Genomic DNA, 57,671 nt, shown 5'->3' on the forward strand with positions numbered 1-57,671 from the left:
ATCGTATATGCAGGAAGAAAACGCTCTCCATTTTCCTTATAAATATTTCCTGCTAACGTCTTTCCCTTGTATTGCTCACTAACTTTTTTCAATGTATCTAATCCAAAGTTGAATTCATGATTTCCAAATGCCCAGGCGTCATATCCCATTGTATTCATTGCTACCATCATTGGCGATTGTGGCTTATCGTTGAATAATTCTACTGAGTTTCCTTGAATTGTATCCCCGGCATCTACTAATATGGTATTTGGATTTTCTTGACGTACCTTCTTTATAACCGTATAAAGCTGCGTCAAACTTCCACTCATATTTGCTCCATCAAGCGCATAATCCCAAGGCATAAATCTACCATGAATATCTGCAGTACCTAACAATGTAATATTAACATTAGATTCCTCAGCCTTAGAAATAGCTGGTTTGACTGTTACTGCTGTTACAAGAAGCATAAGAATAATAAAATAGCATACATAGTTCTTCCATTTCGTTTTTTGCATAATATCAATATTTCTCCCCTTTTTGTACTGTCATAAAGTTGCTTAAACTTTAAAAATATAACTTGTTATTCAGAAAACTTCAACTGCAAAAATAAAGAGAATAAAATGCATATATCCCTTAATAGAATTGTATTTTATCGTTTTCTGACAAAATACTTATTCCTCAAACGCGTGAAAGGTGCTTACCCAATGGTAGGTGTAAGATTACTTTCAAAAATTTGGACATATAGCTCATTTCCGAAAATCATTATAACTTAAAGATATAGTGTGTAATGCTGATTACATTTTCGGATTTCATTGCCAATTTATTTCCTTCTAAATGAAAATGCTGAGATCACTTCCAAAAATAATAACCCCGCTCTTCATTTAAGACAGGGTTACACTTATACAGCAAATCGGATTCAGATTTTTTTGAATGTTCGTTTCCTCTTCAGGGGTAAGATCTGCTAGTTTCGTAATTTCTTCAGCTTATTGGTTGCTTTCAACTAAATTCATCATAATTTTAATCAGGATTTCTATTTTATCACTCGAAACCTTGATGCTATCCCAAATCGCTCAAAAAATAGATAATGATGTTTACTTTTCAACTCCACAAAGCAATTTTATCTCTTTAATTTGTTCTATATGACGCTGTTCATGCAAATAGATCAGTTCTATCCACTGATCAAGAAGTAATTCTCCAAGAGCTGGATGCGTCACTGATTTTTTCGCTAATATAGATTCATCTTCTATTGTACTCAGGAAACGCATCAATTCTTTTCTAGAGTCGTTTAACAAATCAACCATTTGCTGCACTTCAAATGGTTCTATACTTGGTTCAATCATTTCTGGGGCTATAAATTTTATCGATCTATCTAATAAAATAGTGTGAATTTCTTTACGCTCATTTAAGATACTATCCATCTTTTTTAATCCCGATGAAATAACTGTTATAACTCTCTCATCTAATAAAACTAAGTGATGACAAACTTGTGCTATACTCCATTTATCCTTATCTGGTTTCCTATTAAATTGAGCATCACTTAACAAAGTAATTTCCTCAAATAATTGATTTCTAGTTTCATAAAACTTGTCATTTACAAATGTATTCATGTGAATTCTCCTTTCATTAGAACCTACATACTTAGATTCCTACGCTAGAAATATTCTCTATGGAAAAAAGATTTTCCTTCACTATTATTCCAATCCAATCTTTTCTTTCTTTAGTAGGTTCTCTAATTCATGCTGAAACGTATGAGTTCTCTCAACATCCTTGAAGATTTCCTTGAGGTTATTATGCGCTACAGCTACATCATAATACTTTCCACGGAATCCCTTCAATATAACCACATAAAACGTTCCTAATTATCAATCTAGCATTAAATATATGTAAAAAATCATCCTATTCATTCATTTTTAATGCTTATGTATGTACATTTGTTAATTTATTAGTTATATTATGGGTATTGAATGATTACGAAAAGTCAATAAATCGCTTGTATAACACCTTATATTTTTATATCCGTGAAAACTACAAAATGTATAAAATTCCATTTGTCAAATGAATTTAATGCGGAAGGAGGTTTGTGGTTACTTCATCGGGATATAATAATCAGTTTTGAACTGATAAAAATATAGGAGGCGACATAATGTTTCGTACGATTTCAAATTTCATGAGAGTAGCTGAGATAAGAAACAAAATTCTTTTTACACTAGCGATGCTAATTGTTTTTCGAATTGGCACGTTTATTCCAGTTCCTCATACTAACGCAGAGGTATTAAAAGTACAAGATCAAGCCAACGTTTTAGGTATGCTAAACGTATTTGGCGGAGGAGCACTGCAACACTTCTCAATCTTTGCTGTAGGTATCACACCATATATTACAGCTTCTATCATTGTACAATTACTACAAATGGACGTTGTACCTAAATTTACAGAATGGGCAAAGCAAGGAGAAATGGGCCGTAAGAAATCAGCTCAATTTACTCGATACTTTACAATCATTCTCGCATTTATACAATCCATTGGGATGTCTTATGGTTTTAATAATATAGCAGGTGGACAATTAATTACAGATCAAAGCTGGACTACATACTTATTTATTGCGACAGTTTTAACTGCTGGTACTGCATTTTTACTTTGGTTAGGTGAACAAATTACCGCTAATGGCGTTGGTAATGGAATCTCAATGATTATCTTCGCAGGACTTGTTGCGGCGATTCCAAATGTCGCTAATCAAATTTATTTGCAACAATTCCAAAACGCAGGCGATCAGTTATTTATGCACATAATAAAAATAGTTTTAATTGGACTCGTAATTTTAGCGATAGTTGTTGGTGTTATTTACATTCAACAAGCTGTTCGAAAAATACCGATTCAATATGCAAAAGCTGTTTCAGGAAACAATCAATATCAAGGAGCAAAAAATACTCATTTACCTCTTAAAGTAAATAGTGCAGGTGTAATTCCTGTTATCTTTGCTTCTGCCTTTTTAATGACGCCGCGTACAATTGCGCAGCTCTTCCCTGATTCAAGCGTATCTAAATGGATAATTGCGAATCTTGATTTTGCACATCCATTTGGAATGACACTTTATGTGGGTCTTATCGTTGCTTTCACATATTTCTATGCATTCATTCAAGTGAACCCTGAACAAATGGCTGAGAATTTGAAAAAGCAAAATGGATACGTACCTGGTATTCGCCCAGGTAAATCTACAGAACAGTATGTAACAAAAATTTTATACCGTTTAACATTTATCGGTGCGATTTTCTTAGGAGCAATTTCAATATTGCCACTTATATTTACAAAAATCGCTACATTACCACCCTCTGCTCAAATCGGTGGTACAAGTTTACTAATCATCGTAGGTGTTGCATTAGAAACGATGAAGACGTTAGAAAGTCAACTTGTGAAGCGTCATTATAAAGGTTTTATAAAAAAAGTGAATTAATTACGAAAACACACTAGAAGTCACAATAGCGACCTAGTGTGTTTTTATTATAAAAACTTATAATAACGGAGGTTTTGTCTTATGAGTCAAAGAATTGCCTACTATGATATTTCGCCTGATGGTATGAAAATTATGATGGACATGGAGAAATACACGAAGAAATCCTCAATTAATCGTGCTGTTAGAGAGCTTATAAAAATTAGAGTCTCTCAAATTAATGGTTGTGCTTATTGTATCGATATGCATACTTCTGACGCCCGAAAATTAGGTGAAACCGAGCAAAGAATTTATTGCTTAAATGCTTGGGATGATTGTGATTTTTATACTCCTGAAGAAAAAGTTGCTTTGGAACTATCGGAGCATATTACTCTCATTCCTACTAAAAGAGTTCCTGAAAATCTATACAACCGAGTACGTGAACACTTTGACGAAAAACAATATGTTGACTTTGTGTTAATCATTAATCAAATAAACAGTTGGAATCGAATTTCTATCGCGATGGGTAATACCGTAATAAAAAAATAACACTTATCCACCAAACAATATGCGATTGATTTAGTTAAGTGTAAAATTAAATACACCCTATATTAAAACACAGTTGGTTATTTCTCCAACTGTGTTTTTGATTTTACTATCTCTAATCTGTATTCTAATGTGTTAATCATTTTCTTCAAATTAACTATTTTTTCTTCTAAATTTTGAATACGTTTTCCGCTGTTTTCCACATCATTAAACTTTAACTACATCTCTTTTTTTAACAACCTTCCCTGCTTAAAATAAACTCCAAGTGTAGAACGATTCGCTAAAAATACACCAATCAAGATTAAACAAGCTCCAATTCCCATTGTAGGATTTAATGGTTCTCCTAATACAAAATAACCTACAATTACAGCGATTAATGGAGATACATATAACCACGTTGATGGAAATACAGGATTTGTTTTTGATAAAAGCCAGTAATATAAACCGTGTCCACCGATAGACCCTACAAATATGAGATATAAAATTGGCCATTGTACATTCCAAGATGTTAAGATCGTTAGATTAGGCTGTTCCATTACGATAGATACAATTAACAACAAAACTCCTCCATAAAACATTTGAATGCCGTTAATGAGAAATGGTGATACGTTAGGTAAATCTGAAAGTATCTCTTTAGAACGAATAGAACCTATTCCATAAAACAACTCTCCTACTAATATAACAAGGCAAGCGATACTCCATATGAATGTAAGTTCTTGATGCATTCCAGGTAAAGAAATGCAAAAAACACCAAGGAGTGCTATAACTAAAGCGACAAGTTGTTCTTTTTGCAATTTTGTTTTATTTCTCTTTGATTGCAATAGCAAGATCATCATTGGGCCTGTAGCAGATAGAACTGCAGCTAATCCAGAAGAAATATATTGTTCAGCCCAGTAAAGGGTCGCGAATGTCATAAATGTTAAACAAAAACCAGCATATACAATACGTTTCGATAATAAGTAAGGCATAATATCCTTTCGCTTTAATTTAAAAATAATAATGAGAATAAGGCCCGCCAAAAAGAAACGAATTCCAGCTGAAAATAATGGTGGTGCGCCAGCTTCTATTCCAATTTTTATCGTTAAAAATGTCGTTCCAAAAATAATACATACTAAAATATAATTTAAAATGACCATTTTCCTTCCTCCTTTTTACTCTTGAAATGAGTATAGAGGATATGGTGTATAACAGTGTATCCACGCATATAACAGTTGAATAAAAATATAGTTGATTGTCAGACTGTTTTTCGCTTTAATTAAATTAAAAAGAAAAACAGGTGATTCTATGAAGATAGTACTACGTAAAGAATCCAACATACCATATTACCAACAAATATATATGCAAATTGTTGAGAGAATTCAAAGCGGGATGCTTTCACATGGCGATTACCTCCCTTCTTTACGTTCTATGGCCGATGATTTGCAAATCAGTTTATTAACTGTTCGTAAAGCGTATAAGCAGTTAGAAACGAAAGAATATATACGCATTGAGCAAGGAAAAGGTGCCTATATACATAAACGTGTGAATAAAGATTTCAAACCAATTCCGTATCAATGGCAACAAACGAAATCCATTAATGTTATGCGTTCTCAATATGTAATGAACCAACACCGTAAATATTTCGATTTTTCACAGGCAGTCCTTTATCCACGTTTATTACCAAATCCGTTTCTTTCAGATGAAATGCACAAATTAATTAATAAGGATCAAATGATACTGGCAACATACGGACCTGTTCAAGGTGACAAAGAACTTAGAGTGGAAATAACAAACTACTTAAAAGAACACCAACAATTAGTTACAGATCCATCTCAATTATTAATTACAAGTGGTGCCCAGCAAGGAATCGATTTAATCGCCCAAACATTATTAAAGCCTGGAGACATAGTGTTAGTAGAAAGTCCGTGTTATGGAGCGGCCCTTGATGTATTTGTTAATAAAGGAGTTCAAATTATCCCTGTTAGTCTTGATAACAACGGCATTCGCTCAGATTTAATCGATGATATTTGTCAAAGAAAGAATCCTATTTTGTTATATGTGAATCCTACTTTTCAGAATCCAACGGGCACAGTAATGAGTAAAGAAAGAAGAATGGAACTTGTAGAACTAGCAGAGCTATATAACTTCTTCATTATTGAGGATGATTCTTTCGGAGAAATTTATTTTGAGGATTTTAAAATTCCCCCTCCAATAAAAAGCTTTGATACAAATGGTCATGTTATATATTTAAAAGGATTTAGTAAAACGTTAGCACCAGGTCTTCGCATCGCGGCACTTGCAGCTGAAGGACATATCTTTGAATGGTTATACGCTGTGAAGGCTTCGATGGATATTGGTAGCCCTTTATTAACGCAGAAAGCACTACTTCCTTTTTTACGAGCGGAACGAATGAAAAATCATTTAGAAAAATTACGTACAGCTTTACAAATTAGACGAGATTTAACAATTGGTATATTATCTCCATTAAAAGAATTAGAATTAGAATTTGAAATACCTAATGGTGGATTTAACTTATGGGTTACACTCCCACAGTCAATCGATCCTTTTACATTATTACAAAAAACAAATGAAGTAGATGTTTCTTTTTTACCTGGAACAGCTTGTCTATTAAGCCATGAAACTCAATATAATCATTTACGAATTAGTTATTCAATGTTAAATGATAAAGATATGTTGATTGGATTAGAAAGATTACATGATACAATTGCTAAGTTTAAATCAATGATTTAAACTCCAAAACAACAACTAACCTCTTATTCACACAATAAAAAACCAACACTTTAAAATTTTATTAAAAGTCAAGATATAAGCTGAACCTATTATTAATAGTGAATTCTTATCTAATGTCATACATTATATTTATAAAAATTAAAAGGATAGAAGAGCTTGAATAAATTCGCCCTATCTATCCTCTTTTTAAACACAAATGACTAATCATAGCGGACTTCGCTGTCACCAGAACCCGTATTGCTCTATTGCTATGCTCAAACTTCTTTTTATTGCTACTTGTTCAATAAGAGGTGTTTTCTTCCTGCATAAAATTTATTTTATAGGGAATTCATTATACTTATTAAAACAACAACATGATATAGACAAAACCAAAGAATAAACATAATGGACTATAGAACCAAGTGTCATATCTAGCAAACTGAGAATGTTTAATTTTTTTGAAAAATCCAACAAACTTAAAATCACCAATTGCCCTAACAATGAAAACTAAAGCACAGACAATACTTCCGATTTTAGATAAACTATTTGCTTCGAACCCCTGCAAATAACCTACTTGAACAACAATAATGACACTAGCTAATAGAATAAGAATGGCTACGAATAATGTTCCCCATATTCTCGGAGTAAAAGCAGGCTTATGTTCTCCCTCTTTTACTGGGATAACAGCAGCAGAACCCCATCGACCTCCAAAAGCCCAATAAATATGCAAAAAACTGATAAACCACAGAAGCCCCACAGCTACTACTATTAATAGTAATTTCATTTATTCGCCCCCAATTTCGTAACTTCAAAGATAACATACACTACCGTATGTTATAGTGAAAATTTTGTCCCTTCAGGTTTTATAACCATACTAGGGACATTTATTATCGAATAATCAATTATGCCTCAGCATAATTGCGTCCGGAGGCTTTACTTTTTTCAATGGATGTTTGGACACCCGCTGAAAGAAGTTAAAAGCTCAACCATTTTATCAATATCAAAATTAGGATTTGCTTCAAACCTTGTCATCCATCCTACATACGTTAAATAGGCAAGTCTCGCCCGATCAATTGATTCAGTTTCGTCTACGCCCATTTTTTGATACAATTTTGCAACACAAGAAATTCTTTGTTCTTCTATATCTACTAAACGTGTTGCCACAACAGGATCATATTTAGCCCAAGCATAAATACCATTCTCAATTTTTTTATCTCGATTAAAACTAATCTGTAATAGCTGTTCTAAAGAGGCGTCCTGTTGCTCCATACTTTGAACAATCAGCTTTGTTGCATGTACTTCCCAAAAGTCGAGCATAGAATCTAAAAGCTCTTGATGGTCACGAAAATAGTGATAGAAGCTTCCTTTGCTTATTTTTAGCAATCGAGCAAGTGCTTCAATGCGAACTTTATGTATACCTTCATTAGCTAATTGTTGTAATCCTACTTTTATCCAGTCTTCTCTCGTTAATTGCATATTATCTCTCCCATAAAATACGGTAGCGTATGTTTTACGTTAGATTACTACTATTCTCATTTTTTGTCAATTATTCATTCTGTTTATTTTTATGAACTTTAATGTTGTTGTTAATCGTAATATTGATCGTCATCACCCTCGGTAAATTAGATAACACGAAAGTCCCTTCAGGATTACTGAAGGGACTTTTACATGTTTGTGAAAAGTGTCTTTATGTACAAGAAGCGTTTTTCAGTCTAAAACTATTTTTTAAGATTACATTGCTCTAGAAGCTTTTCTAGCATTTCCAAAGTAACTGGTTGTACCTTGGTAGTTAGTTGATACCCAATCCGTCCATTCGTTTCTACAGTTGCTTGTTGTAAATTCTTGATTTCATGTATGCCTTTTTCTCTCAGATGCATAAATAATTGTTGTTCTGACATTTTTGCGCGTAATAAATTCTTTTTTAAGATTTCTCCGTTTTCTATAACAATAATGCTATTTCCATTTAGAAACTTTTCTACTTTTCGTGATTTCAATTCAAAAAAATGAATAATAAGTAAAACACCCGCAAAAATAAACGCAGCAAAAATAGATGGGCCTACTTTCCTACTTAATATAGGTTCTACAATAATACGACCTATAGAAACCACAATAATAATTTCAGCTCTCGTCATTTGGCTAACAGATTTACTACCTGTCAATTTTAAAACAATAATTCCAGTGAGGATTAAAATAATGCTTTCAAAAAGTATATTCATTACAGCCCAATCCTTTAATAGTGAATGTTACTAGTATTCCCATTAAAGGATTTTTATGATATTTTAAAGTATCCATTCTCTTTACGTGCCTTATTCTTTGAAGCACCTCTCTCCCAGCTAGTACTGGTAAAGCATCAACTTTCTTCATTGCTTCTACTTGTGATTCGTTACGAATCATTGCATACACAGTATGACCTTCTTTTATTAGCATTGGTATTAAAGAACGTGCTGTTGCACCTGCTATAAAAATTCCCAAATGTGTTTCTTCTTATTTTGAATATCATAATTGAGACGAGACATATATAAGCTATGTATAATAATCAATATGAAAGATTCATCCAAAATTAAAGCTATAATGTTGGCTAGCAACCAATAGTGATAACATGATAATTGAATTTGATGGATATGGAATTAATGAGTATGTTATTGGTCATAACTGTTCTATCAGTAAGTTAAAAAAATGTATTTTAACTTAAAAAATGAAGAGTTATCTAATGAGGAGCTTATAAATTTATTTTGTGTACGTTATCATTTTGAAAACATTCCAAAGTCATTACAAGAAGACATTAAGAGCGATGTCGTCATTGACTTAGATACGGACTATATTTATATCCCTAATAGATAACAATAACCCAGTAAGCTAAAATGGTTTAATGTAACTTACGATTCAGACAAGAATTTAATAAAATAAGTAATTGCCCAAATGGAAGTCGCGAATTGAGTGACAAAATACATTGTCCATTCGAAAGAAGTCAGTTTTCTCTCTCGTTTAATCTTCTTTAAGTATCTGTAAAATATTAATGTACTCAAAAACATAAGTAATAAAGAGAATTGTTGTAAATCATCGACTATACGTACCGCCATAGACTCCATCACCCTCCTATACAAAATATAAACTATACTTTAAGGATATCATTTTTTGGTAATGATTCCCTATATATTTAATAAAGTTAAAAAATGTTTTATGCGATATATGTGTAAAGATAATAAAGTTGTTTAATTTTGTTCTTAGAAATACATTAATCGCCTACTCATAAATTTGATGGGCGATTATTATTTTTGTTTAATAATTGCTTTATTTCACACCATTTGCAATATGCTTTATTTCAATCACGACATTAATAATAGGTTTTGGTCTAAATGATTCTTGCAAGGAATCTCCTAATCTTGGACTTACTGATTTGGAAAAATAAAATTATTATGACCGTCTCAATTACCATTATTTTGGAGAACAATGTGCTATTATATATTCGTAATCAATGAAATAATAAGAAAGAAGGGGTTGTTGTGGAAACAAAGATTATAGAAACAGAGAAGAAAATTGATTCAAAATCCCTTTTGGCTTTGGGATTATTAATTATTTCCGGGATTGTATATCAACTTTTCGCAGTGTTAGGAGATAATATACCTGAAGTATTGGGAATGATTCTTGAAGCTTTATGGAATCTTGTATTATGTGGAATTATAGGATACTATTTTTTAGGAAAAATATCATTAGAGCAATTTAAACATTTTAATTTTAAGACATTACTTTGGGGTGTGCCTTTAACAATTATCGTAGGTATGGCTTCCAGCTTAATATTCAGTTACATTTTTGAACCTGCAACTAAAAATTCCGTTGCTGAAGTAATAAGTATTTCTATGGTTTTATTCCGTGTGCCCTTTATGTTAATGGGTGAAGAGTTGATTTGCACTAATATAATTATCGCATTACAAAAATTAGGATTAAAATTTGGCACGGCATCATTAATATGTAGTGTGTTGTTCGCTTTGTGGCATATTCCAGCTTATGGTTTTGTGCCAATGCAGTTATTAATAACTATAATCCCAGTTAGATTAGCACTAAATTATATATGGAAAAATTCAAAAAGTATTTGGGTAAGTTGGATTTGTCACTTTATTTTTGACTGTATTTCATTTGTACCAATGCTTTTTAAATAACCATTTTATCCCGCATTAACGGGCAGTAAGACTCTCACCTCGAAATTCGGCGAATGCTAGGAAGTTAGGTGGGAGATAACTGCCCGTAAACGCCCGATTGGTTCAACTAATAATCAGTGGGGGGATGGACACCCCCCACTGATTAAAGTTTCACTTTATTTTTAAGAGGACTTTATTATTTGTGTACTGTATAAAGAAAAAGAGCACTCCTACAAATGAGTGCTCTTAAAAAATATTAATTTTGATTCAAAACATTCTCCTCAAAATACTTTCCCCAATCTGGTCGTCTTCCATCCATATCTGTAAATCCATACTCTCTTCCTAATTCCCATGAACTTAGCGCTCGTCCAGTTTTTTCATGAACATTTGAGTCGCTTGCTAAAGCTGTGACTGCTCTCCCAACGAAGAAAGGAGTTTCTGATGCTATAAAATGAGGATCTTGCTTTGCTCCGTCTCGCCAATTCTCCTCTGTTACACCAAATATATCTAACATCGCTTCTGAACGAAGGAATCCTGGACTAACTGCGACAGCTGTAATATTGTGTTGTTCTAAATCTTTCGCCATAGCCTCTGCTAAATGAATAGTTGATATTTTTGCTAAACTATAGTATAAATTGCCACGGTATTGATAGTCGACACCGTCTGTAATTTCAATTACAAGTCCCTTTTTATTTTTCACCATTAATGGTACACCGTAATGGCTTGTCATTATATGAGAATGTACAGCTCTTTGTTGCATAAGTAGTCCGTTATGTAGGCTGTGTTCCCAGAAAGGTTTCTCCCATTCTGTTAAAGGATCGCCGCCCCAAACATCGTTTACTAAAATATCAAGCTGTCCATTTTGTTCTTCCTGAATCTTTGTAAATAATGCTTTAATATCTTCTTCTACTGTATGGTCAACACGAACTGCGATTCCACTTCCGCCTTGCTTTGTAACAAGCTCTGCAGTCTCTTCAATCGTTTCAGTTCTCCCCATACAGGATAAATTCCCTTTTGTACTTCTTCCTGTTACATATACAGTTGCACCGGCTTCACCAAGCATCATCGCAATTCCTCTTCCAGCACCTCTTGTTGCCCCTGCTACAACTGCTATGCATTGATCATCTTCTATATAATATTTAGTAACTACCATCGCTCCAATTACTATAGTAATACATATAAATAAGGTTATTAATTTGTGTCTCACAACAAACCTCCTTATTCGTATTATTCTTTTTTAAATTGAAATTTCAGACGTTCTGATTGTTTGATTTCCTCAATTACTTTGCGTATACCTTCTTCTATCTGATTTTCTTTTACATTCGATACATTTAACTTTAACAGTCTTTCTTTAGGAAAATCCCTTACATAATTTTTATCAATAGTATCAATATTTATTTGAAGATCACTCAATTTTTGTAAAAACATTTCCGAAATACTGATTTTATCTATTTCTAAACAAGTATGGATTCCTATTGTATTATACTTTTTATATGTAAATAAAAGTGGGTTTTCATTATGCACTTTTTCTAATATTTCTGCTAGTTTTTTTGATCTATTATTATAGGAGGATTTAATTTTATTTTTATGGCGTTCGAACATACCACTCTTTATATAAATTTCTAAAGCAGCTTGAGATATCATTGGACTATCGATGTCTAAAATCTTTTTATATTTATGGAAAGCATTTGCAATAGCTAGTGGAATAACCGCCACACCGACTCGTAAACCTGGAAAAATAATCTTCGAGTAACTTTTCAAATATATGACATGATTACAATTATGTAAGCTATATAACGGATCTGCTTTTGAATCTGTTTCTAAATCTGCTAAATAATCATCTTCCACTATAAATACATTATACTTCTTGGCCAATAGCACGATTTTTTCTTTCTCATCTTTAGAATAAGAAGTTCCAAGTGGATGATGATATCTCGGTATCGTATAAAAGAATTTTATTTTTCCTGTTCGAAATATACGTTCTAATTCATTCAAGTCGATGCCTTCATTCGTACGTTTAATGCCAATTACAGGAATTTCATTTATTTCTAGATATTCAATATATAAATGATATGTTGGCTGTTCAATTAATATCGTTTCGTTTTCATTCGGAAATGGTATAGAAGTTAGTATTGCAAGTGCTTGCTGCACACCTGATGTGATAAAGATATTTTCTTCTTTTGTAAAGACTTGATAATTTGCCAGCTGTTTTTGAATAACTGGAATTAAAGATGGTAAACCTTTCGGTGTTCCGTATACAAACAAATCATTTTTATATGTATCAATTGCCTTATTAATACAATGTTGAAAATCTAAGTATGGAAAAACATCTGGATCTGGTGCTGAGGAAGCAAAATCAATCATCTCGTTATTTTCTATGTAACTCCCAGATTTCTTAACAACGTAGTATCCACTTTGAGGTACAGAATAAATAATATGACGCTTTTCTAATTCATGCAGCGCTCGCATTACAGTCGCCTTATTACATTCATATTGCGTGACGAGTGACCGTATAGACGGTAATTTCTTTCCTTCTTTTATCTCACCATTTTGAATCATACTTTCTAAATCGTTTAAAATATGTAAATACTTATACATCATTACCACCCCAATATTTAAGTTGTACCGGTACAGTTTGTATTTGTTCACATTGTAGCACTAGATCAGAAAGATTACTATATACGTATACTGGCCAGTAAGAAATCAACTACTATGAGGTGAAATTATGAAAAATACAACAAAAGCATATATATCAGCATTACTCTATTCATTTATTATTGGATTTTCATTTATGTTTGTGAAACTAGCACTAACCATTACGAGCCCTCTTGATACCCTTGCTCACCGTTTTACAGTTGCTTTCATAGCAGCAAGCATTCCGGTTATTTTCGGTTTTGTAAAGTTAAATATATCATTCAAAAACATACTTGCCCTTTTACCACTTGCAATATTTTATCCAGCACTGTTCTTTGCTTTCCAAGCATTTGGTCTAGTATTTACAAGTTCATCTGAAGCTGGAATTATACAGGCTGCTATCCCTATATTTACGATGATACTAGCTTCCTATTTTTTAAAAGAGTATACAAATATATGGCAAAAAACATCTGTACTCGTTTCTGTCATCGGTGTCATTTATATATTTATCATGAATGGTATCGGTGCCCATGAAACTAGCTTCATCGGAGTTATTCTCATCCTGTTATCGGCATTATCATCTGCTTGCTATAATGTGTTAGCTCGAAAAATGACAAAGAAATTCAAGTTAATAGATTTAACATACACAATGACAGCAATCGGTTTTATTAGTTTTAATTTCATCGCGATCATTGACCATATGAACAAAGGTACAATAACTGTATACTTTAAGCCATTTACGAACGGAACATTTCTTATCTCTATTTTATATTTAGGATTACTATCATCCTTACTAACGGCCTTATTATTAAACTATTCATTATCTTATATTGAAGCAGCTAAAATAAGTGTTTTTAGCAACTTATCTACACTTATTACTATAATTGCAGGTGTTGTATTCTTACACGAGCAAATTTCCTACTATCATATTTTCGGTACACTTATGATTGTTCTTGGAGTAATAGGCACAAATTTTTTAGGCAAAAAAGGAATCATAGCGAAAAAGAAGAATATCTCCTTGAGTAAATAAAAAGTGAGGGGTAAATAATGCAGAACTCTAATACGATTGATATTCGTAATTTACATGAGCTTGAAAAAGAATTGTCTACTTTATTAAGTACGTCTATTTCTTCTGGAGAAGATTTAGAAAACTGGCTAAAAGCTCAGTCAAAATTAACATCTGAAATCGAAGAACAATTAAGATCACACTATATTGCTTTTCAATGTAATACAGATAACAAAGAAATAAAAGATACGTTTGAATATGATCAACAATATGTAAGGCCTCTTTTGAAACGTTATCAAAATTCATTTGATAATACATATTTAGAATCACCATTCCGAATGCAACTAGATCCAAAAACTTATAGCATACTTGATAAAAAAATAAAGAATGCACAAACATTATTTTGTGAGAAGAACATTGATTTAGAAGTAAAAGAAGACAAATTAGTAACCGAGTACTTCGAAATCACTGGGAGTTTAACTGCGATATGGGATGGCGAAGAAAAAACGATAACTGAATTACAATCTTACTTACAAGATCCGAATCGTGATATACGAAAAAAAGCAAAAACACTTATTTCTGAACAGTACTTATCTGTTGAAAAAGAACTACAAACCATTTTAAATGAATTAATAACAATCCGTCACCAAAAGGCAAAGAATATTCAATTAGATAATTATCGTGATTATATGTTCAAAAAATACGAACGTTTTGATTATACGGCTCAAGATTGCTATGAACTTGCAGAATCTGTTCGTAAATACGTTGTACCACTTATTGATAATATATTTAATGAGAAAAAAGCTGAACTTCAAGTAGATACACTTCGTCCGTGGGATCTAAAAGCAGCCGCACCAAATCAAAAAGTATTAAAACCTATTGAAGACGAGAGTGATTTAATCGAAAAAAGTTCTCATATTTTACACAAACTAGACCCTGAATTCTCTGCATTGTTGAGCCGTATGCATAAAAATGATTGCTTAGATTTAGAAAGTCGTAAAGGAAAAGCACCTGGAGGATTTTGCGAACACTTACCTGCTTCTCAATTATCTTTTATTTTTATGAATCTCAATCATACACATTATGATGTTACTACTTTCCTCCATGAAATGGGCCATAGTATTCATAATGAATGTATGAAGCAGCTAAAGCTACAAAAATATTTAGAAATCCCTTCAGAATCAGCTGAGCTAGCCAGCATGACAATGGAATTGTTTTCGATGGAGTATTGGGATACATTTTATGAGAATACAGAAGAATTTATAAAAGCAAAATTAGATTTCTTTAAAGATATTGTTAAGTATTTACCACAAATGCTTATCGTTGATCAATTCCAACATTGGATGTATGAAAATCCAAATCATACTGCTAAAGAAAGAAATGAAAAATATTTAGAATTACATAACACTTACCAATCGAATGTGGTAAATATTGAAGGTTATGAAAACTGGATAGCAACTGGCTGGTTACCTGTACTACACATATTCGAAATACCATTCTATTATATCGAATATGCAATCGCGCAACTTGGTGCATTGCAAATGTATAAACAATATAAAGAGAATCCTAAACAAGCACTACAAAATTACAAAAAAGCATTATCTCTAGGTAGCTCTGAATCCTTACCAGAGGTATATGAAGCAGCTGGAATTCGTTTTGATTTTTCTAGTGAGACAATAAAAGAATTAATGGCATTTGTAGAAGAGGAACTGGAATTACTTAAACAAATATAAATAAAAAAATGCATCTGTCCTTATAGGTGCATTTTTTATTGTTTTTTTATTCAATACAAATTGAATCTTTATCTCGCTTTATTAATAAGCTCTATATATTGTAGGTCCCCATATCCTATTGTTGGAAAAAGATTAAACAACCTTTTTAGTAACTCTTGTGTTGGTAAATCTTTATTTTTGGAGATATACTTTACTACTACATTATTTTCTTTTAGCATCTCTAAATATAAATCTATCGCCTGATACATTACAGGTAGTATCTCATGAGATGGCTTTTTATGATTTACTAGAACTTCATTGTAAACAGAAAAATAGTTCCCTAATTCAAGTTCAATTTGACTTACTTTAAATTCATCCTCTCTGAAGCTATTTAAGTATAATTTTCTTAACTATATCCCTAAAGAAGAAACTACTATAAGAGAAATTGCATCTGACGTTTTAACTTCTATAAAGGAACTTCCAAAGAATCCTTCAAATTACGGCTTAATACACGGAGATTTTTGGTTAGAAAATATATTAGTGGAAAATGATATACATTTAACAATGATTGATTTTCAAGACTGTGAGAAACATTTTTATATATTCGATTTAGCAGTCCCAATCTATAGTGCGATAGAATATTCATTCATTGGGAATGGTAACATAGTCGACTATGAGAATTCTATTACAAAAGCAATAATCGACGGATACCAGGAGGAAAATGATCTACCTAAAGAAATGATAGAGCAGCTTCCATTGTTTATTAAATTAAAGGAGATATTCGAATATAGTTTAATGCATATGTATTGGAATAAAGAAGAGTTAACTGAGGAACAAGTACGGATAATGAACCTTTATAGAATAAAGATTGAAAAAAGCCATTCTTTAAACACAGTTGGTTTCCTATGAAGTACACCCAATTGTTACATTCAGTTTAACAATTGGGTGTACTTTTCTATAGATAAGTTTTCTTCAAAAGACAAAATACAAGGAGCGAAACGATATTTAATCGTACAGTGGCACCTATTTTTCAATCCATTCAACGGATTTATCTAGCTTAATACCATCCTCGATATTACTTTCTTCCAAAGTATTTGCCCTAGCTTGAATACAAATAAAATAGAGCGGTTCACTTGAATTATTACGCCAAATTCTTTCCCCCTCTTGTGCTACCCTAATGACAGTGCCCTCTTTGATTTCAAGGATTTCATCATCAATCTTGAATTCCCCTTGTCCCTTGACAAAGATATATAGCTCTTCATTTTCTCTATGCTTATGATAAAAAGACATTGAAATACCTGGAGGAAAAACATTAAGTGAAACTTCCATCCCTGTACATTGTAAGTCATCTTTAAGAAATACCTTTCCAGGAGCTTTAAATGGATTTCCATTTTTATATTGAAGTAAATCCTCCCATTTTCCTACTTGAACAGCAATAAAGTTTTTACCTTCTATTGTTGAATTAACAAATTGACTCATTTGTATTCTCCTCTCATATTTGTTTTTCATGATTTCACTTTGTAATCTCTAATGAATTGAACAAAAAAGAAACCGAACAGTCTCTTTTTTGGTAAAAAACAACTCAATTAATTGTCCATAATGTATCATTTGAAATGTACTGTCGATTTTGAACAAGGATCTACTCCGTCCTCTAGCTTCAGACTTCATCTTCATTTTATTTAGAATTTCTAAAAGGCGAAACAATAAAATTTTTATACATTACTATCTATTTCAACTTGTAAATTAAGGTCTCAGCAGCTTCCATCATAATCTCACTTAAAGTTGGATGAGCATGAGGTGTTAATGCAATGTCTGCAACTGTCATGCCTGATTCGATTGCTAAACCCATTTCGGCAATTATTTCTGATGCACCATTACCCACGATTTGAGCACCAACTAATACACCATCTTCTTTACGCACCAATAGCCTCAAGAACCCTTTTCCTTCATTTGATACAAGTGCACGACCGTTTGCTGAAAATGGGGATTGAATCACTTTTACTTCCATGCCTTCTGCCTTTGCTCGCTCTTCAGAATAACCAACTGTTGCTAACTCAGGATTGGTGAAGCAAACTGCTGGAATTGCCAAGTAATCAACAAATGATAGTTCACCAGAGATAGCTTCAGCAGCTACTTTCCCTTCGTAAAATGCTTTATGTGCAAGCTGTGGACCAGCAATAATATCACCGATAGCAAAAATGTTCGGAAGGTTAGTACGGCATTGTTGATCAACTTTTAATAAACCGCGGTCAGAAAACTCAATACCGATTTTCTCAAAACCCATATTTTCAGTATTAGGACGACGACCAACCGTTACTAATACGTAATCAGCGTCAACTTTCTTTTCTTCACCACCAATTTCGTAGGTAACAATTACACCATTTTCAACTTCTTCAACACCTTTAGCGAATGCATCTACTACTACTGCCACACCTTTGTTTATGAGGTCTTCTTTCACAATTTGAGTCATTTGTTTATCGAAGCCAGTTAAAATATCTTTACCTCCTTCAATAATTGTTACTATAGAACCGAGGGAAGCGTAAGCAGAGCCCAATTCAGTACCAATGTAACCACCACCGATTACAACCAATTTACTTGGAACTTCAGTTAAACTAAGTGCACCTGTAGAGTTAATCACACGTTTTGTAAATTTAAATGTTGGAATTTCAACTGGGCACGAGCCAGTAGCTATAATTGTATTTTTACATGTATATGTTTGAACTGCATCTTTATTGATTACCCGTATAGTGTTAGCATCTATGAAATAAGCTTCACCTTTTATCACATCTACTTTATTACTTTTTAATAACCCTTCTACACCATCTACTAATTTTTTTACAACGCCGTTTTTAAATTCTTGTACTTTTGCAAAATCAACATTTACACCAGAAGAAAAAATACCCATATCTTCTGAATGCTTTGTTTCCTCAAAGCGATGACCTACAGAAATAAGTGCCTTAGACGGAATGCAGCCGACGTTAGCACATACGCCACCAAGATTCTCTCTTTCTATAATTGCCACTTGTTGCCCTAATTGTGAAGCTCTTATTGCAGCAACATATCCTCCAGGGCCAGATCCAATTACGATTGTTTCAAATTCTCTCATATCCCTTTTCACACTCCTCCAAAAATTAGAAACAGGTAGGCCAAAATCATTCATACTCTACACATTTTTCAATTTACTATTTTGTATTAGTACTATTCTTCTCTCATTTGTTTTTTAATAGTTTCATCATGGAATTTCTATTAAGTGATCACCTCCTAAAAAAGAAACTAATCAGTCTCTTTTTTACGATAAAAATTACGGCTCACTTGGCCGTAATTTTTTGTTTCAACTCAGCTAGAAGCTGAGACGATACTGCATCAATATAGACTGTATCTTGATATAAACGTGATAAGGCAAGTGCTCCTTCAAGAGAAGAAATCCAGATGATAGCAATCTGCTTTGCTTGAGTATCTGGTTTAAACTCTCCTTGCTCAATTCCATTCGTAATAATCTTTTCAATTATTCCAATTAATTGATTCATCGCTATCTGTGCTTGTTCTGCCATGAGAGGATGGGAATCATCTGCTTCTAACGTTACGTTCATGATTGGACACCCTCCAGGAAGAGGATCATTATGAATGAGAGATGTAAAAACTGAAATAAAAGTTTTTAACTTATCCAACGTATTGGATGCTTTTTTTATCTCTTCGACATAACGCACTCCCATTTGTGAGGTTGCGTGCTGGAAGGCTTGAATAGCTAATTCATCTTTATTTTTAAAGTGACGATAGATGCCACCCTTCTCTAATCCAGTCTCTCGCATAATATCAGAAATTGAAGAACCACTATACCCTTTTACATTAAACAGGGCAGAGGAACGATCAAGAATCATTCTTTTTGTTAATTCACCTTTACGCATAGTGTCCTCCTAAAAGAAAACGTTTGGTCTCTTTTTAGTATATGACAAATCGAAAAGAATTAGCAAGAAAAAATATAGAAATGAAGATAGCTTTTATTTATAGAGATTTATTCTCTGCCAATCTAGCCGCAGTAATTATAGGAGCCCACTGGAAAATTTCATCTCTTGATAAACCTGTATTTTTGCAATATATATGTAAATACATTTCAGCTAATTCCACTGAATTCTGTGAATACAATAAGTATGTCCGAAACACATCTGCGCGAATATCACCCGAACTAGCATCAACCCAATCTATAATTTTCATATCATCATTGCTCATAATTAAATTAAACGGATGAAAATCACCATGACATAATCTAGGTTCAAATATGATTGAATCTAATCTTTTTAATATATTTCCCTTTTGTTTTTCATCCAGATTATGCACGGAGTTAATTTGACGATAAAGGCGCTCTTCCATCGGTTCTATTTCATCCGGTCTCACAGAGATAGCATGAATTTTTTGTTGTATACTTACACAAATATTTATGTAGTGCTCCGCTTGATTTAAATTATTGAGTAAGAGTTCACCTACACTCTTCCCTTGTATATACTCCATAATAATAGCTTGTCTACCTTGTAACTTTGTAACTTCATATACTTTAGGAACTTGTAAACCACGTGAATACGCGAATTTTTGTTTATTAGCTTCATATAAAGATTCTGTATTAGGAAGATATTCTTTAAACAATTTCACAACTTTATTATCATTAAGATAAATTTCCGCTGTATTCCCTTTTGCAATCGGATTACCTAGATTCACTTCATTTCTCTCCTTAAAATAAATTAGAATAGCGCCTTACACTTCTCTATAAATTCACTGTAATCATAACGAAAACCTTTTCACGAATATACAAAAAAGCTTACCACTTTCTATCCTTAAATAGAAAGTGGTAAGCTTAATTTTCTAGGAATATCGGAATGGAACTCTGGTGTATGCAAGACAGTAAATGAATATCCCTGTTGAATAAATGATACTTCATTATGTTTACATTCAAATGGGACACTATTTTTCTTAAAGTTATTTTGGATTTCTTGCAAAAATACACGATCCGGTGTTCCGAATGAAACACGTACTTTCGGTGGTAAAGCTTGCATCGCAATTGGAATCCAAGGTCGTTGCCACCAAGTTGCAACGATATATGCTGTTCCACCAATAACAAAGTTAAAAATATCCCCATCTTCCTTCGTTTTCATATCTAGATTTGATTTCAACCATTCCGTAAATACAGGTACACTTTTAACTGGAAGACCAATTTCCCTTACGTATAAAATGTTTAAGGGGGAATGTGGAACTAATACCTCCTCTTTAATATAACTATGTGCGATAATTTCGAGAAGATTTCCATCACCGTCTTTAAAGTATAAATTGAATAGACCTTTCTCCTCACCAATTGTATTTCCATCTTTCCATTTCACAATGAGTAATCCAGATCCTTCAAGCCATCTTGCTGTTTCATGAAATTTTGAATATGGAATCTCAAAAGCGAAATGCGCAGGTGCAATTGGTTCATATACTTCCTGGAAACTAATTGTTGTGTATGGTGTTACTTCAAATTGAATAAATGACGCTGTTTCTTTTTTTATTGGAAAAGATAGTATATCTCCGTATACTTGTTTTACTCCTTCTATAGAAACAGTTTGTAGTTTAATATCTGAAATGTGTGTAATCATTGTAATAAACCTCCAAATTCATTATATTTATTAGTATTGTATTTCAAAGACTAACAGGAAAAACCCATCTGGAGATTGAAACTTTAATTAACAAACTACTACTTTTGTATTAGAACAGTTAAGTTAACATTATCGGCTAATACAATAAAATCTTAACTTCAAGCAGTTTGCGTTTTAGTACAAATAATTGGTATGAACGACCACATCAAGATATAATGAATAATATCTTAAACTAAAAGGAGTGTTGTATTGTGACTCAAAGAATTTCTTACTATGATGCTGCACCTGATGCTATGAAAATTATGATGGACATGGAAAAATACACAAAGCAATCAACGATTAATCGAACGACTAGAGAGCTTATTAAAATTAGAGTTTCTCAGATCAATGGCTGTGCTTACTGCATAGATTTACATACATCTGATGCGCGAAAAATGGGAGAGACTGAACAAAGAATTTATTGCTTAAGTACTTGGGATGAATGTACTTTTTATACACCAGAAGAAAAAGTCGCTATTGAACTAGCTGAGCATATTACACTTATTCCTACTAAAAGAGTTCCTGAATCCTTATATAAACGCGTATGCGAACATTATGATGAAAAACAATATATTGACCTTGTCTTGATTATTAATCAAATTAATAGTTGGAATAGAATTTCTATTGCGATGGGAAATACACCGGCTAAAAAATAACACTTTAAGTAAACATCTTACTTACTCTCTATACGTTATTTCTTTATTACATACGCTTCAAAAAGGTTGATTCTTATACATTACAAGAATCAACCTTTTTAAGTTATATTGTATAAAGACATTACCAATGGTTTTTTATTTCTTCTACTATAACTTCCGGGTAATCCCAATGTAACAGATGGGTAGAATCTGGGATTATTTTTACTGTCGCTCTTGTTCTCTCACTAAAAATACTCGCTGTCTTCCCTCTATATTCATCCCAAATTTCTGGTACTGTAGCACGAAGTAATATTATATTAGATGGTAACTCCTCATATATATCCATTGTTTCATCTTTGTGCATGCCTCTTACGATATTACCAGCTGTTGTACCTCTCACATGCCAACATACTTTATTATTTATTTCTATACCAAGATCCTTAACTGCAAGTTCTAATAATGGAGACCACCTTGTATAAATTTCTTTTTCACTTTTAAGGAAATCATCCCAACTATTAAAAACATACTCTTCAAAGTCCTTTTCATAATAAGCAATTTCTTCTTCCAATGTTTCTTCTTTAAGCCTTTTTGTTTGATACCCTCCATCAATGAGAATACTCCCTAATACCTTTTCTGGATTATTTAATAAATAAAATAGCGCTACAAAACTTCCCCAAGAATGTGATAGAAAATAGAAATATTCAATTTTCAGTTCATTAATTATTTCATTTAACCAATTTGCTAAATTCTGCATCTCATAATCTTCCGTTCTTTCAAAGAGCGGTGTCTTACCATGCCCAGGTGCATCAATGGAGATGAATCTATACTCTTCCTTTAATTCCTCTGCAATTTCTATAAAACTTAAACTCGTACTACCTAATCCATGTAAACAAAAGATAACGGGCTTGTCATTATTCCCCCATTCAGTAATATGTACGTTTATTTTTTCATTGTTAATATAGTAACGTTTCAAAACAAATATCCTCCATATTTCGATTTTTTGATTAACACTTTACTTATTTCTATTTTTTAAAAGTTTTCCCTGCATTCTTTTCCACACAAAAAAAGCCGATTTTCTTTAAAAGAAACTCAGCTTTTACGCTAAAATACATTATGATTTAACAGCAATAATCATAAACCTTTTTGAATTCGTACGAATCCCTTTTTCAGAACTATTAGCGTCAATAAACTTTTGTAAAATATTAAAATCCTCTTCCTCTTCTCCAAATCTAGGAATAATAGGCGTATGTTTTAATAAGAAAATGAGATCTTCAGGTGTACTGTAATAATCGATAACATCGTATTCACGTACTTGCACGAGCTCAAATCCTGCACTAATAAGTTCATCCATATATTTTTCTTTTAAAATGCCATCTCTTTCGCCTAAGCATTGCCCTCTGCCAAATGCTTCTTTGAGATTTAATTTATCATGTTCGCAAACTTGTTGAGTTAAGAAAAAAGCACCCTTTTTCATTACTTTTGCCAATTCAGATGCTATAAACGGTGCATGACAACTAGAAGCAATATCAAAATAAGCATGCGGAAACGTTAAAGCTTCAGAACCCATTTGGAGAAACTCAACATTTTGTACACCTGCTTTTTTTAAGTTGGAATGTGCTGTTTCAATCATGCCATTAGAATTATCTATTCCAATTAATAATTTGGCTGAAGATGCTATGTTAAGTACATTTTCTCCTCCACCTGTACCAACATCAAGTAGAATGTGTGATGGTTTGCATCTTTCTTTCACTTCGCCATAAAAATCCCAAGTGTCACCTACAGTTTCACATTTCAGCTTACTGAAGTCCCACCCGTTTGCTCGTCCCACTTTATTATAAAAATTCTTATAATCTAATTCATTCATTTTATTATTTCCCCTTTGCAGAAAAGCATTAAATATCTAATTTTGATAATTCTCGAAATAGACTCAAAGGTGATATATTCGTAAATGGGCTTACGTCTCTTTTGATATCCGGTACGCATTTTTCATCCCAAAACAACTAGTTACTTCGAACAATAGGGAGCTTTATCAATTTCACCTCATTTGGAAGATTATATGTTTAATAATCTCTAACACTATTTAATTATATATTATAAAATAAAAATTTTTAAAACAATAAATTCTCACACACTCTAATTAGTTTACATAATAATTTTATAGTTCACCTTTGTCGATATATTCTAAATGTCCTCTTCCCCAACCACACATACTATCCAAAACAGTGCTTACTGTTTTTCCATGTTCTGTTAAGCTGTATTCAACTTTAGGTGGTATTTCTTGATAAATTTCACGTTTTATAAGTTGATCTTGTTCTAATTCACGAAGCTGCTTCGCTAATGTCCCTTGAGATATATCTGGTATTAGCCGCTTTAATTCACCAAACCCTTTCGTTCCATCTGTTAGCAAAATAAATAAAAGAAGTGGTTTCCATTTCCCACCGATTATTTTTAATGTCGCTATTACTCCTTTTAATTTCGGTTCCTCTAAATTCATTTTCCTCACCACTCCCCTCAAATCATAAATTATAATGAATAATTTTTTATATTATGTATCCATATAACAAGCGATTAGTACGAAATTCGCGACTAAGTACATATAAAGTGCGTACTTTTCAATAGTCATTTTTTAACGAATAATAAAAGAAACACAATTTCATTTTAAATCTTATATTAAGGGAGATGTTTAATCATGTCTATTACTGTATTAAAAGATAAACGCATCGTTATTATTGGTGGGAGTTCTGGTATTGGATTAGCTACAACAAAACAAGCAATCGAACAAGGCGCACATGTTATTATTGCAGGGCGCTCAGAAGAAAAATTAAAAGCTGCTCGAGAAGTAATAAATAACAACCATCTTCAAACTTATGTGTTGGATAATCAAAATAAAAAACAATTACAAGATTTTTTCAAGGATGTCGGGAATTTTGATCATTTATTCACACCAGGTGCCTCTTATACACTTGGGTCAATAACCGCTACGGATGAAATTGCGGAAAGTAGCTTTACCGGAAAGTTTTGGCCTCAATATTATGCCGTAAAATATGCAATTCCTTTTCTTTCAAACTTTGGATCTGTTGTGTTAATGTCTGGTGCATTTAGTCAAAGACCACTTAAAGGTGCGCCTGCTTATGGTGCTTGTAATGGGGCTATTGAAAGTTTAGGGAAAGCTTTAGCTGTTGAATTAGCACCGATTAGAGTTAATGTTGTTTCTCCTGGAACGATACAAAGAGAGAATGAACAAAATGAGAAAAGACTAGCTGCTTATGAAGATTATAAATCTCTTTCTCTTGTACAGAGACCTGGACATAATGATGAAATTGCACATACCGTCCTGTATTTAATGCAGAATAGTTTTACTACAGGTAATGTATTGTTTCCTGATGGAGGATACACATATCATTAATTTGTAAAAATTTAACGCCTCCTTAGATTAACTAGTATTGAGGAGGCTAGTATTATTAATTTAGAAAGTGATCTAATAATGTAGGATCTTCAATCTGCGAAGAAAAACAATAGTGTTGGAAGCTTGTAAGCAAGTGAATTTTATGACAACGGCAACATTACGGGCATAAAAAACCAGTTGATTGAGAGCAACTGGTTCAATAAAGGTTTTATATTGGATATTCATTCAACCAAATTAATGCTTGTTCATAATCATCAAAGAATTTCACAGATTCTTTTGTATTGGATTGTTGTAAATAATTCATTATCTCCCCTTCTTCAAGGAGAAACGCAATTGCTTTACTGTGATTCAAAATGGTTTCATTGAAGAACTTATCTTTCCATACTTTTTGAACAGAAAAATGATCTGGTGTGTATCCTTTTCTATCCACCAACAATTTGAATTTCCGACCCTCAGAAATAAATTGCTGACAAACCTGCTCGAAGCCATTAAACCATTCATAAACATCATCTGTTTTAATCTTGCCAATTAGATGGGTAACAATTAAATCTCCTGAAACTGTTGTGCTGATATTCTGTTTACTCAACTTGGAATCATCTCCCTTAGTTACAATTATGCGTAAAAATCTCATGAAATCAATAAGGATAAAATTCTTACGCAATAAAGCAACATTATTTACGAAAAGAGCCTAAAGAAAAAAGGCATATCAATAATGCCATTTTTCTTTATCATTATTTAATTGGATAACAAACCTCAGTAACCCACTTATTAGGATTCGATTCCATCGCGGGGCTAACATGATAAATATTAAACATCGATCCCGTTAATTCATAACCTTCCGCTTCAATCCATTTTGCCGCTGCTTCATTTACGTCTGTCATTTGTTCATAACTTCCGTTTACTATTATAGATGCTACCTTGATTGGCTCTATCTTTTTAAAATGAACATCTTTTGTATTTTCGTACTTCCCTAAAATATTTAGCTGTATTTCTACATCTACATCATTTCCCTTGTATTCTTGATCATGGAAGACAGCAATACTATAACTTGGATTAGCTATACTAATATTTTTAACATTAATTTCTTGCATTAAAATACTCCATAAATCTCCTTCGCAATTATAAGATGGAATAACCTTTCTAACGCTTGCTACTTTTCTTTCTGGAATTTCTTTTAACGAAACATGATAGTTCATCTCAACAAAATCCTCTCTCATCGTTTTCAGTAAGTCTTCGAGGAAACGTAATTGTTTTTGGAGATTGTGCATGTCTTCCTTTATTTGAGCACTACGATTTACAAATTGCGATTTTATTACTTCAATATTTTCACTCTCTACTATTTCTTTAATAGCAGCAATATTAAATCCCATATCTTTTAACGTTTGAATTTGATTTACTTTCTTTAATTGTGCAGCGGAATAATAGCGATAGCCATTTTGTTCATCTACTTTTTCTGGCTGCAATAATTCCACTTTATCGTAATGTCTCAACATACGTATGCTAATGGAAGAAAGTTTTGAAAAATCCCCTATTTTGAACATTAGCTCCTCCTATTTATTACAATTATTCGAAGCTCAACTTAAGCTTAAACAATGACATAGTGTGAGAGTCAACTATTTATAACGGTTTAAGTGATTATTTAATACATTATATTTACATAATTAAAAACCCTTACGATTCATTTACCAATTTACTTTTCAATGCAATACATATTGATATTAATCCATTTACGGTCAATAACATAACTATAATACTAGTGAGTAAAGCTACATCTGCAGCAAACATTTTAATTGTCTGCCACGGTGAATTTGTACTATAAATAAGAAGTGGAATTAAAATAATAGATAATATTAGAAACAAACTCCCTAGAAAAAACCAGATCATTTTTTTACGGATTTTCTTACGTTTATACTTTATTATTAGCATAATTGCTGTAATGAAAAGTGTGAAAATTACTATTGACATAACAAGTTGAACTATTGGTATATTTCGGGGTATACCAACAGGTTCTTCACCATTCAAAATATTAATAATACCTTTTTTCAATGCTGGCAGTGCTGTTTCTTCTAAAATATGATTTTTATTCGTTAAAATCACACCACCCCAGCCAGTTTCATTTAAAATAAATATTTCTGCATGTGAATCCGGAGTTGACCCTGAATGCCAAACCATCTTTTCGTTTCCATTTATATTTGTTGTCCTCAGTCCAAATCCATAATGTTTTTCTGAATCTACTTTATATAGTGGTGATAAATAAAGATCCATACTATCTTTATTTAAAAATTGCGTATGCTCTTTGTGATTCAAAAACTTAATGAATTGAATCATATCTTCTAGATTTGCTGTAATATAGCCATATGGTGACCCACCATTATCATACGACACCGTACTTTTTCTTGGTATTCCAAACCATGATTGGTAACCTGTTAAATAACCATTTTTATAAGAATCCTCACTATTTGCTGCTGTACCATTCATTTTTAATGGCTGAAAAATTTCCTTCTCCATATAAGTAGAGTATGTTTCTTTTGAAACTTCCTCAATAAGTGCACCAAGAATTAGATAATTCGCATCACTATATTGATATTTTTTTCCGGAGGAAGCAGTTAATTCTACATTTGAAAGTTTTTTCACATTTTCTTTTATAGCTGTAGTGTTTTTAGATTGCTGATCTGATAAGGTTAATCCTGTATAAGTACTTATGCCACTAGTGTGATTTAAAAGGTGTTTTATTGTTATGTTTGAGGCGAATTGGTTGTCTTTTACTTTAAACCAAGGAAGATGTTGTTGAACTGAATCCTCTAAATTAATTTTTTTATCTTCTATTAACTTCACTATAGCTAGGCCAGTTAATGATTTACTTATTGATCCAATTGCAAATGGTGTTTTACTGGTTACCTTTTTTTCAGACTCCCCGGTATTCCCCCATGATTCTTTGAAGAATACATCTTTATTATGTACAATTGCTATAGAAGCTCCTGGAATATTTTGTTCCTTTAAAAACTTTTCAATATACTTGTCTAAAGTAACTTTAATATTTTGCTGAGCGTAAACTTTTGGATGTATACTACATAACATTAACACATTATAAAATATACAAATTAGAAACAATTTATATTTAAATGTCTTCATCTTAATTAATTTCAGATAACTTTCTTTTTTTATAACTTACTAAGCTTATAAATACTAAAACGGAGATTGTAAAACTAATCATTATTAATAAAGAGTTCCACCATTGATTTTCTGTTATTCGATATAAAATATTATAATTAAATGTCTTATTACTATTGTTTGGACTAAATGATTCAGTTAAAAATATTGAAAGTGTAGTTTGTGAGATGAGGTAAGTAATCAAAGAGATGAATATTCCACCTATGATTAATGTACTAGATTTTTTATTTACGTTTCGAAGTTGTTTCATTTTTACTCGCAGATCAATTTCATTTATTTCCAAAAAATCTTGAACAAATAACTGAGGCGTTCCTAAATCATTTATACTTTCTTCACCATGTTCACGACATTCTTGAATATGTTCTAAAATTTGTTGTTTAATATTTTCCCTTTCCTCTAAACTTATATCGTATTGCTTTAAATCCTTAAGTACGTCAGTTAAAAATTGCTGTTCTTTATCGTTTAATTCATTCCTCATTTCAGAAGGTCTCCTTTCAAACCACTCTTTAATAATGTTTTAATATCAAATTGCAACTCTAACCACTCATTAATTTTCTTCTCAAGACGTATTTTTCCATTTTCATTAATTTCGTAATAAATCCTAACTTTACCACTATCCGTTACTTCTTGATAAGTATTAACCCACTCTTGATTTTTCAGTTTAGTTAAAATCGGATAAATACTTCCTACTCCTTTCAATTTCAAATTATGTCCTTCAAGTTCTTTCATAATTTCATAACCATAACTTTTCTTTGCAGACAAAATAGACAATACACACATTTCCAAATGACCTTTAATTAAACTTGTTCTATCCATAGGATAAATTTAACAGAAATATATACTTCATTCAAGTATATATTTCTGTTAAATTTAAAAATTAAGAAAATAATGATTATTTTTATTGAAAAATAGCAAAATTTCAATATGATTTACTCCAAATAATTTCCCGAATTCTTTTCACCCTTTAATATATTCAGTACCAAAATCATTATTTATCATGACAAATAATCATTTTTATACAATAATAATTACATAATAAATAATGATTATTAAAACATTAACACTTAATTACACCGATTCACATACACCGGTGTACTACTAAGACTTAGAAAAAATGATTTAATCAGTTATATCAACCTGCTATACCTTTCAGCTTATCAATTGTTAATTTACGAATATTTTTTTTACCTTTTGTCTAGCTAGATTAACATTTTAAAACCAACAAGTTCTTCTCCAAAACAAAAACTCATTTGCAGATTATTGCAAATGAGTTTTTAAGTATTAACTGACAACTAGCTTTTTAAATTTTTTTGGTTTAATTATTCTGCTCAAGACATTCATAAACTGCCATCATTTCTCGCTTAGTCAACTCACGAATTCGATTAAATATTAGAATGTCTGCAACATCCTCAGTTCGTAAGCTTTCATCAACAACATCACTAACTTTTCCAGTTAACCATGTTTCTACGTCTATGTCATCGACGATTTCTTTACGTCCTTCATCGTTAATACCACTTGCATTACAAGTTACACACGGAATTGTTAATTTGAACACGCCGTCATGCAGGTTATCTTCTGTTATTACTTTTTTTCCGTTACAGAATGGACATGGGTTACTTTTTTTAATTTTATTAATTTGGGTAACTAATTTTTTGTAACCAAATGCTTCATACACATATGTTAGTTTTTTATATTTTCCATTTGTGAAATACTTATCCATGATAGTTTCTCTTGTTTCATTGATATTTTGGAAATCACAAATAGTCACCCTATTTTTATTGCTGATTGATTCGATATTACCTTTAATTTCGCCCCAGAATGGTAAAACATTTTGTAACACCATTTCATAGTTTGAAAAGCTTGCTTGTTCTAATTCAAACATTTTCAGTGCGACTTGTGTTTTCCTAGGCAGTAAAGAAACATCTTCTGTCATAATCATGTCGTCACCTACGATAGATTTCAATTTGACGAGTACAGGTAAATCTCCTACAATTTTTAATACTTCGTTAAGCGACTGGTTAATAATTTCACGAATATCTGTGTCTCCAAATTTAAGTGCTTTATGGTGGTTTAATACAGTCCCCTCACAAATTGGACATGTCATCATTTCTTTAGAAGTCTTAATATCTTCTTTAATAGCTGCTTTTGAAATAACAATATACCCGCCAATAATCGTATTAAATCCTACCCATGTTCTACGTGTCTTTCCTTTCTTATCATAAAAGGACTTATCAAAATAGCCGTACCAAAATGTATGTTTCTCTTCCTCAGACATATCATCATAGCTCTTCGTCAAATCGTGACCTAGCTCATTTTTAATTTCTTCAAATAGAAATTCTATTTTTTCATATTGATAAAACTTTAATACTTTCATGATTTCCGGATAGAATAGACCATCCCAAAATGGAATGTTTTTATCTTGAATTACAATTTCCTTATCAAAGATTTCTATCTTAAGACGGCCTGAACATGATGGACAATGATTATCCTGAGAATAGAAATCGAAACTTCTCGTATCTTTATTAGTCGGATGAGCAGCTACAATATGATTGATCAATCCACCAATTTCATATAAGAAACTATATTGACTATACAAATGTCTTTCGAGATCAATAGCAACAACAGGTGCAATTGTATCTGATTCGTATTCACCGTAAATTAAACGAGCCATTGATGATAAGCTTTTTAATATGCCACCCTTGTAGATGTTTTCTGCATTTTTAAAATAAGAAATATGATTTTCTTCTAAGTAGTTAATTCCATTTTGTTGATTCAGTGTTGAAGAGATTTGTAATGGAGTAACTTTATCTATATCATTTTTTTGACGATAATACTCATCATGACTCACAACATCAAGATGTTCTACAGATGCATGTTGTCTTTTACCAAAATCAACGATAAAATCAGAGCTTTCTAACATATAGGCATTATGTTCAATCATTACGATAGAGACTGATTCATCTTGTAAAATCCCCCTGACACTATCGATAAATTGATTTAATATATTTTGTGATAAACCTTTTGAAGGCTCGTCAAAAATAAATAGTGTATGTGGGTTTCTTGATTTTGCAAATAGCTCCGAAACTAAATGAACACATTGAAACTCACCAGTTGATAATGTTTGTGTTTTTCGTTCTAATGTTAAATAGCCCAGTCCTAATTTGATTAGTAGGCTCAAGCGTTTATACGCAATATCTTCGTTTGGAATTTCATCAATAATATCCTCAATTGAGCGCTCAAAAATATCATCAATTTCTTCACTATACTTTGTCAGTTTCTTTTTAATATCTAAGAAAGTTGCTACAGTTGATCGACTTGTAATCGATTGGTTTCGATCTTGCCCTACCATAACTAGTTTATCTTTTGGATATCGTTTCAAGAAATCTGTAGCTAAACACTCATTGACAAGTGTAGATTTCCCGCATCCAGACTCTCCTGTAACAGTTACAAGTCTATTTTTAGGAATCTGAAACTCAGTCATTTGGATATTTCGGCAATATAATTCATGGAATGTATAATATTCTGTTGGCATTTTGTAATTTCGTTCCGATAGTATTGGCTTTGGCCTTGGTGATTCTTTTACGATTTTTCCACCATATTTTCCACTACCAGGTCCGAAGAACATTTGCTCATCCGTTGTATCCAGTACTGTATCTGAATGATCAATGAGCCAAATTTGATTTTTGTACCCTAATCTTTCGATCTCTTCTAATATTTGTAATAATGTTTCGTGATCAAGCCCCACGGAAATCTCATCAATAATAATTACAGCATTTTCACTTACTGCCATGAATTCAGCTAAGTAAAGTCGTGTTAATTCTCCACCTGACAACGTACCCATAATTCGATTTAATGTTAAATAACCAATGTTCATATTGATAATATTTTGCAGTATATGTTGTTTTGCTTCACTAATATTTAATTCTTCTACTAGTGAAAGAATAGATTCAACACTTAAATCATTAATATCCGAAATTGTATGTGATTCAGCAAATAACTCAATAGTACGTTGTTCAACTTCTTCACTATAACGTTTCCCCTTACATTTTTTACACTCAATATTTTTAGTAGTACCACGCCCTTTACAGCCAGCACACCAACCTAATTGATTATTAAATGAAAAGACTTCAGGAGAAAGATTAAATTCTTCCGCTAATTTTTCACGAATCTCTTTAAAAACACCTGTATGAGTACCAATCGTCGAACGCGGATTGGAAGAAATTGATGATTTCCCTAAAAAAAGTACTAAAGGCATTTCTTCCATTTTAATTGCACTAAAATTAGTTTCCATAATATTAGGAAATAAGTATTGATATTCAGCCTTTGGCAATAAGGAAACTAGACGCTTCTTTGATTCTTCACCAATTGTTTGACAAAGAGTTGTTTTTCCAGATCCAGATAAACCAGCAATACCAAGTGATTTATTAAACGGAATAACAGTATCAAGTTTATTTATGTTATTAGCAATTAATTGATTTACTTTCATATTAACCTCTATTCTTATTTTTCCACAAAATCATTTTTACAATATAATAATTACATAATGAATATTACCTATTATACAATTATCCTCTCACTTCTTGAATCTTATCCTTGTATTTTCCGAACCATTGTTGCCATTCGTTTTTAGAAAATTCCTTCTCTTCCTCTTCTAAAACTGAAGAAAAAAGGTCAAGACAAATATGCCAACCAGCTATATCTTTTGGTGTATGATCAGTTAATTCATGAATGTATTCTTTAAGTAGTAAAAGAGAACCATTTTCCTCTTTATGTATTTCAAATCGGACACGATCTTTATCCCATGTGAATTCAAGTACTGAATTTAGTTGGCACTCTAAAATCTCAATATTTAAAAATGAACCATCCATCATGTCGAACTTTATAATTCCACCTGTTTTAAGGTTTTCAATCTGTAAATTAGACATCCATTTTTTAAGCTTGCTGTTTTCAGTTAAAACAGACCAAACTTCCTCTATTGTATTGGGAAATTGGCGTTCAAATTTTATAATATAGCCATCAGTTTGTTTCTCTATTTGAGCTAACATATTTATTTCCTCCTACTCTTGTATAGAATGTATGTTCCTGTTTTATTTTACACGAATTTATGTATAAAAGAAATCTCTATGGCAATGAAATATTAATTTAATGTGTGAATGGTATCTTGAACATTGATTGATTTATTATATATTCTCTCCATGTGTTTATTACAATAGGCGTACCTCAACATTTCCGCAAAAAAATTCAACATGAGAAAACGTTGATTTATTTACTTTATATGATATTTCCATTAAATATTTAAAAGCAATTTCCTTTAAGATAAATGGTGTTAATAAGAGCTAATATAGTATTCAAATCAAGTTATGTAATGTTCAAAATCACTTATTATGTATGTCTAATTCCTTGCTAAACGTAGGTTTACAAAACAAATAAAAAAAGCCGCATTTGCGACTCATGAACTGATAGAACTAACACCTATTTTAGGTGAATGACTTACCTTTTAATCGCGTCAACAATTAGCGATGGAAAACCAAGTTTATCGCCTCTATTTCTAGAATCATACCTTTTCGAACGGAAAATAACGCCGTCATTCGCATCCCATTCTGTGTAATAAAATTGACCATTTTCATCACAATATTCAAGTAAAACTACCTCAAATCCAGCAATTTCAAACATTTTCGTTAATGTTTTATAATTATGTACGATTTTATGGCTTGCAGCTGGGTGGTCTTTCGGGCCAGGGCCGCCTATTTGAACTATATTTTGGTAGGTTTCATCTCGGAAAAATGCATCAGGCACTCCGCACCGAATATGACCTGATGGCTTTAAAAATTTATAACAAATTTCAGCTGCTTTTACACCTTCTTCAAAAGTAAGATGTTCCCATACATGCTCTGCTAAAATAGCTGAAATGGAATTGTATTCAAATCTTTCTTCCCAAGTGGTATTGTCTAGTAAATTAAGTTCATCTTCTTGCGTTTGAACCCAACCTGGATTATTATTAAATACTCCAGCTCCGACTACTACTTTAATTTCGTCTTGCTTAATTGCCATCACTTTCACCTCATAAATCTTTTAATGTATTAATATATTCTATGTTTACTATACATTTTCCTTTTTCAACTAAAGTGCCAGTTAGCTCAATAAGATAGGTAACAAAACTTCTGTTATTTTTACTTATCCTCCCACATACAGCAAAAACGTTTATAGTGCAAAATAAAAAGCGAAAAGAATAATTCCTTCCGCTTTTTATAGCAATAAATACATTTCATATTGTGCTAAAGAATTCTTTTCAAATCCAGATTTCTTTAAAAACCCTTTCAGTAAATTGTTGTTTGGAAACCCAATTGATAAACTTGATAACTTTAATTCTTCACTTGCTACCTGTAATAATTTCGTCCCAACACCAATATTTCTATAGTCTTTGTCTATGAAAATAAAACTAATTTTACCTTGTTCATTTACACATACAGAACCTTTTATATCACTATCAACATATGCACCGTAAAATGTATGATTTGTTTTTTCGATATAATCAATATCATTTTGCCAATTTATATGGAAGTTTAACCATTTCTGAATTTCAACTTTAAATGTTGGGAATTCTAATTGTTTTACTTCAATATTTTTATTACCTTTATTCATTATTTCAGTTAAATCATTTAAATTATAATAAGAAAGTTCATATACTTTTTCATAACCAAATTTATTATAAAAATTAATCGCTCGGTCATTACCTACAATTACTTCAAGAAAAAGTTGCTTGCATCCATTTTGAATTGCCTCTTCTTTATGCAGTTCAAATAACTTTTGACTTACACCAATGCCGCGATAATCCGGATGAACAGCTAAAGTTCCGCAGCGCATTGTTTTTATACTTTCATAAACCTTTATACCACCAAGTATTACACCAACAGATTTGTCATCATCTAAAGCAAGAAAGGAGTGTTCTAGCGAATTCCCTTCTGGCCCAAAAAATCTTTTTATAAAATCTTCTTTTGAAACTTCCATTTTAATGATGTAATCTGAAAATCCATCCTTAAAAGCTTTATACACTAAATCTATACTTACTTCACTAAATCTTTTGTATTGAATCATATAAGTATAATCCCCCGCTTTGACTTGTTATAAACTGCATTCAAATACATGAAATGAATTCCCTTCACCATATCCATCTTTTATTTCATGAACAACAATTTGACTAAATCCATTAGTAATAAGTATATTTTCAAATTCTTTTAAATCATATAGTCTTATAGGAAAATCCATAATCTCAGTTTCTACTATTTTCTCATCATGAATGACTTCATATTTCAGTATAATATTTAGAAGTTTTTGCGCCTTATCATATGAAACTTTTCTATACTCAACAATTAATTCATTATTAATTTCTTTTCTATTTGTCTCTATCCAATCTAGAATTTGTTCTGTCTCACTTCCACCTTGTACAATTGTTAGAAGCAATTTTCCATTTTCCTTTAAGTTATTTTTCATATTTTGAAGACTAATTTCTACTAAATTATCAGGTAACAGTGAAAATGAACTTATAGGAATCATAATAAGATCATATTTTTTATCACTATGGTATTCTTCTATTCTTCCTAGTGACACAACCAGTTTTAAGTTTAATTTTCCCGCTTTCTCTTTACACACTTTGAGCATGTCTTCTGAAAGGTCGAATCCTTCTATATTCACACCATTTTGTATAAAAGGAATTAGCATTCTACCATTTCCGCACATTGGTTCTAACACTTTCATATTTTTGTCTTTTACAAAAGAAAGATAAAAATCCAATTCTTTTCCACTCGCAATTGATTTATCATTTTCATATATCTTTGTACAAAGTTCTCCATAATACGTATGCAATTGTAATTCACCTCTTAATTTGAAATGAATGGACATTTTCCTACATATGTCTCACTATTTATTTGTTTTATAACAAACGGTGCAATATCCCCATTTTGAATTTTGATTCCTGGCATATCTACTAAACTCTCTTTAATATCACCAATCCCATTTCCCTCTATAACAAACGGTAATCTAACAATTGTCCAATCTATTTCACTACTTTGTATAATTTGCAATTCTTTATATTTATCCTGCATCATCTTTGGAAGAAATAATCGAAACAAATTAGCCCCTATTTTATTTGCAATTCCCTTCTGATCTCCTTTTACATTTAAGGAGCCTCCAGAAATAAGAATATAGCGCTTCATTTCATATTCCTTCATTACTTTTAAAATATGCTTCGTAACTGTACTAAAAATATAAGGTTCATTTTTCGGCTGACCCACCGCATTAATCACAGCTTTACACCCTTGAAGTAATTCCTGTATGACTGAAAAATCGCGGGCATCCCCACTGATAGTCTCTATATTTTCATTAGTTATCGTCATATTTTTAGAATTTCTCGTTAATATTCGTACTTGATAGCCCTTTTCTAACGCTTGATTTACGAGGAATTTTCCGACTTTTCCATTCGCACCAAGAATCGCTATTTTATTTGTAGCTTTCATCACTATACTCCTCTTACTATACATTGTTAACTACAGTAATCTCATAAACACGTAAAAAAGTAATTAAATGCTCACATGCTCGTTCACATGCTAACATTTTAAAAACCTTTTGTTCTCCTTTCGTTTTGTCATTCGCTTGATCTGAGGCAGCTTTTAAACATAGAAATGGTTTTTTATTTACATGACACACATAAGCGAATGCTGCCACTTCTTGATCAACGGCTAAAGCACCGTATACAGTATGCAGTAAATATCTCATTTCTGAACTTCGAATACGTTGATCTCCAGATAGAAATGTACCAAAATGGACCGGGTCATACGATCGCAATTTCTTCATCCGTTTTACAAGTGATTTAGTTGTTTCAATGGGTGCTGTTCTACCATCATATAGATTAAAACTATCTTCTCCTGAGCCAGCTGCTGTAACATCATGCTGCAAAGTATTAAGAGCTACAACGATGTGTCCATTTTTCACCTTATCTGATAAACTCCCGCAAATCCCTGTCATAAATAACTGGTCTGGCTGGAATTCACTTATTAATAGTTGTACACAACTAGCACAACTTACTTTACCGACACCAGTTACAACTGAAATAACTTCTAATTCATTAATAGAATGAAAATGAAATTCCCAAGCTGCTATTTTTTCTACACGCTCACTTGGATAATGTTGATGCAAATACGTAAGCTCTGGTTCCCATGCAGATACAATTGCGATCCTTTTCATTACACACTTCACTTCCTCCTATTTTCATGTAAATAAGTCATCTATACTCTCTCGTTCATATTCTGGTATCCACTCTTTATACTTCTCATATAAATCCCGTATCTTTTCTTTATTCTTCGCAATTACTTCACATCCTCTATCATCGTCAACTCCCCTCACTGAGATGAAGCATTTCAGTGGGGGCTTGAGTTAGAACTCTAGGTCTTTTCGTCTATCGCTAGACAGTTTGACGCTCTAGAGTTCATGCCACCTTATGGTAACACCCCAAGTAAGTTTTTGGTTGGTACTGGCAACGAACTCTCGTTTTCCCACTTGCACCACCCTTTCGAAAAAGAGCAATTCTTCCTTGTAGAAGAAGCCACCACTCAGATTACTCCGGCGTGTGCTACAAGCCCCGACAAGTCGAGTACACATGGATGGTTGACGCACCCACTAAGCCATGCACGAAGCAACAGCCTTACTTTTTTGCACTTCTAATAGGATCGGCGTTTTCACTTTGAGATTTTCATGTAATTCTACAACTCTTGATTTTTGCAATGTATTCAACGCACCATTAATATCCGCATGGATACACTTTCCTGATTTACTTTGATACAGACCACGAGTGATTCGTTTGCCACTAAAACGATAATTAATCTCATCATCCTTAAACCAAACAGGAATCCTATCTTTGTCTAGGAAACTGGCTTTTGAGGTATAGCTTTCTTCTTGTTTCAAAAATCGGATGCCTTCTTTTACACATTTATTCTCAATTGCTGAAATCAGTTTATGAAATGGGATTTGAACAAATTTTTGATTATTCTTTTTTCCCATATCAGATTTTTGTTTCCAACCAGTGTTATAACCTACGACAACAGTATCTATCTTGAATACTTTCACTTTTTTAAACAACAGGCCTACAGTTTGTGAAATGTAACCATTTATTTGTCTTTCTCGTTTATGCCAAAGTGCAGCCATTTGATTCGTTACAACACGTTTTGAAAGTCCATTTTCCATATTTTTCTGTTGTAGATTACGTATCATTTTGTTGAAGTATTGGTTAATGGATTTTAATTTTTTCCCATCAATTAAGAATGTATCACCTGTATTTGTTGCACAACTTAATAATCTGTCTACACCTAAATCGCAACTCAAAGCGTTACTAGTAGTCGTGGATTGTTTCTTCATTTGAGAAACGTGCATCTCATATGTATAATGCACCTCAAAGAACCGACCTTTTTGCTTGGGTACAATCTCAATGTAGGAAATTTTTTTATTTCTTAAATTTTTAGGCATACGTATTTTAATGGAACCGAATTTTTTCCTGAATGCCACATTCATCGGAATCATCCAATACCCGTTATCATCAACTTTTGGAACTTGATAGATTTCAATGATTCGTTTGTCAGTTGAACCAGAATAATTCGGAAACTTAGGACGGCCTGTGAATTTCTCAGGATTTTTCTTCCACTGTTCCAATGCTTTAAAAAAGCTCTTCACTTCTGTATATAAGGCTCTACGAATAGCTTGAACAGAGTTTGATTGAATGCCCCAATAGTTCATATCGGCTTGCATGGCAGTGTCCACTTCTTTTACAGTAGCCATTTTATTATTATTCAAATAACTTTGTTTAATGGTGTACAATCCAACATTTCGCAATGCTTTTGAACTATGCGACATGCGTTGAAGTAAACGAAATTCTTTAGCCGTGAGGCAAGCTCGTCCGATATTCTGTTTCTGAGTGAATCGTTGCATGTTTTCTATTTTCTTTTGTTTACGTAATACTTTAACTGCTTTCTTTCTAGCCATTGTTTTCACCACCCTTCTCAGAGAGTTCAGCCTATTGACTGACGGCAATTCATCTCCCCCTGAATTGTTGGGCTTCACCCGTAACACAAATCAGATGGAGTCTTCTTGCCGAAAAGGATAAATAAACATGATAATATCTTTCGTTGCATTTATGAGAAATACATCTGGATAAGAAATTTCTTTCTTACGCCCAAAACGCGGGTGAAGCCCTGAGAAATCTTCATGATTAGCAGCTTTAATAAGCGATTGGTATTTAATATCTTCCGCAAAGCATTTTAACGAAAATTGATATGTACAATATAAATCTACTTCTTCATCATTAAATAAAAATGGTAAAGTTTCTTGTCTAACCTGAAACTTTAATTCCCTCTTTTTAATAAATCGATTATATACATTTATTTTCTGCGAATTTTTCACATTTTCCTTTTTAAATCAATAAACATTTGTTACTAAAAACACTTCATCTTCTTTTGAAAATATATCTTCAAATAAATATTTATTATATGTATATAGTCGAGAGAAGTATTCCATGTTTAAATCGTCGTTTCCTTCTATATTTTGATATTTATCTTTCCCAAAATCAAAATGAAGATGATTTTCCCACTGAAAGTATATGAACGGTACTAATGTAACTCCTGGGAATGTTTGATTCATATATTCTTTTAATTGCATTTTTATACCCTTTCTACTCTACAATTTCTTTTAAATTCCGAATTGAATTTTTATATGTAAATTCTTTATTGTATTTTAATAGAAAAGCTTTAATATCATTTTCTATTTTTCCAGTTGGAGTAAATGAATATATATCATTATATAACATAGCAAGTCCCCCTTATAACTATCTTTCAGTATAATGTGGAGTTTAAATATTCTTCTTATTTTATATTCGTTATGAATGTTTTAATTCCTTTTTAATACGATACATGAAATTTTATGTAGAAACATTACTACAAAATACATAAATGTTTGATATTATAGTAATGTTGATTAATTGTAAGGAAAGGAACTAACTATAAAATGAATAAAAACATATTAATTATTGATGATGATAAAGATATTGTAGAATTACTGGCTGTTTATTTACGAAATGAAGGCTATAACATTTATAAAGCTTATGATGGTGATGAAGCATTACAAATGATATGTACATATGAAGTTGACCTTATGCTTTTAGATATTATGATGCCAAAACGAAACGGATTGGAAGTTTGTCAAGAAGTGCGTGAAAATAATACTGTACCTATCCTTATGCTTAGTGCAAAGGCTGAAGATATGGATAAAATTTTAGGACTTATGACCGGCGCAGATGATTATATGATTAAACCGTTTAATCCACTAGAATTAGTGGCTAGAGTGAAAGCTTTATTACGAAGATCCTCTTTCCAAAATGCTACTTCCCAAAAGAATGAAGATGGTATTATTCGTATTCGTTCTGTTGAAATACATAAACATAATCATACTGTTAAAGTAAATGGAGAATATATTAAACTCACCTCTATCGAATTTGATATTTTATATTTACTAGCGAGTAATACTGGAAGAGTATTTAGTTCTGAAGAAATATTCGAACGTGTTTGGAATGAAGATGGTTATGGTTCTAATAAAACGGTAATGGTCCATATTAGTAATTTACGGGATAAACTTGAAACAGTAATGAATAGTGAAAAACTGATTCATACGGTTTGGGGAGTAGGCTATAAAATTGAGAAATGAAGCATTTGATATATTAAAAGATATTCCAAAATGGAAGATTATTTTTTGGCTTGTATTAGCTATCACTCTTACACCTATTACCGAATTAATTATATATCGTCTCGTTACGAGTGTAATTGAGAGTTCACTTACTCTAAGCGAACTAGGTAAAGAATTCATTCGAATTTTTGGTTATGAAAAGTATAGAGGGATAAAGGAATCTTTATGGCTGATGATCGTTTCTTATTTGTTTTTATTTTCTATTTTCTCATCCTATCTTTACATTTTTTATCGTCATGAAAGAAAGCTTTACTATAAAACTTGTATTAAAAAAATGATTGAAGAAATTCGATATGTTGCAAGTGGAAACTTTAATCATAAAGTTTCTATTGTACACCATAATTATTTAGAAGAATTAGCAACTGGCGTTAATCAAATTGTTGAACAGTTAAAAGTATCAATTGATGAAGAAAGACAGGCGGAACAAGCAAAAAGCGAACTTATTACGAATGTATCACATGACTTACGAACGCCTCTTACATCTATAGTTGGATATGTGAATTTAATCCATCATGATAATTATAGAGATGAAGTAGAATTGCGTCATTACATACAAGTCATTTACGATAAAGTAACCCGTCTCAACGCATTAATGAATGATTTGTTTGAATATACACGTGTTCAAAATAAAGAGTTAAGTTTAAATTCTGTTCCCATTGATATTGTAGAATTGCTTGGACAATTAACTGTCCAATTTCGGATACAGCTTCAAGAAGCTAATATTGAATGTCGCCCTTCTTTCCCATCTCAAAAGCTAATGGTACTAGCTGATGGGGATAAATTAGTACGTGTGTTTGAAAACCTAATCATAAACGCTATTACTTATGGAAATGATGGAAATCATATTGATATTACCGCTTACGAAAGCAATACTACGATCGCAATTGATATAACAAATTACGGACATGCTATTCCAAGTACCGATTTACCTCATATTTTTGAACGTTTTTATCGCGTAGAGAAATCACGATCGACAAACACTGGTGGATCCGGACTCGGATTAGCAATTGCAAAAAGTATTGTCGAACTGCACAAAGGAACAATTGAAGTATATAGTGATGATGAAAAGACAACTTTCACTGTAAAATTACTTCCATACAAATGTTAATAAAACATATTTTTAGGTTCAATTTCTTATCATATAAGAAATTGAACCTTTAATTTTCCATCAAAATCCAAAATTAATGAATTCCTTAAAATTCTTTAGAAATTCTTTACCTTTTCTTTCTTCCTAATTAAGCATTCCTTCTTACAATAATATTATTGATGTAATAGTAGGAGGATCGCTTATGCAATTCTTGAAAAAAATAACAATTTTATTATTATCTTTTTTTATTACTGCACTTATCGTTTTATACTTTTATCTTTATGTAAATGGTCCAATTATTCAAGCTAAATCAGCTATCTTAATAGATACTAATTCTGGTAAAATTATTTATAAAAAAAATGAAAGCACTCTCATTCAGTCGGCCACTTTATCTAAATTAATGACAGAGTATATTGTGATGGAACAACTTCATGATGGCAAAATACAATTAGATGAATCTGTAAAAATAAGTAACGACGTTTTTCAAACTGAAACGAGTCCTATACATGTAACATCGAATGATAAAACAACCGTTCGTGATTTACTAAATACATTGCTTTTAACCGGCAATAATCGTTCTGCACTTGAACTAGCAGAACACATTGCTGGAAATGAAGATAATTTCACATCGTTAATGAATGAAAAAGCAAAACAACTAAAGTTATCACAACAATCTCCATTTTTAAATTCCACTGGAATAGATAGTGAGAAGAATAAACAATCGATTACAACAGCGATAGACGCAGCCGAAATAGCTGCACAATTAATAAAAGACTATCCAGATGTATTAAATATAACTAAACTAACCTCTTACCCATTTACCTTCAAAGATTTTCAAGTTCTCAACACAAATAAAATGATTTATTCTCTTGATAAAAACATTAAGCTAAAAGGTGTTGATGGCTTGCAAACTAGTTTGTCAACTAACGGTAATTATAGTTTTGTTGGTACAGCAAAACAAGGAGATACAAGGTTTATTTCTGTAGTATTAGACGCCAATGAAGAAAACACGGCTTTTGTTGAAACAAAAAAGTTACTTCAATACGGTTTTGAACCTACCTCATATTCTGCACTCCAAGCTTTCAAAGACGCTATTACATCTTGGACCATTTTACTTCAGTTTAAAAATTTAATTATACAAACGATTATGATCTTTTTAATCATTACCACCTTAATGTTTTTACATATACGTCAGAAAAAATCAGAGGATTTCAACTAAAAGTTCTCTTTTATATAAAAAGCCGACTTGCATTTAGCAAGTCGGTTTCTAAATCTATAATCCCCGTCCAATTAAATTCGCTGAAACGGGCTGAAGATTTAACTCCCTCGCCCATATAGATACCTGACCAATATGATGAATTTCATGTGCAATTACGTGCCTTAAAACTTCACCGTATTTATATGTTTTATCTGTCCATGAAGCTTTTAATATTTTTGATTCGAAGTCGCCAGACCATAATTGCAAAAAGTTATCTAATTCTCGTCTATATAAATCAGATAATGCTTTCACTTTTTTGATTGATTGATAATCTTTAAACTGTGGTTCATTATCCTCTTTTTCTTGAAGTGCACTAATCCAGCTATACTCAACATCTACAATATGGAAAAGTGTTTCTAAAATACTCCCAACACCTCCAACACGTTTGCGAAGCAATTCTTCCTCTGTAAGTTGTTCACACCACTTAAACCAATCATCTCTTACTTGCCTCTACATAAGCTTTTCTCGCATGTGTTATATAATGATTCAAATCTTTATGCAGTTCAATAATTGATTTATCTTTAAAATCCCTTATAATCCGTCTAGCCATCGCAATATCTAAAGGAGTGTCAACATAAATAGATACATCAATTAAATCCCGCATGCTACTATTTAAGTAAGCAAACGGATAATCTACAAGAATATAGTCTATATCATAATTATTTTTATAGGTATTCCGTATTAGTTGGATTTAATTGATTACGGCTATTTTTAAAGATGACATATCAGCGATATTTTATGTCTATTCCGTATAGGTGTTAGCAAGTTCGTTTGCAAACTTGTTAGCACTTTTTTATAAAAATTGTATAATGCTTTACAAAGTAGGAATCCGTTTTGATCAATCTTTTTTCAAAATGGATTCCTTTTGTCTCTTATCAATATTCAAATGTTACAGTAGTACCATTAAAACCATCAAAACAATTAGAGCAATTAGAGCAATTAGAGCAACCACCACAACCAAAACAACTAAAGCAACCGAAGCAACCAAAACAACGAAATCCACCACAACGACCACCACCGCCACAACCGCCACAACGACCACCACCGCAACCGCCACAACGACCACCACCGCAACCGCCACAACGACCGCAACCGCCACAGCGACGAGCATCATCTTTAATATAGTAATATGGATATTGGTTTTGCTGGTCCCAATACACAATATTTCCAGACTGATAATCATTAAGGCTTAACGCTTGTAGTTCTTGTTGAAACTTATTCATCTTCATGACCTCCGTTTATAAACTACAACCCCATCGATGCTTTCCTATATTTCTGTTCGTTAAATCTAAGTAGAAATAGCGCTATAAACTAAGTTCAATACGTACACCAACAAAATATGACCTATCATTAGATGATGCACCTTGTTCATATGCCTATTTTTAGGTTATTTTTACTATGGGCTCATTTTTATAAATGGAAATTATAAAATATGAATTTAAACAATAACATTTAGATTTATGTCATCATTTTCTAGTTCTATAGTCGTATATTCCATAATTTTGTTTGGTCATCTTCGTATTTCCAATATGCACTCCCATCTTTATTTTTCTTCGCTTCAATATCTGCTATATCAGAGCTAATTTTATAAGTATTTATAATTAGTGATTTCTGCTAAAAAAAGTCTATTTTTATGAATGGCATATCAGCGATATTTTATATCTATTCCGTATAGGTGTTAGTACTTTTTATATTGCTTCTATTACATACACCTTCATAAATACATCGTACTTTGCTGCTAAGTCCTCCAGTTTCTTTTCTCTGTATTTTGTAATCGTAAAAAAAGGAACGATTGGCATCTTAAAAAATATTTATACTCTTTATTGTTTCCATTCATATTCTAACATGCTCATTTCCCATAAGTTCCAATACTTAGCTCCTACTTTTCTTGACTCTCTTAATAATCCTTCTTTTACAAATCCTATTTTTTCGTAACATGAAATGGCTGACGTATTAAAATCATAAACACCAAGAGTAACTCTATGCAGTTTCAATTCTTCAAAAGCAACCTGAAGTACTGCTTTCATCATATATTTCCCTATTGAATGTCCTCTCATTTCCGTATCACCAACTAGCACTTTTCCAATTCTTGCAGATTTATTTATATTATCTATTTGTCCAAGCGAAATATGACCAATAACTGCTTCAGTCTCTTCATCTATTACTTTGAAAGCGAGTGTATTTGCACTTTCTATATATTTCTCTAATTGCTGTTCATTTAAAGGATATGTAAATGCATTTCCTGACCATTGTATTAAAAATCCTTCGGAATCGACCCAATTAATTAATTGTTTGAAATCAGTTCTTGTAAATTGTTTCAGCTTGATCACTCTCATTCTCCTTTCACACAACCTTTTATACACCTTCAAATTTATTTCTATATGAAAAATATATTCCCTTTTAAACGTAGAGTAGAAAACTGAAACAGATTAAATTTTCTTTAGGGATGGCTTTGCCATCCCTTTTCTGTTTCAGCTTCCCCTCATCAAACCGTACGTGAGGTTTTCCCTCATACGGCTTTCCGATGTTCTTCCTTCTTTGGCGTTCAGTTTTGTTCTATCCTCCTACTTTCACGAGTGTATATGTTGTTTTCTTCATCAAGTCCTTGATACGACCATGTTTCTTTCGAACATTTCTTTTCTTATTCCAAAAAAGGTTAAGTCGTTCTAGGACGTACCAGTCTATTTTACAGAGCCACTTCTGTCCAATTGAAGATAAGCTATAATAATTCTTGAATCCTTGCAGAATTCTATTTAAACCTTTCACCATCTCTTCCAATTGTAAATACAGTTTGTTCCTCGGCTCTGTGTATCTTTTAATGCGTTCCCGCATTTTCTTCATGGCTTTCTGGCTCGGAATATGTGCCATCACATGCACTTTCTTCCCGCCTTTCACATGTTTAGAGTATTTTCGGTGGTGAAATCCTAGAAAATCAAATCCCTCGTTTCCATCCCACGTATTCACTAGCTTCGACTTTTCTGTATGGATTGTAAGTTCTAACTTATTCATAATGGATTGTAGTATCCGAATACTCTCTAATGCTTGTTGTTTTGTTTGACATACGATGACAAAGTCATCCGCATATCGAATTAGTTCCCCCAAATGTTTACACTTCTTTTCCCAAATGGTATCCATATAGTTTAAATATATATTAGAAAGTAATGGAGATATCACGCCACCTTGTGGTGTACCTAATGTCGTTTCATGAAATTGCGCATGTTCCATGATTCCCGCTTTCAACCATTTTCTAATGAGTTTTAACACTCTTCGGTCACTGATTCTTCTTTCTACAAGCCTCATTAATTTGTCATGATTAATATTGTCAAAGTATCCTTGTATGTCTACATCTACAATCCAATGAGATGTTTTACTCGCTTTCCGTATCTTCGATATCGCTTGATGTGCGTTTCGTTTCGGGCGAAACCCATACGAACAGTCTTGAAAATCGGCTTCGAAGATAGGTTCTATCACCAATTTCGTTGCCATTTGTACAACCCTATCCTTGATCGTGGGAATTCCAAGCGGTCTTTGTTTTCCATCACCTTTTGGAATATACATTCTTCTTACAGCTTGTGGATGGTATGATTTACTTTTCAATTCTATATATAATTCATTGAGAAAGTTTCGTTCTCCATATTGATACACGATTTCTTCAATCGTCTGTCCATCAATTCCACCGCTCCCTTGATTCCGTTTTACCCTTCTCCATGCTTCAGCCAATATGTCAGGACGATATATTTTGTCATACAACGCGTGAAACCTACGACTTGAACTTTCTTTGGCACAAAGATATAAAGTCTTCCAAAGTTCTTGAGCTTTTACATCAGTGTAGTTAGCTAGTTTTCCAGCATTCACTCACTCTTACCTCCTTCCAACTTATGAACAAAGTAGAGGTCCTTCCCTACATAACGTTGTGTTGTCGTTATGATATTCAGTACTATGACCTCCTCCGACTCCCTCTTTACAGTCCACCATTTCGTATATGCTTATAGGTTTCCTCTCTCCTTTCTGAAAGAAAGGGCAAAGGAGGGGTCTCCCCAGTTCCAGACACTACTTTCTCAACATACCGCCCTCCGTACCCCGAGGGATTCTTCGATGTCGTATTTCCAAGTTCTTCACATCTTCCATGGTCTTCGCCCATATTCACCAGGCTCGACTTCCCTTTGTCCTATTGCTAGGTTGCTTTTAACGAGGCGGCAAGGTTCACTTTATGTTACGGTCTGTTGATTCGCTCGCACTTCTAGTAGAAGTTACTTTGTCACAGGGCTTCAACCTTAGGATTTCTCCACCAGCTGCCTGTCAGCTACTAGGCGACTTGGCTCTTACCTAGGCTGGACTTTCACCAGCAAGCAGTGCCCAGCTTAGCTGGGCACGCAAAATAAAAAGCCATTCATAAGAATGGCTTAGCATCAATAAAGCATAATTAATCTTTATTTGCTACGTCAACACCGTTAAAATCAAACTCATCAGTAACAGTTGTAGCAGGTGGTAAAATTGCTTCAATTTTACAAAGAGATATAATTGCTGCAACTGAACCAGGAATAGCAGCTAGCTTAACAACATCGCAAGTTACCGAAGAAACAGTACCTATATAAGTACGTCCTTCAGTGTTAATTCGCACTGTTTTATTAATTAATTTTTTAAGCTCATCTCTAATTCCTTGTACACAAGAGCTGTCACATTTCTCATTCTTTTCCTTTTTACACTCTTCAAAAATGTCCCAACAATCATCATGCTTACACGTACATTTCTTTCTACAATTATTAAATCGAGAACCCAAAACCTCACCCCCTAATCCTTTCTACTAGTAAAGTATGTCCAATAGCTTAAAAGTGTACGAGACAAAAGCATAGAAACAAAAAAACAAACACTTGTACTAAACCTTCTTATTTATACTTTTAATAAGCCGGCTCCTTGAATAGGGACCACCTTTTCCTATTACTTCACATATACATAGGCTTTGTTTGCAGTGATATGGTGTATTTTTCCTTTACCATTGTGAAATATACATTCAGAAAAGCTTACTCCAAAATAAGATATTATTTAAAATCTTAACGTTTCCTTCAACAAGTGTTTGTTGATTAATATCATAACCAGTAGTTCTCTCAACTATCTCTTGAAAATTAGCATAGTTTGTATGAATTCTATATCTAGTAGAAAGCACTCTATCATATAAAGGTAAAATAATAGGTTAATAAACAAGCCATTCTTTTACTAAAACATAGAATAGTATGAATCCTATTGAAGGGAGGTATAAAAGAATGTCCTGGAAAAATGATTGCTGGAGTTCTAAGAAAAAGCATTGTTGTGATGACTGGTGGAAATCTAAAGAAAAGAATCATTGTGATGATGATTGGAGTTCTAAGGAAAAGCATTGTAATGATGATTGGTGGAAATCTAAAGAAAAGAATCATTGTGATAATGATTGGAGTTCTAAACGAAATAAGTGTCGTTGTAAATGTTTCTTTATTTGTTGTCATTGTAAAAGAAAAAATTGGTAATATTTTCAATATCAACTTAAAAGAAAGAACATGTCTTTTGTGACCGATAAATACTAGAATGTAATATACAAAAAGCTGACTAAGTATAGTCAGCTTTTTGTATATGAACACGTAGAGATTTATTTTAATATAGTTCTTATTAGAAAAGGATTATTTTATATAGATTACTATAAGCATCCATAAAGCCAAGGCGCCAATGATAGCGAGCGCTATACGTGTAGATAGTACCCTTAATTCAAAGTCTGTTTTCTTGGAGGGTTCAGGATATGCAATTATGTAGATTCCCTTTAATAATGCAAGCCATGCAATAACCGTTAGGAACCCCTGCCAGTTGAATACCCATACATTATGTAGGATTACACTACCTAACCCTAGGAAAATCGATAGAAAACCATACATAATACCAAATCCTCTGTCTTCAACCACTAATTTTTTCAATTCACGTAGTACCGATGGACGTACGAAAAGTATTCCCGATACGATAACCGTTATCCATCCCCAAAACAATCCTAAAAAAGTACTAGTTACCATTATTAGTTCACTCCCCTCAATTATTTATATTTCAGATATTCCCCCCTTTAGAACAATTCCAACATCTTTATATATAGGCTAAATTCTGCTCTTTTTTAATACAAACATGGCATATTCTATGCCCATCCTTAATCACCTCATTTCTCTACAAAATGAAATTTTTATATCATTCTTCGTCATCATCTATCCGAATCAACCGACGTCGCTTTGTACTATTACCGCACACTTTTTCATAGCTTGGAGCTAGCATGCACCAAAGCCAATATAATGATTTATTCGCCTTTTCACTACCCTCTAAAATTGTCCCCTCTGTAATAAAATGATCACCTTGATACAATGTATACTCGCTTGTCCCATGGAATCATCATTATTCCCCTCCCTATTAAAATAGCGTTTTTGTTTCAAATAATGCTCTCATTAATTTGGACGCATTTACCAGTGTATTTACCAAAAAATTCATGATATCGTTAACTAGTCGAGTACGTCATTACTTGACGATTACCCTTAGGAACCCCGCGACAATCGGGGTTCCTTTTATTTAAATAAGGATTTTGTTTAAACTTTACAAAACTCACCTATATTAAAATATCTTCTAAAATTCCCATTGAACATTTATAATACTTTTAAACGGTTTAAATTCTACAATTAGTAATGGAGGCATTTTAATGGGAAACATCCCAAAAGTATCATCACACCAATCAAATCCTAATATACCCTCACAGCAAGTGAACCCTAATACCCAACAAGGTAATATTAAAAAAACAAGACGCCGTATTATAACTACTTTGGCTATTATATTACCTATAATTTTTGTCCTTCAATATTCTCTGAATAACCAACAAGAAATGATTAAAGAAAAACAAATCACGCTGAATACGGAGCAACAAAAATTATCTTCTGTAAAGAAGGATGGTCATTCCCTTAAGAATGATGTTAAAGTTTTAACAGGTAGTGAAGAAGAAATTTTAAAATTCGCAAGGAAACTGTATGGATTTTCTAAACCGAATGAAACTATATTTCAAATAACTGAATAAAATTACACTGCATTACCCAAAAGGCGATTTGAAGATAATCGCCTTTTTATATTTAATTTCTAAAGAAATCATACTAATCTCTCTTTCTATCATATAACTATTTTATTTAATTTGTTAAAATACAACCGCTTGTCCATTTCACTTTGCTCTGTCATTACATTTACTATTAGTAATACGATTTTTAGAGGTGATAAATAATGGACGAGTTTTTATCTTTTGTTGCACTTAATCCGGGTTCTATTGGACCTACACTTCCACCTGTTCAACCCTTTCAATTCCCTACTGGTCCCACCGGTTCTACAGGAGCTACTGGTGCTACCGGTTCAACTGGTTCAACCGGACCAACCGGACCAACTGGACCAACCGGACCAACCGGACCAACCGGACCAACCGGACCAACCGGACCAACCGGACCAACCGGACCAACTGGATTTAATCTTCCTGCTGGGCCTGCATCTATTACCTTGACTTCTAACGAAACCACAGCATGTGTATCCACTCAAGGAAATAATACTTTATTTTTTTCGGGTCAAGTATTAGTAAACGGTAGTCCTACTCCAGGAGTAGTGGTCAGTTTTTCATTTAGTAACCCTTCTCTTGCTTTCATGGTTCCTCTTGCGGTCATTACCAATGCTTCAGGTAACTTTACCGCTGTATTTCTAGCCGCTAATGGGCCTGGAACAGTAACCGTTACTGCTTCACTTCTTGATTCTCCTGGAACAATGGCTAGCGTCACTATTACCATTGTGAATTGTCCGTAATGGTTTTATTTTTAAGGACTAAGCAATATCTAATAAGATGAGCACTGATTTACAGTGCTCTTTTTTATCATTGGGATGTTCCTTTCAAATGAAATTTCGTAACACCCTACTAGTTGCGATAGGTAAGACTTTGAAGTTATCTCGATCTTTTCCCCCGCTTAACACTGTACGTGCGACTTTCATCGCATACAGCGCCCCATCTTATTCTTCTATACTAAAGCAACTAGATTACAAACAATGTTGTACTCACCAACGTATTAATTCCCCTTTCTTACGAAAGGTCACATCATCTTACTCGATCCTGTGAGTTACATCTAATTGATTTAGTTTTCAAAGAACAAGACTAGGGACTATCCCTCCACATTTATTACATGCTTCTTCGGTACTATGTCCCCACCTTCACAAGAATGAAGCAATTTCGGTTCGTTAGAACCTTATATGCACCTGTCTGCTAGTAGGCGTTGATGACAGTTTCTTGCTTACCACGTTCCAATTGACTTAGCTATACATATATCCTTAGGTGCTTGCTTTAAGCCTGTTATCTTTACACCCTCATCGTTAGATGTTCCGAATTTCATATCATTTACTCTTACTTTTCGGTAGATAACGTCGTCATTGACGACATACACATTTCTAATGTATTAAGCGTTTAGACCCGTACATTCGCAAGTTCGCCAGTTCATTTGGACATTCTCACCATAGATATTTTGTAGCATCCCGACCTATCCATCACCATATGATTTTTCACTTAGGTTTTGTTCAGCCGACTTCACCTAGCTTCATACAATTTGTGACTACTATCACGCCTTGCATGTAGGAGTATCAGATAAGTAGTTTCAGCTCAACCTGACGGCTTTCATTCCTACTTTCAGTCAATCAGTTATTGTTATCAAATTGATAACCCTCCTATTTCGTGTCTGCACACTTATGAGGAAACGTGTCGCACAAATAACGCTTTTATTAAGAACTAATGATCTTTATATTTCTTAAGCTTGTCATCACAAGTAATTTTTATAATTAGTTAAATTCTCAATATAGTTTGTGTATATAATTCCATTCAAAGATACATAATACCCACGTAACTATTTAAAAGCACTTCGTTTTTATATCTAAGTTCAAAAAGGAGCTACATAACATGGATAAAAAAGATTTATTAAGTCAACAACTTGATCCTGTGTCATTAGATGCGCTGAATACTCCTAGTAAGGCCCAAGAACAACTGCAAGAAACATCTCAGGAGGCACATAATTCAAACAAAAAGGACAGTACTCAATCTTTACATGTTGAAGATTTACCAAATTAAGACGTATATAGGACAACGAACAAATAGTAAATTTTAAGGGGGAAAATCTTAAGAACGAGTGAACGTAATTTTCCCCCTTTTCCTATCTAAATAACACTTTAATATGAAATCCGTACACATTTTTGACACATTCACTATCGCAATCTCCTGAAAATTCGTGATAATATTAATTTGTCGAATACGCCAAATTTCGACATTGAACGACAATGATATCTCCCTTATTGAATCCCTGTCCCCCAGGGATTTCTCCTTTTATTCATTACTTTTTTCTTCACTAAATTTTCATTCTTAACAAAATTCAATCACTCCATTGAATAGACAGCCACAGTATCCTATTTTGATAAAAACTAAAAACAAACAGACATACTTAACACTAATAGTAGATTTTTTAACTTCAAATTCACTTTTTCTCTCTTATCTTTTTGTAAACATTAAAAATGAGCTCTATTTACATAGAGCTCATTCGTAATTTTATAGTTTGCTAGACTGTAACCCCTGAATAAACGGAACTACTTCAGGATTTACAAGTGACGATAAATCTCCTAACTCTTTTCCTAAGTAAGCTGCTTTAATAACACGTCGCATTACTTTAGAATTTCGTGTTTTTGGTAAATCTTCTACAACGTGGATGTCTTTTGGACATAAAGCTTTACCAATATGAGAGTTTACTAAACTCATTAATTCTTTCTTTAACTCTCCAGAGAATATTACACCGTCTCGTAATACAACAAAACAATGACAAACTTCTCCTTTTACATCATCCGGTACACCAACCGCCGCTGCTTCTATTACATCATTATGTTTCACAAAAATAGATTCATATTCAGCAGGGCCAATACGTTTTCCAGCAATGTTTAACGTATCATCTGAACGACCTGTAATGATATATTGTTCCCCGTCATAAATGACCCAGTCACCATGAACCCACTTATTTTCAAAACGTGACCAGTATGTATTTACATAACGCTCATCATCTTCCCAGAAACTTTTCGTCATACCTACCCAAGGTTTTTCTAAACATAATTCTCCGACTTCATCACGAATCGGTTTACCTTGATCATCAAGTACAACCGCTGCCATTCCTGGTAAAGATGCGTTAAAACTAATCGGTGCAATTGGTTTAATAAGGACGTTTCCGAAAATCCCACCAGAAATTTCTGTTCCTCCTGAATAGTTACAAATTGGTACTTTACCTTTACCAACTGTATTAAATAACCACATCCATGGGTCTGGATTCCAAGGTTCTCCTGTTGATGCGAATACTTCTAAACTCTTTAACGAGTGTTTATTTACATATTCATCACCTTTTGGCATTAATGCACGGATTAATGTTGGTGAAATACCGAGGTGAGTAATTTCATATTTATCGACTGTCTCCCATAAGCGGTCTGCTTCTGGAAAGTCTGGGACACCTTCGTACATAACCATCGTTGCGCCATTAATTAAAGAACCGAATAGTAAAAATGGTCCCATCATCCAGCCCATATCAGTTACCCATAATACGCGGTCGCCTTGTTTTATATTCATTCCAAACCCTGCATCGAATGCAGATTTTAGCGGGAAACCAGCATGTGTGTGTACTGTCCCCTTCGGCTTACCAGTCGTTCCTGATGTATATATAAGCATTAATGGATCATCACTGTTCATTTCTTCAGCATGTATAAATGGTTTTTCTTTTTCTAACGTACTCCATGAAAAATCATAATTATGCGGTGTAAAATCATTTCCTGCATGACGAACAATTACCACCTTTTCAACAGTTGGACAATGTTCACAAGCTTTATCTACTTCATCTTTTAATGAAACAATTTTCCCACGGCGTGAAAAGCCATCTGCGGTAATAACCATTTTTGAACCAGCTGCTTGTACACGTGTCATTACTGCATCAGCAGCAAAACCTGAGAATATTGGTGAAATAATCGCTCCAATTTTCATTACCGCTAACATAGCAACAACTGTTTCAGGAATCATTGGCATGTAAATTGTTACACGATCACCTTTTTCAATACCAGCATGTTTCAAACCGTTGGCAACACGGCTTACCCAGCTGTCAAGCTCTTCATATGTAAATGATTTTGAAGTTCCGTTTTCCCCTTCATACATAAGTGCTGCTTGTGTTTTCATTTTATCGTCTGCAAGCCAGCGAGATAAAGCAGATTCTACAACGTTACAAGTTCCCTCAGTATACCACTGTGCAAACGGTGTACCATTTTCTAAATCTAACACTTCTGTATATGGTTTCATCCACTGATAGCCAACTGCTCTCTCAGCTTCTCCCCAAAACCATGCTGTTTCTTCAATTGACTTATTATAAAAAGCTTCGTAATCTTCATAGCCTAATGATTTCATCCAACCAAATAAACGCGTTTTTTCTTTATATTCTTCTGTTGGAAACCAAACTGCTTGTTTCAATGTTTTCCCCTCCTTGACTTTTTGAGCAAGAAAGCCCTAAATAGGGCTTTTAAACTGGATATACAGGATGTTTACGATCCGTGAATACTTGATATTTGCTCATATACATTTCGAATCGTCCTTTTAACTCTTCACGTAAATTATTTGGATGAACAATACCATCAATCACCATCTCTGATGCTAAACGGTAAATATCAATATCTTTCTTATACTCTTCTCGTTTTTCAGCAATAAAGCTTGCACGCTCTTCTTCTGGTAAAGCTGCAATCTTATTTGCATATACAGCATTAACCGCTGCTTCTGGACCCATTACTGCAATAGAAGCTGTTGGTAATGCTAAGCAGCAATCTGGTTCAAACGCTGGACCTGCCATTGCATATAAGCCAGCTCCATATGCTTTTCGAACGACGATAGAAATTTTCGGTACAGTTGCTTCACTCATTGCAGAGATCATTTTTGCACCATGACGAATAATTCCGGCACGTTCTACTTTTGTACCAATCATAAATCCAGGTACATCTGCAAGGAATAATAATGGGATATGGTATGCATCGCATAAATTTATAAACTTCGCTGCTTTATCAGCTGAATCGTGGAATAAAACGCCGCCCTTCATACGCGGCTGATTTGCAATAATGCCAATTGGCTTACCATCAATACGCGCTAAACCTGTAATTAGTTCTTGAGCAAATAATTTTTTCACTTCAAAGAAAGAACCTTCATCAATAATTCTGTTAATGAGATCTTTCATATTGAAAGGAGCATTTTGATTTTCTGGAATGATTTCTTCTAACGTTTTATCGAACTGTTTCGGTTCTTGAGGTGTAATCAAAGGAGTCTTTTCTAAATAGCTACTTGGAAAATAAGAAATATATTGTCTTGCTTGCGTAATTGCATCTTCTTCTGTTTTACATAAAACATCTCCGCATCCTGATACTGAGCAATGCATACGTGCTCCGCCCATTTCTTCTAAAGTTACCTTCTCACCGATAACCATTTCAGCCATACGCGGAGACCCCAAATACATAGAAGCATTTCCTTCAACCATCATAACAACGTCACAAAATGCTGGAATATACGCACCACCAGCCGCTGAAGGTCCAAATAATAAACAAATTTGTGGCACTTTACCAGATAATTTCACTTGGTTATAAAAGATCCTTCCTGCACCGCGGCGTCCAGGGAACATTTCAACTTGATCTGTAATACGTGCCCCAGCAGAGTCAACTAAATAAAATAACGGTACACGTAATTTCTCAGCCGTTTCTTGAATACGTAAAATCTTTTCAACTGTACGTGCTCCCCAGGATCCAGCCTTAACTGTTGAATCATTTGCCATTACACAAGCAGTACGACCATGTATTTTACCAGTTGCAGTTACAACACCATCAGCTGGTAATCCAGTTTGTTCACAATTTGCAAATAATGCGTCTTCCACATATTCACCATTATCGAATAAACGAGCTAAACGATCTCGAACAAAAAGTTTTCCTTTTGCTTTGTTTTGTTCATGATATTTCGGTGCCCCGCCTTGCTTAATTGTTTCAACTCGTTCTTCAAATGAATTAGATTGTTGTTTTTGATCTAACATATTTACTCCCCCTTATACATTGGTTTGCGTTTTTCTTTGAATGCCTGTAATCCTTCTAATCTATCTTTCGTATGGATTACGCCCTCATACGCCTGTTTTTCCATTTGTAAGCCGGTATGTAAATCTACTTGAATGCCATTTGAAATTGCTTCTTTTGCTAATCGAACGGCAATTGGACCATTATTAGCAATTCGATCTGCAATTTCAATTGCTTTCTCTTCTAGTAAATCAGCTGGTACTACGAATTCTACTAAACCATATTCTTTCGCTTCTTGCGCCGATATACGTCTTCCTGTATAAATTAATTCTTTCGCTCTACCAACTCCAATTAATCTAGGTAAGCGCTGAGTACCACCCGCCCCAGGTATAATTGCAAGGGAAGTTTCAGTAAGACC

57 protein-coding genes and 10 pseudogenes (2 of these 67 running past the window's edge) are annotated in these 57,671 nt (G+C 32.9%); 17 read left to right on the forward strand and 50 right to left on the reverse strand.

Annotated elements, in window-relative coordinates; all coding sequences use genetic code 11:
• From MKX77_RS11455 to MKX77_RS11465, 3 genes are all read right to left on the reverse strand, one after another.
• Nucleotides 1–494, reverse strand: the 5' end (the start) of a protein-coding gene (locus tag MKX77_RS11455; protein WP_002136510.1) for a bifunctional metallophosphatase/5'-nucleotidase. 1,453 nt of this gene lie to the left of the window's left edge; 494 of the gene's 1,947 nt are visible here — the first part of the coding sequence; the start codon lies at nucleotides 492–494; its stop codon lies off the left edge, out of view.
• A gap of 576 nt (nucleotides 495–1,070) precedes the next feature.
• Nucleotides 1,071–1,586 (reverse strand): DinB family protein, encoded by a 516-nt coding sequence (locus MKX77_RS11460; protein ID WP_001091627.1) that lies wholly within the window; start codon nucleotides 1,584–1,586, stop codon nucleotides 1,071–1,073.
• Nucleotides 1,587–1,670: 84 nt separating this feature from the next.
• Entirely contained in the window at nucleotides 1,671–1,823 is a 153-nt protein-coding gene (locus tag MKX77_RS11465) for a hypothetical protein (protein WP_002069882.1), read from the reverse strand.
• A 299-nt stretch (nucleotides 1,824–2,122) separates the two neighbouring features.
• Between MKX77_RS11465 and secY the strand changes: the two genes are divergently transcribed.
• Nucleotides 2,123–3,427 carry a preprotein translocase subunit SecY gene (gene secY, locus MKX77_RS11470; RefSeq protein WP_341306691.1) on the forward strand — a complete coding sequence of 435 codons (1,305 nt, stop codon included), beginning with the start codon at nucleotides 2,123–2,125 and terminating at the stop codon, nucleotides 3,425–3,427.
• A gap of 81 nt (nucleotides 3,428–3,508) precedes the next feature.
• A complete protein-coding gene (locus tag MKX77_RS11475) occupies nucleotides 3,509–3,952 on the forward strand; it encodes a carboxymuconolactone decarboxylase family protein (protein WP_341306692.1) in 444 nt (147 codons plus the stop codon).
• Nucleotides 3,953–4,167: 215 nt separating this feature from the next.
• Here the strand turns inward: MKX77_RS11475 and MKX77_RS11480 are convergent, their stop codons facing one another.
• Complete coding sequence (locus MKX77_RS11480) at nucleotides 4,168–5,085, reverse strand: DMT family transporter (RefSeq protein ID WP_341306693.1); 918 nt, start codon at nucleotides 5,083–5,085, stop codon at nucleotides 4,168–4,170.
• Between the two features lie 148 nt (nucleotides 5,086–5,233).
• On the opposite strand from MKX77_RS11480, the gene pdxR reads away from it, so the two are divergent.
• Complete coding sequence (pdxR, locus tag MKX77_RS11485) at nucleotides 5,234–6,679, forward strand: MocR-like pyridoxine biosynthesis transcription factor PdxR (RefSeq protein WP_341306694.1); 1,446 nt, start codon at nucleotides 5,234–5,236, stop codon at nucleotides 6,677–6,679.
• A gap of 340 nt (nucleotides 6,680–7,019) precedes the next feature.
• Here the strand turns inward: pdxR and MKX77_RS11490 are convergent, their stop codons facing one another.
• The 4 genes from MKX77_RS11490 to MKX77_RS11505 all read right to left on the reverse strand — a co-directional run bounded on the left by MKX77_RS11490 (nucleotide 7,020) and on the right by MKX77_RS11505 (nucleotide 9,130).
• Nucleotides 7,020–7,442, reverse strand: a complete 423-nt coding sequence (locus MKX77_RS11490; protein WP_002136501.1) for a DUF3995 domain-containing protein — start codon at nucleotides 7,440–7,442, stop codon at nucleotides 7,020–7,022.
• 158 nt (nucleotides 7,443–7,600) lie between these two features.
• On the reverse strand, nucleotides 7,601–8,134 hold the full coding sequence (locus MKX77_RS11495) for a TetR/AcrR family transcriptional regulator (RefSeq protein WP_002085377.1): 534 nt from the start codon (nucleotides 8,132–8,134) through the stop codon (nucleotides 7,601–7,603).
• Nucleotides 8,135–8,376: 242 nt separating this feature from the next.
• Nucleotides 8,377–8,874, reverse strand: a complete 498-nt coding sequence (locus MKX77_RS11500) for a DUF421 domain-containing protein (RefSeq protein ID WP_341306695.1) — start codon at nucleotides 8,872–8,874, stop codon at nucleotides 8,377–8,379.
• Nucleotides 8,858–9,130: a hypothetical protein gene (locus MKX77_RS11505; protein ID WP_341306696.1), complete on the reverse strand. Its 273-nt coding sequence runs from the start codon at nucleotides 9,128–9,130 to the stop codon at nucleotides 8,858–8,860. The genes MKX77_RS11500 and MKX77_RS11505 overlap by 17 nt, the downstream gene beginning before the upstream one ends.
• Before the next feature lie 127 nt (nucleotides 9,131–9,257).
• Between MKX77_RS11505 and MKX77_RS11510 the strand changes: the two are divergent.
• Nucleotides 9,258–9,499, forward strand: a pseudogene (locus MKX77_RS11510) (hypothetical protein).
• A 35-nt stretch (nucleotides 9,500–9,534) separates the two neighbouring features.
• On the opposite strand, the gene MKX77_RS11515 reads toward MKX77_RS11510, so the two are convergent.
• On the reverse strand, nucleotides 9,535–9,738 hold the full coding sequence (locus MKX77_RS11515; RefSeq protein ID WP_000290880.1) for a hypothetical protein: 204 nt from the start codon (nucleotides 9,736–9,738) through the stop codon (nucleotides 9,535–9,537).
• 423 nt (nucleotides 9,739–10,161) lie between these two features.
• On the opposite strand from MKX77_RS11515, the gene MKX77_RS11520 reads away from it, so the two are divergent.
• Nucleotides 10,162–10,815 (forward strand): CPBP family intramembrane glutamic endopeptidase, encoded by a 654-nt coding sequence (locus MKX77_RS11520; RefSeq protein WP_341306697.1) that lies wholly within the window; start codon nucleotides 10,162–10,164, stop codon nucleotides 10,813–10,815.
• A gap of 235 nt (nucleotides 10,816–11,050) precedes the next feature.
• Here the strand turns inward: MKX77_RS11520 and MKX77_RS11525 are convergent, their stop codons facing one another.
• Both MKX77_RS11525 and MKX77_RS11530 read right to left on the reverse strand, forming a co-directional pair.
• Nucleotides 11,051–11,947: an SDR family oxidoreductase gene (locus tag MKX77_RS11525; RefSeq protein WP_341307954.1), complete on the reverse strand. Its 897-nt coding sequence runs from the start codon at nucleotides 11,945–11,947 to the stop codon at nucleotides 11,051–11,053.
• 74 nt (nucleotides 11,948–12,021) lie between these two features.
• Complete coding sequence (locus tag MKX77_RS11530; protein ID WP_341306698.1) at nucleotides 12,022–13,392, reverse strand: aminotransferase-like domain-containing protein; 1,371 nt, start codon at nucleotides 13,390–13,392, stop codon at nucleotides 12,022–12,024.
• Between the two features lie 127 nt (nucleotides 13,393–13,519).
• Here MKX77_RS11530 and MKX77_RS11535 point away from each other — a divergent pair, with 127 nt between their 5' ends.
• Nucleotides 13,520–14,458 (forward strand): DMT family transporter, encoded by a 939-nt coding sequence (locus tag MKX77_RS11535; protein ID WP_341306699.1) that lies wholly within the window; start codon nucleotides 13,520–13,522, stop codon nucleotides 14,456–14,458.
• A 17-nt stretch (nucleotides 14,459–14,475) separates the two neighbouring features.
• Entirely contained in the window at nucleotides 14,476–16,167 is a 1,692-nt protein-coding gene (locus tag MKX77_RS11540) for a M3 family oligoendopeptidase (RefSeq protein ID WP_341306700.1), read from the forward strand.
• A gap of 68 nt (nucleotides 16,168–16,235) precedes the next feature.
• Here the strand turns inward: MKX77_RS11540 and MKX77_RS11545 are convergent.
• Nucleotides 16,236–16,550: pseudogene (locus MKX77_RS11545) on the reverse strand (AraC family transcriptional regulator); the annotation flags it as partial.
• On the opposite strand from MKX77_RS11545, the pseudogene MKX77_RS11550 reads away from it, so the two are divergent.
• Nucleotides 16,540–17,055 (forward strand): annotated as a pseudogene (locus MKX77_RS11550) (phosphotransferase enzyme family protein); the annotation flags it as partial. The pseudogenes MKX77_RS11545 and MKX77_RS11550 sit on opposite strands and share 11 nt — an antisense overlap.
• Nucleotides 17,056–17,169: 114 nt before the next feature.
• On the opposite strand, the gene MKX77_RS11555 reads toward MKX77_RS11550, so the two are convergent.
• The 5 genes from MKX77_RS11555 to MKX77_RS11575 form a co-directional block, all read right to left on the reverse strand.
• Nucleotides 17,170–17,625, reverse strand: coding sequence for a cupin domain-containing protein (locus tag MKX77_RS11555; RefSeq protein ID WP_341306701.1), 456 nt, complete (start codon nucleotides 17,623–17,625; stop codon nucleotides 17,170–17,172).
• Between the two features lie 247 nt (nucleotides 17,626–17,872).
• Nucleotides 17,873–19,252 (reverse strand): dihydrolipoyl dehydrogenase, encoded by a 1,380-nt coding sequence (gene lpdA / locus MKX77_RS11560; protein ID WP_341306702.1) that lies wholly within the window; start codon nucleotides 19,250–19,252, stop codon nucleotides 17,873–17,875.
• A 202-nt stretch (nucleotides 19,253–19,454) separates the two neighbouring features.
• Complete coding sequence (locus tag MKX77_RS11565) at nucleotides 19,455–20,051, reverse strand: TetR/AcrR family transcriptional regulator (RefSeq protein WP_341306703.1); 597 nt, start codon at nucleotides 20,049–20,051, stop codon at nucleotides 19,455–19,457.
• A 97-nt stretch (nucleotides 20,052–20,148) separates the two neighbouring features.
• The gene (locus tag MKX77_RS11570) at nucleotides 20,149–20,856 is read right to left on the reverse strand and encodes an aminoglycoside phosphotransferase family protein (RefSeq protein WP_341306704.1); all 708 of its coding nucleotides are present in this window, start codon (nucleotides 20,854–20,856) and stop codon (nucleotides 20,149–20,151) included.
• A gap of 116 nt (nucleotides 20,857–20,972) precedes the next feature.
• Nucleotides 20,973–21,767, reverse strand: a complete 795-nt coding sequence (locus MKX77_RS11575; RefSeq protein ID WP_341306705.1) for a VOC family protein — start codon at nucleotides 21,765–21,767, stop codon at nucleotides 20,973–20,975.
• Nucleotides 21,768–22,018: 251 nt separating this feature from the next.
• On the opposite strand from MKX77_RS11575, the gene MKX77_RS11580 reads away from it, so the two are divergent.
• Nucleotides 22,019–22,462: a carboxymuconolactone decarboxylase family protein gene (locus MKX77_RS11580; RefSeq protein ID WP_002147733.1), complete on the forward strand. Its 444-nt coding sequence runs from the start codon at nucleotides 22,019–22,021 to the stop codon at nucleotides 22,460–22,462.
• Between the two features lie 121 nt (nucleotides 22,463–22,583).
• Here MKX77_RS11580 and MKX77_RS11585 read toward each other — a convergent pair whose 3' ends face one another.
• The 3 genes from MKX77_RS11585 to MKX77_RS11595 form a co-directional block, all read right to left on the reverse strand.
• A complete protein-coding gene (locus MKX77_RS11585) occupies nucleotides 22,584–23,414 on the reverse strand; it encodes an alpha/beta fold hydrolase (protein ID WP_341306706.1) in 831 nt (276 codons plus the stop codon).
• 138 nt (nucleotides 23,415–23,552) lie between these two features.
• On the reverse strand, nucleotides 23,553–24,305 hold the full coding sequence (locus MKX77_RS11590) for a class I SAM-dependent methyltransferase (RefSeq protein ID WP_341306707.1): 753 nt from the start codon (nucleotides 24,303–24,305) through the stop codon (nucleotides 23,553–23,555).
• Between the two features lie 291 nt (nucleotides 24,306–24,596).
• Nucleotides 24,597–24,935: a winged helix-turn-helix transcriptional regulator gene (locus tag MKX77_RS11595; RefSeq protein WP_341306708.1), complete on the reverse strand. Its 339-nt coding sequence runs from the start codon at nucleotides 24,933–24,935 to the stop codon at nucleotides 24,597–24,599.
• A gap of 195 nt (nucleotides 24,936–25,130) precedes the next feature.
• Here MKX77_RS11595 and MKX77_RS11600 point away from each other — a divergent pair, with 195 nt between their 5' ends.
• The gene (locus MKX77_RS11600; RefSeq protein ID WP_002200425.1) at nucleotides 25,131–25,847 is read left to right on the forward strand and encodes an SDR family oxidoreductase; all 717 of its coding nucleotides are present in this window, start codon (nucleotides 25,131–25,133) and stop codon (nucleotides 25,845–25,847) included.
• Nucleotides 25,848–26,055: 208 nt separating this feature from the next.
• Here the strand turns inward: MKX77_RS11600 and MKX77_RS11605 are convergent, their stop codons facing one another.
• The 16 genes and pseudogenes from MKX77_RS11605 to MKX77_RS11680 all read right to left on the reverse strand — a co-directional run.
• Nucleotides 26,056–26,478 carry an STAS/SEC14 domain-containing protein gene (locus MKX77_RS11605; RefSeq protein WP_098988656.1) on the reverse strand — a complete coding sequence of 141 codons (423 nt, stop codon included), beginning with the start codon at nucleotides 26,476–26,478 and terminating at the stop codon, nucleotides 26,056–26,058.
• 100 nt (nucleotides 26,479–26,578) lie between these two features.
• Complete coding sequence (locus MKX77_RS11610; RefSeq protein WP_341306709.1) at nucleotides 26,579–27,388, reverse strand: MerR family transcriptional regulator; 810 nt, start codon at nucleotides 27,386–27,388, stop codon at nucleotides 26,579–26,581.
• Nucleotides 27,389–27,518: 130 nt separating this feature from the next.
• Nucleotides 27,519–28,979, reverse strand: coding sequence for a serine hydrolase domain-containing protein (locus tag MKX77_RS11615; RefSeq protein ID WP_215581797.1), 1,461 nt, complete (start codon nucleotides 28,977–28,979; stop codon nucleotides 27,519–27,521).
• 1 nt (nucleotide 28,980) lies between these two features.
• Nucleotides 28,981–29,496, reverse strand: coding sequence for a hypothetical protein (locus MKX77_RS11620; RefSeq protein WP_341306710.1), 516 nt, complete (start codon nucleotides 29,494–29,496; stop codon nucleotides 28,981–28,983).
• Nucleotides 29,493–29,834 carry a PadR family transcriptional regulator gene (locus MKX77_RS11625; RefSeq protein WP_033710985.1) on the reverse strand — a complete coding sequence of 114 codons (342 nt, stop codon included), beginning with the start codon at nucleotides 29,832–29,834 and terminating at the stop codon, nucleotides 29,493–29,495. The genes MKX77_RS11620 and MKX77_RS11625 overlap by 4 nt, the downstream gene beginning before the upstream one ends.
• Before the next feature lie 499 nt (nucleotides 29,835–30,333).
• Nucleotides 30,334–33,504 (reverse strand): ATP-binding cassette domain-containing protein, encoded by a 3,171-nt coding sequence (locus MKX77_RS11630; RefSeq protein ID WP_341306711.1) that lies wholly within the window; start codon nucleotides 33,502–33,504, stop codon nucleotides 30,334–30,336.
• 79 nt (nucleotides 33,505–33,583) lie between these two features.
• Nucleotides 33,584–34,063: an SRPBCC family protein gene (locus tag MKX77_RS11635; RefSeq protein ID WP_341306712.1), complete on the reverse strand. Its 480-nt coding sequence runs from the start codon at nucleotides 34,061–34,063 to the stop codon at nucleotides 33,584–33,586.
• 445 nt (nucleotides 34,064–34,508) lie between these two features.
• Nucleotides 34,509–35,072 (reverse strand): class I SAM-dependent methyltransferase, encoded by a 564-nt coding sequence (locus MKX77_RS11640; protein ID WP_033728073.1) that lies wholly within the window; start codon nucleotides 35,070–35,072, stop codon nucleotides 34,509–34,511.
• 192 nt (nucleotides 35,073–35,264) lie between these two features.
• Nucleotides 35,265–36,113, reverse strand: coding sequence for a GNAT family N-acetyltransferase (locus MKX77_RS11645; RefSeq protein ID WP_341306713.1), 849 nt, complete (start codon nucleotides 36,111–36,113; stop codon nucleotides 35,265–35,267).
• Nucleotides 36,114–36,140: 27 nt separating this feature from the next.
• Nucleotides 36,141–36,881, reverse strand: coding sequence for a class I SAM-dependent methyltransferase (locus tag MKX77_RS11650; protein ID WP_341306714.1), 741 nt, complete (start codon nucleotides 36,879–36,881; stop codon nucleotides 36,141–36,143).
• 14 nt (nucleotides 36,882–36,895) lie between these two features.
• Nucleotides 36,896–37,531 (reverse strand): SDR family oxidoreductase, encoded by a 636-nt coding sequence (locus tag MKX77_RS11655; protein WP_341306715.1) that lies wholly within the window; start codon nucleotides 37,529–37,531, stop codon nucleotides 36,896–36,898.
• A gap of 16 nt (nucleotides 37,532–37,547) precedes the next feature.
• Nucleotides 37,548–38,258: a 5'-methylthioadenosine/S-adenosylhomocysteine nucleosidase gene (gene mtnN / locus MKX77_RS11660; RefSeq protein WP_341306716.1), complete on the reverse strand. Its 711-nt coding sequence runs from the start codon at nucleotides 38,256–38,258 to the stop codon at nucleotides 37,548–37,550.
• A gap of 24 nt (nucleotides 38,259–38,282) precedes the next feature.
• Nucleotides 38,283–38,402: pseudogene (locus MKX77_RS11665) on the reverse strand (DUF3885 domain-containing protein); the annotation flags it as partial.
• Nucleotides 38,403–38,690: 288 nt separating this feature from the next.
• On the reverse strand, nucleotides 38,691–40,046 hold the full coding sequence (locus MKX77_RS11670; protein ID WP_341306717.1) for a transposase: 1,356 nt from the start codon (nucleotides 40,044–40,046) through the stop codon (nucleotides 38,691–38,693).
• A 108-nt stretch (nucleotides 40,047–40,154) separates the two neighbouring features.
• A pseudogene (locus MKX77_RS11675) lies at nucleotides 40,155–40,718 on the reverse strand (DUF3885 domain-containing protein); the annotation flags it as partial.
• Nucleotides 40,719–40,743: 25 nt separating this feature from the next.
• Nucleotides 40,744–40,866, reverse strand: a pseudogene (locus MKX77_RS11680) (HD domain-containing protein); the annotation flags it as partial.
• 197 nt (nucleotides 40,867–41,063) lie between these two features.
• Between MKX77_RS11680 and MKX77_RS11685 the strand changes: the two are divergent.
• The 3 genes from MKX77_RS11685 to MKX77_RS11695 all read left to right on the forward strand — a co-directional run bounded on the left by MKX77_RS11685 (nucleotide 41,064) and on the right by MKX77_RS11695 (nucleotide 44,104).
• Nucleotides 41,064–41,759: a response regulator transcription factor gene (locus tag MKX77_RS11685; RefSeq protein WP_341306718.1), complete on the forward strand. Its 696-nt coding sequence runs from the start codon at nucleotides 41,064–41,066 to the stop codon at nucleotides 41,757–41,759.
• On the forward strand, nucleotides 41,749–42,906 hold the full coding sequence (locus tag MKX77_RS11690) for a sensor histidine kinase (RefSeq protein WP_341306719.1): 1,158 nt from the start codon (nucleotides 41,749–41,751) through the stop codon (nucleotides 42,904–42,906). The genes MKX77_RS11685 and MKX77_RS11690 overlap by 11 nt, the downstream gene beginning before the upstream one ends.
• Before the next feature lie 181 nt (nucleotides 42,907–43,087).
• Nucleotides 43,088–44,104 carry a D-alanyl-D-alanine carboxypeptidase family protein gene (locus MKX77_RS11695; RefSeq protein ID WP_341306720.1) on the forward strand — a complete coding sequence of 339 codons (1,017 nt, stop codon included), beginning with the start codon at nucleotides 43,088–43,090 and terminating at the stop codon, nucleotides 44,102–44,104.
• Nucleotides 44,105–44,158: 54 nt separating this feature from the next.
• On the opposite strand, the pseudogene MKX77_RS11700 reads toward MKX77_RS11695, so the two are convergent.
• The 7 genes and pseudogenes from MKX77_RS11700 to MKX77_RS11725 form a co-directional block, all read right to left on the reverse strand.
• Nucleotides 44,159–44,590: pseudogene (locus MKX77_RS11700) on the reverse strand (DinB family protein); the annotation flags it as partial.
• Nucleotides 44,589–44,804 (reverse strand): annotated as a pseudogene (locus MKX77_RS11705) (hypothetical protein); the annotation flags it as partial. The pseudogenes MKX77_RS11700 and MKX77_RS11705, both read right to left, overlap by 2 nt.
• A 214-nt stretch (nucleotides 44,805–45,018) precedes the next feature.
• On the reverse strand, nucleotides 45,019–45,366 hold the full coding sequence (locus MKX77_RS11710; protein ID WP_341306721.1) for a heterocycloanthracin/sonorensin family bacteriocin: 348 nt from the start codon (nucleotides 45,364–45,366) through the stop codon (nucleotides 45,019–45,021).
• Nucleotides 45,367–45,831: 465 nt separating this feature from the next.
• Nucleotides 45,832–45,945, reverse strand: a pseudogene (locus MKX77_RS30665) (replication-relaxation family protein); the annotation flags it as partial.
• Between the two features lie 18 nt (nucleotides 45,946–45,963).
• A complete protein-coding gene (locus tag MKX77_RS11715; RefSeq protein ID WP_215556407.1) occupies nucleotides 45,964–46,473 on the reverse strand; it encodes a GNAT family N-acetyltransferase in 510 nt (169 codons plus the stop codon).
• Nucleotides 46,474–46,699: 226 nt separating this feature from the next.
• Nucleotides 46,700–47,998: a group II intron reverse transcriptase/maturase gene (ltrA, locus tag MKX77_RS11720; protein WP_341306032.1), complete on the reverse strand. Its 1,299-nt coding sequence runs from the start codon at nucleotides 47,996–47,998 to the stop codon at nucleotides 46,700–46,702.
• Nucleotides 47,999–48,566: 568 nt separating this feature from the next.
• Nucleotides 48,567–48,923: a hypothetical protein gene (locus MKX77_RS11725; RefSeq protein WP_002032241.1), complete on the reverse strand. Its 357-nt coding sequence runs from the start codon at nucleotides 48,921–48,923 to the stop codon at nucleotides 48,567–48,569.
• A 461-nt stretch (nucleotides 48,924–49,384) separates the two neighbouring features.
• Between MKX77_RS11725 and MKX77_RS11730 the strand changes: the two genes are divergently transcribed.
• Nucleotides 49,385–49,687, forward strand: a complete 303-nt coding sequence (locus MKX77_RS11730; protein WP_308033562.1) for a hypothetical protein — start codon at nucleotides 49,385–49,387, stop codon at nucleotides 49,685–49,687.
• 107 nt (nucleotides 49,688–49,794) lie between these two features.
• Here the strand turns inward: MKX77_RS11730 and MKX77_RS11735 are convergent, their stop codons facing one another.
• Together MKX77_RS11735 and MKX77_RS11740 are read right to left on the reverse strand one after the other, a co-directional pair.
• Nucleotides 49,795–50,175 (reverse strand): hypothetical protein, encoded by a 381-nt coding sequence (locus MKX77_RS11735; protein ID WP_215556406.1) that lies wholly within the window; start codon nucleotides 50,173–50,175, stop codon nucleotides 49,795–49,797.
• Between the two features lie 166 nt (nucleotides 50,176–50,341).
• A complete protein-coding gene (locus MKX77_RS11740) occupies nucleotides 50,342–50,512 on the reverse strand; it encodes a hypothetical protein (protein ID WP_215556405.1) in 171 nt (56 codons plus the stop codon).
• A 328-nt stretch (nucleotides 50,513–50,840) separates the two neighbouring features.
• On the opposite strand from MKX77_RS11740, the gene MKX77_RS11745 reads away from it, so the two are divergent.
• Together MKX77_RS11745 and MKX77_RS11750 are read left to right on the forward strand one after the other, a co-directional pair.
• A complete protein-coding gene (locus MKX77_RS11745; RefSeq protein WP_341306722.1) occupies nucleotides 50,841–51,209 on the forward strand; it encodes an FtsB family cell division protein in 369 nt (122 codons plus the stop codon).
• A gap of 197 nt (nucleotides 51,210–51,406) precedes the next feature.
• Nucleotides 51,407–51,463: pseudogene (locus MKX77_RS11750) on the forward strand (exosporium leader peptide-containing protein); the annotation flags it as partial.
• A gap of 17 nt (nucleotides 51,464–51,480) precedes the next feature.
• On the opposite strand, the gene MKX77_RS11755 reads toward MKX77_RS11750, so the two are convergent.
• Nucleotides 51,481–51,693 carry a hypothetical protein gene (locus MKX77_RS11755; protein ID WP_341306723.1) on the reverse strand — a complete coding sequence of 71 codons (213 nt, stop codon included), beginning with the start codon at nucleotides 51,691–51,693 and terminating at the stop codon, nucleotides 51,481–51,483.
• Nucleotides 51,694–51,738: 45 nt separating this feature from the next.
• On the reverse strand, nucleotides 51,739–51,954 hold the full coding sequence (locus MKX77_RS11760) for a hypothetical protein (RefSeq protein ID WP_002085442.1): 216 nt from the start codon (nucleotides 51,952–51,954) through the stop codon (nucleotides 51,739–51,741).
• Between the two features lie 1,151 nt (nucleotides 51,955–53,105).
• Here MKX77_RS11760 and MKX77_RS11765 point away from each other — a divergent pair.
• On the forward strand, nucleotides 53,106–53,273 hold the full coding sequence (locus MKX77_RS11765; RefSeq protein WP_002065527.1) for a hypothetical protein: 168 nt from the start codon (nucleotides 53,106–53,108) through the stop codon (nucleotides 53,271–53,273).
• A 471-nt stretch (nucleotides 53,274–53,744) separates the two neighbouring features.
• On the opposite strand, the gene MKX77_RS11770 is transcribed toward MKX77_RS11765, so the two are convergent.
• The 3 genes in view from MKX77_RS11770 to MKX77_RS11780 are tightly spaced (at most 49 nt apart) and all read right to left on the reverse strand, a layout consistent with a single transcriptional unit that may run on beyond the window.
• The gene (locus MKX77_RS11770) at nucleotides 53,745–55,685 is read right to left on the reverse strand and encodes an AMP-binding protein (protein ID WP_341306724.1); all 1,941 of its coding nucleotides are present in this window, start codon (nucleotides 55,683–55,685) and stop codon (nucleotides 53,745–53,747) included.
• 49 nt (nucleotides 55,686–55,734) lie between these two features.
• Nucleotides 55,735–57,276 carry an acyl-CoA carboxylase subunit beta gene (locus tag MKX77_RS11775; protein ID WP_341306725.1) on the reverse strand — a complete coding sequence of 514 codons (1,542 nt, stop codon included), beginning with the start codon at nucleotides 57,274–57,276 and terminating at the stop codon, nucleotides 55,735–55,737.
• A gap of 2 nt (nucleotides 57,277–57,278) precedes the next feature.
• Nucleotides 57,279–57,671, reverse strand: partial view of an enoyl-CoA hydratase gene (locus MKX77_RS11780; RefSeq protein WP_341306726.1) — the end only. 396 nt of this gene lie beyond the right edge of the window; the window shows 393 of its 789 coding nt (coding positions 397–789); its start codon lies beyond the right edge, outside the window; it ends in the stop codon at nucleotides 57,279–57,281.

The sequence above is a fragment of the Bacillus sp. FSL R9-9410 genome, assembly GCF_038050385.1.
Taxonomy (GTDB): domain Bacteria; phylum Bacillota; class Bacilli; order Bacillales; family Bacillaceae_G; genus Bacillus_A; species Bacillus_A cereus_U.

Coding starts and splice junctions, on each gene's coding strand:
- MKX77_RS11735 (WP_215556406.1), bottom strand. CDS start 50,175: ATGGTAACTAGTACTTTTTTAGGATTGTTTTGGGGATGGATAACGGTT.
- MKX77_RS11775 (WP_341306725.1), bottom strand. CDS start 57,276: ATGTTAGATCAAAAACAACAATCTAATTCATTTGAAGAACGAGTTGAA.
- MKX77_RS11575 (WP_341306705.1), bottom strand. CDS start 21,767: ATGATTACACACATTTCAGATATTAAACTACAAACTGTTTCTATAGAA.
- MKX77_RS11475 (WP_341306692.1), top strand. CDS start 3,509: ATGAGTCAAAGAATTGCCTACTATGATATTTCGCCTGATGGTATGAAA.
- pdxR (WP_341306694.1), top strand. CDS start 5,234: ATGAAGATAGTACTACGTAAAGAATCCAACATACCATATTACCAACAA.
- MKX77_RS11685 (WP_341306718.1), top strand. CDS start 41,064: ATGAATAAAAACATATTAATTATTGATGATGATAAAGATATTGTAGAA.
- MKX77_RS11515 (WP_000290880.1), bottom strand. CDS start 9,738: ATGGCGGTACGTATAGTCGATGATTTACAACAATTCTCTTTATTACTT.
- MKX77_RS11540 (WP_341306700.1), top strand. CDS start 14,476: ATGCAGAACTCTAATACGATTGATATTCGTAATTTACATGAGCTTGAA.
- MKX77_RS11765 (WP_002065527.1), top strand. CDS start 53,106: ATGGATAAAAAAGATTTATTAAGTCAACAACTTGATCCTGTGTCATTA.
- MKX77_RS11635 (WP_341306712.1), bottom strand. CDS start 34,063: ATGTTAGCTCAAATAGAGAAACAAACTGATGGCTATATTATAAAATTT.
- MKX77_RS11595 (WP_341306708.1), bottom strand. CDS start 24,935: ATGAATTTAGAGGAACCGAAATTAAAAGGAGTAATAGCGACATTAAAA.
- secY (WP_341306691.1), top strand. CDS start 2,123: ATGTTTCGTACGATTTCAAATTTCATGAGAGTAGCTGAGATAAGAAAC.
- MKX77_RS11480 (WP_341306693.1), bottom strand. CDS start 5,085: ATGGTCATTTTAAATTATATTTTAGTATGTATTATTTTTGGAACGACA.
- MKX77_RS11710 (WP_341306721.1), bottom strand. CDS start 45,366: ATGAATAAGTTTCAACAAGAACTACAAGCGTTAAGCCTTAATGATTAT.
- MKX77_RS11760 (WP_002085442.1), bottom strand. CDS start 51,954: ATGGTAATAGTGACGCTAGCCATTGTTCCAGGAGAATCAAGAAGTGAA.
- MKX77_RS11555 (WP_341306701.1), bottom strand. CDS start 17,625: ATGAGTCAATTTGTTAATTCAACAATAGAAGGTAAAAACTTTATTGCT.
- MKX77_RS11620 (WP_341306710.1), bottom strand. CDS start 29,496: ATGAGGAATGAATTAAACGATAAAGAACAGCAATTTTTAACTGACGTA.
- MKX77_RS11605 (WP_098988656.1), bottom strand. CDS start 26,478: ATGAGATTTTTACGCATAATTGTAACTAAGGGAGATGATTCCAAGTTG.
- MKX77_RS11530 (WP_341306698.1), bottom strand. CDS start 13,392: ATGTATAAGTATTTACATATTTTAAACGATTTAGAAAGTATGATTCAA.
- MKX77_RS11525 (WP_341307954.1), bottom strand. CDS start 11,947: ATGGTAGTTACTAAATATTATATAGAAGATGATCAATGCATAGCAGTT.
- MKX77_RS11590 (WP_341306707.1), bottom strand. CDS start 24,305: ATGAATGAATTAGATTATAAGAATTTTTATAATAAAGTGGGACGAGCA.
- MKX77_RS11535 (WP_341306699.1), top strand. CDS start 13,520: ATGAAAAATACAACAAAAGCATATATATCAGCATTACTCTATTCATTT.
- MKX77_RS11495 (WP_002085377.1), bottom strand. CDS start 8,134: ATGCAATTAACGAGAGAAGACTGGATAAAAGTAGGATTACAACAATTA.
- MKX77_RS11745 (WP_341306722.1), top strand. CDS start 50,841: ATGGGAAACATCCCAAAAGTATCATCACACCAATCAAATCCTAATATA.
- MKX77_RS11670 (WP_341306717.1), bottom strand. CDS start 40,046: ATGGCTAGAAAGAAAGCAGTTAAAGTATTACGTAAACAAAAGAAAATA.
- MKX77_RS11615 (WP_215581797.1), bottom strand. CDS start 28,979: ATGAAGACATTTAAATATAAATTGTTTCTAATTTGTATATTTTATAAT.
- MKX77_RS11600 (WP_002200425.1), top strand. CDS start 25,131: ATGTCTATTACTGTATTAAAAGATAAACGCATCGTTATTATTGGTGGG.
- lpdA (WP_341306702.1), bottom strand. CDS start 19,252: ATGAGAGAATTTGAAACAATCGTAATTGGATCTGGCCCTGGAGGATAT.
- MKX77_RS11610 (WP_341306709.1), bottom strand. CDS start 27,388: ATGTTCAAAATAGGGGATTTTTCAAAACTTTCTTCCATTAGCATACGT.
- MKX77_RS11565 (WP_341306703.1), bottom strand. CDS start 20,051: ATGCGTAAAGGTGAATTAACAAAAAGAATGATTCTTGATCGTTCCTCT.
- MKX77_RS11645 (WP_341306713.1), bottom strand. CDS start 36,113: ATGATTCAATACAAAAGATTTAGTGAAGTAAGTATAGATTTAGTGTAT.
- MKX77_RS11500 (WP_341306695.1), bottom strand. CDS start 8,874: ATGAATATACTTTTTGAAAGCATTATTTTAATCCTCACTGGAATTATT.
- MKX77_RS11655 (WP_341306715.1), bottom strand. CDS start 37,531: ATGAAAGCTACAAATAAAATAGCGATTCTTGGTGCGAATGGAAAAGTC.
- MKX77_RS11630 (WP_341306711.1), bottom strand. CDS start 33,504: ATGAAAGTAAATCAATTAATTGCTAATAACATAAATAAACTTGATACT.
- mtnN (WP_341306716.1), bottom strand. CDS start 38,258: ATGAAAAGGATCGCAATTGTATCTGCATGGGAACCAGAGCTTACGTAT.
- MKX77_RS11460 (WP_001091627.1), bottom strand. CDS start 1,586: ATGAATACATTTGTAAATGACAAGTTTTATGAAACTAGAAATCAATTA.
- MKX77_RS11625 (WP_033710985.1), bottom strand. CDS start 29,834: ATGGATAGAACAAGTTTAATTAAAGGTCATTTGGAAATGTGTGTATTG.
- MKX77_RS11490 (WP_002136501.1), bottom strand. CDS start 7,442: ATGAAATTACTATTAATAGTAGTAGCTGTGGGGCTTCTGTGGTTTATC.
- MKX77_RS11695 (WP_341306720.1), top strand. CDS start 43,088: ATGCAATTCTTGAAAAAAATAACAATTTTATTATTATCTTTTTTTATT.